The organism is Micromonospora sp. NPDC005161, assembly GCF_053599855.1.
This window is the reverse complement of the sequence record NZ_JBSFYQ010000044.1, coordinates 1-49,714: the sequence shown is the minus strand read 5'-3', so window position 1 is coordinate 49,714 and position 49,714 is coordinate 1. Positions and strand designations below refer to the sequence as shown.

Below are 49,714 nucleotides of genomic sequence, written 5' to 3'. Positions count from 1 at the left end.
ACCAACATCGCCCGCGCCGCCAGACGCGCCAACCGCCGCTCCCACGACCTCATCACCGCCGTGACCAGCAGTAATCCTAGAACGCAATGACCCTGGCCCCAGGGCGGCCGGGATCTCGTCGCCTAACGGATAGCGGGTGAAAATCTCCTGGTAGTTACCGATTCCGACGAACGCCCCCTGGCGGGTGCCGTCCCACTCGAACAGCCCGTAGTAGAAGGCGGTGACGAGCGGTACCACGACGAAGAAGCCGTACAGCGCGAACGCCGGCAGGCAGAAGGTCGTAATCCACCCTGCCGAGACCCGTCCTGCCCGGCGGCGTGTGCGCCGGGCAGGACGGACTGTTAGTTCTTGGGCCGGAACCACTGATCGACCCCTCGTTGGATGTGTGCGGCCGCGTCAGCGGCGTTGCCTCGGCCGAGGACGTAGTTGGAGAGCGCCTCGGAGGCGAGGTCCCAGGCGGTGGGTGTGCCGCCGGAAAAGTACGCGTAGGTGACGTACGGGCTCGGGTTCGCCTGGTATTCCTTGAGCGCCTGGGCCAGGAGTTCGTCCTGCGGCTCGACGCCCGGTACCGGGGAGATCTGACGAAGCTCTGTGGACAGGGCCCGGCCGAACTCCTCGGTCGCCATCCACCGCACGAGGTCCAGAGCCGCGTCCCGGTGGGGCGACTTCGCGGAAACGCCGAACGACCCGTCGACATAGCCGGGCACCAGCGTCTTGTCGACCGCCGCACCGGGCGCAGGCGGGGCGTTGAAGATGCCCAGGGAGAGCTGCGGGTTAGCCTTCTGAAGCCCAGCGAGCTCCCACACACCACCGGGGAACGCGGCGGCCCGGCCGGAGGTGAACAGTGCCAGCGCGTCCGTGTAGCTCACCCCGGACGCCTGCGCCGGCCAGTACTTCTGGGTGCTTTTCCAGGTCTCGAGGGAGTTCACCCAGGGCGCGTCGGTGAACTTCGCCGAGCCGTTGAGCATCTTGGTGAGGTAGTCAGGGCCGCCGTACATCGTGGCACCGAAAATCTCCTGCTCGATCGGCAGCATCCATTTATCGGTCACGGTGTTCGCCAGCGGGGTGACGCCAGCCTTGCTGAGCTTGTCGAAGCCCGCGATCATATCTGCCCACGTGGTGGGGGCGGCGATGCCGTTGTCGGCGAAGATCTTCTTGTTGTAGATCACGTGCAGCGTCTGGAGCGCGAACGGGACGCCGTAGATGCGCCTGTCTTTTTCGCCCCTCGCGCCGTCGAGGATCTGCTTCGGAAAACCGCTCAGCTTGTCGACCGGGCCGTCGAGGGGCACCAGGCTGCCGGCGCCGACCAGCGGCTGGAGCAGCCCGTAGGAGCGAAGCTGCGCGACGTCAGGGCCGCTGGAGTCGGTGAGGCCGGTCTTGAGGATCGTGTCGTACTCGGTGTTCTTGTAGGGGAGGTACTCCACCTTCACGCCCGGGTGAGCCTTCTCGTAAATTTGGAAGATCTTCTTGTACGCCGCGACATCCTCCTGTCGCCAGCCCCAGACCTTTAGGTTGACGGCGTCGCTGCCGCCCCCGCCGCCTGGCGCGCACGCAGTTAGGGCGAAGGCAAGCAGCGCCGCCGCCCCCAACACACCGCGTCTTCTGGGCATCGCATCTCCGATCGTCGTGGCCGCCACCCGCTGGACGTGGCGAACGAGCCGAGGTTAATACTGGTATAGACCGGAGGTCAACGGTTTCGCCGACGTCGCCAGCCATCCGGGGAGTTGGCCCGTACGATGACGGCAAAGTTGTGGGAAGGGGAGCGGTCCGTGCCAAGGACGCGACACGAACCGAGCGACGGGGCGCTTGAGTCTTTGCTGGCGGAGCACACCGGCAGCAAGGGCGAGCACATCAGGGACGTCCTCACCGCCATGGTGCTGAACTCGCGGGACGGTGCGCTGCTCCCATCGGAGCGGGTCCTTGCCGAGCGGTTCGGAGTCGCCCGGATGACCGTCCGGGGCTCCATCGATGCGCTTGAGTCGAAGGGAATGGTCCGGCGGGTGCCCGGGCGTGGGACCTTCGTGCAGCATCCCACGCTGACCCACTCGGAGATCTTCCGCTCGTTCAGCGAGGACATGCGGATGCGCGGCATGACACCGGGGGCCAAGTCGTACCGCGCCCGCACCCGCCCGGCCAGCCGCCTGGTCGCCGCCAACCTCGACATCGCCCCGGGCGACCCGACCCACTACATCGAGCGGATCCGTACGGCGGACGGCATCCCGATGGCGCTGGAGCGGACGAACCTCTCCGCGGCGCGGTTCCCCAGCCTGCTCAAGGTGATGGAGCGCGACGACTCGCTGTACGAGGTTCTGGGCCGCGTCTTCGGGGTGCGGCTCGAATCGGCGCGGCAGACCGTCACCATCGCCCGGCTGACTGACACCGAGGCGAACCGACTCGACGTCGCCGAGGACGCCCCGGCGTTCCTGATCGAGCGCATCTCGGTCGACAACATGGGAAAGGTCGTGGAGTACGGGCGGTCGCTCTACCGCGGCGACCGCTACGCCATCCGGATGCACGTCAGCCCCCCGTCCCAGGGAGGCTGACGCGCGTCCGGCGGCCCTTCAGCCGAGACCGGTGAGGTAGTGCGTCTCGAGTTCGGCTGCGGTCAGGGCACGGTCGTAGATCGCCGCCTCGTCGAGGTCGCCCTGCAGCCGCTGGGCCGTGTCGTCCCCGCGGCCACCGAGCTTGACGCTCGCCGTACCGCTGCCTGGCGACACCGACGTCGCGACGCTGTTGTCCGCGACACCGTCGAGGTACACGGTCAGTCGTGACCCGTCGAAGACGGCGGCGACGTGGTGCCATTCCTTAGCCGTCAGCCGGGTACGGCCGGTCACGAGGCCGGACCCCTTCCCGGCAGCGCCGAGCGACCACGCCTGCAGGACGCCGTCGGTCACCCGCAGGGCGTAACCGTTGATCGCCGGCCCGGCGTAACTCTCGATCACCGCCTGCCCGGGTGCCGGGGCGAGCGTGTCGAGCTTTACCCACGCCTCCAGCGTGAAAGCGCCATGAAGGTCGGCCCGGGGGCTTCGTGGTGCCTCAATGTAGCCGGCGGAGAGGTCCGCCGCCCGGTCACCGGTGATCGCACCCTCGGCGTCCGGATGCGCGCCGGCCAGGTAGGTCCCGTCCTGCCCGCTGGCGGAGCTGTCCGCGGCGGTGCTGGAGACGGCCGCGTCGCCGAGCCTCCAGTAGCCGGCCGGGTCCGCCCCGGTCACGATATTCGGGTAGCTCTGCTCCCCCACCAGGATCGGCAGCGACACCTTCACCGGTGGCGCGCCTTCCTCGTTGAAGGCCACCGTGACCTGGTAGCGCCCTGGCTCCGCGCCAGCCGGGACAGTGACCTCCACCGGCACGCTCGCGACGATGGTCCGGCCACCCGGCTGGGCACGGAACACCTGCGTCGCTGGGTCGGTAGTCCAGCCGTCCGGGCCCGTGGCGGTCACCCGTCCACTGACCTTGTGATCCGCGAACACCTCGAAGGAGACCTGGAACCGCTTCGTCTTGCCTGGCGCGATGAGCGACCCCGGCGGATCGACCGAAACGGTACCGCTGAACACGTCGGAGTAGCGCGGGGCGATCTCGTAGACGCGCGGGGCCGCGCTGCCCGGCGCCCACCGGATCCGCACCGCGCTGGCCGCCAGATCCGCCGCCGGCACCTTGGTGAACCCGTCAGTGAGCGGTCCGAGATTCACCCAGGCGCCATCGACCAAGGCCTGGATCATCCCGTCGGCGGGAGCGGCCGCGTCCTGCACCACGGTCACCGCCGACAGCCGGTGCGGCTTGGCGATCGGGACCGTGATCGCATCGCCGTCCTGCGGCTTGCCGGCCGCGACGTAAGCCGTGTCGTCGCGCCGGTCGCTCAGGTTACCCAGCGCGGACCCTTGGGCGGCAGCCGGTAGGCCCGTGGGGGTCTCGAGATCACCGTACCAACGGTCACCGATGTAGCCGTCGCTCTGAGAGGCCGCGAAGCTGAGGAGATCATCGACCGGGCCGGGACTGATCTGGTGCGACGTCCCGTCGAGGATGCTGCGGGCACGCGCCTGCCCCTGCCGGGCCAGCCAGGCAGCTTCGCCGTCCCCCCGGTCCTGCGCCCGGAGCACGCCCAGGGCCGCCCGACCCGCCTGGCCGGTCGTGCCGACCCGGTCCAGCCAGGGCCCGATCTGCTCGAGTAGCCGAGGGTTGTCGAGTCGCGCCCGGAGTGTGGTCGGGAGTTCCTCCAGACGGCGCAGCTCCCGGTCGAGCTGGTTGAGTTGGGCGTTTACTGTCCGGCCCGCCGAGTAGTCGGCGATGAGCCGGTTGATGAGAGCGGCGAACTGCGGCCGTGCGGTGTTGTCCAGAGCGCTGGCCTTGTTGTTCTCCGCGAAAAGCCGCAGCTCGTCGTACGCGTCGCCGCCGACGATCTGAAGCGTCCGAGTCCAGGAGCGTTCCGCGTCGTAGGCCCCGGGGTTCCAGGCGTAGTCGGCCTGGGTGCCAAGTGGGATCTGCGAGGCCTCCTGGTGCTGGACGAGTTCGTTGAACGAGATGCCGACGACGTCGTCCGCCATGCCGGCGTCACGGTTCACCAGTGGGCCCAGCAGCAGTCGGTTGGGGCTGTAGTCGTTGACCGGGTAGTTGTCCCAGATCATGATCCGGTGCCGCGGCCAGGCGTCCTGAGCGGCCCGGAGGTCGTCCTCCGTGATGCTCGGCGAGACCACTTCCGGGCCTGTCCAGTAGAGGTCGACCTCGGTGCTCACCAACTCGTCGAACCGGTTCTTGTACGGTGTGGGCGTCATGCCCCAGTACTCCGTCGGCACGGCCACCATCCGGCTGGCGCCGGGACGCTTTTCGATGAACTCCCGTTGGACCAGGTTGGTGACCCCGGCCTGGGCGGCCGCGAGCGGCGACGGATCGCCCTCGTAGGCGTCCCGGTCCTCCTGGCACGCAAAGTTGCCGGACACGTCGTCCCAGGCGATGACGTAACTGCGGACCCCGATCTCCGACAACTGCGCCAGGCGTGCCAGCAGCTTGGCCCGGTCGGCCTCGCGCACGTGGCAGATCCCCTGGCCAGGTGCCAGGGGCGCCTCCGGCGAGATCCGGTACACAAAGTCGACATGGCGGGACGTCGCCAGGTCGACGATCTCCTTCAGCCGGCCCAGCTCCGCCTCGTCGTACAGGGAGTCCCAGTGCGATCCGGTACGCAGATCATCCGCCGGTCCGTAGAAGAACTGGTTCATCTTGTGCCGGGCCAGGAACTCGATCTGTGAGCGCCGGTCCTCCTGCGACCACACCGGTCCGTAGAACGACTCCATGCCCCCACGGACCCGGTAACCCGGCCAGTCGCGCACCGCCACGCCGTCTACGGCCACCCGGGAGCCTTTCGACGTGAGCAGCTGACTCAATGACTGAACGGCGTAGAAGGTGCCAGCGCCGTCCACACCCGAGAGGACGATCCGCGGTCGGCCGAGCCGATCGTGCCCGGCCACCAGCACGTACCCCTCACCGGGCAACCCCGCTGGCCCCTCCACCCCGAGAGCATTCAGCGCGGCGGTGCTTGCCGACGTCTCGCTCGGACCGCCGAGGAAGATCACCGGATGCGATTTCGCAGTTTCCGCGCTGCCGACGACCCTGGCGGTGACGCCGCGCGTGTGGAGCACGTCCACAAGAGACGCCTTAGCCGCCGGATCTACGGCCGCACCCGCGACGACATCGACGTTGTCGGACAGGACGACAGAGCCCGGACGCGGCTCCACACGCTGCGGCGCCGGAAGAATACGCGCGACGCCCACCCGATCAGGAACTTGGGCCTCGCCCCTTGCCGGCGGAGGGTTCACCAGGCCAATGACGAGCGCGACCGATCCGACCAATACAAAGGTGCGGCGATAGCCACGAAACGAACGCAACAGAAACATCAAACCTCCACTCAATCTATTTGGGCCAGCTGTGGTTCGGGACGTGTCTCGGCGTTGCGTGCGGTGAGGGAGCCACCGCAAGGACTGACCAACATGACGTCAGCAGGGACGAGGCCGGTCGGCGGCTGCCGCCTCGTCGAGGATGGCGTGCACCTGCCAAGGCCGGCATGCCCGCGCCCCGCCCAACACCGAAGTCAAGTGCCGTCGAGCATCAACCCGGCGTGCCCACCGAGTAGTGTCGCGCGATCTTGTCGGCAGTCAGGGCATGGTCGTAGACGGCAACCTCGTCGAGCAGCCCAGCGAGCCTGGTACCGGCGTCGTCACCACGGGCCCCCAGCTTGAGGCTTCCGGCCCCGTCGGTCGGGTTCACCTTTGTGGCGGCCGAGCCGTCGAGTCGTCCGTCGAGGTAGACCGAGATGGTCGACCCGTCGTAGACCGCGGCAACGTGATGCCACTCGTCCGGTGTGGCGACCGTCTGCCCTTCGACCGACGCCAACTGCCCGGCTACGCCCAACGTGAGGGCGCCTATTTTGCCGCCGGGCAGGACGCGCAACACATAGCCGTTGTAGGCGGGGGCATCGTATTTCTCGACCACGCTGTACTGCCGGCAGACGTCATTGAGATTCACCCATGCCTCGAGGGTGAACGAGCCGCTGACGCTCAGCGAGGGTGAGTCCGGTACGGGGATGTGGCCGTCGGTCAGCTCGGCGGCGGTGTCCGGATCGCCCGTCAACGCGCCTGGGCGGCCCAGTGTCACTGCGTCTGTGTAGGCGCCGGGGTTGCCGGTGCCGGAGGAGTCCTCGGCGCTCGTGCCGGATCGCTCACCCAGCCGCCAGTAGCCGACTGGTTTGTCGGCCAGCACCTGTGCCGCGTAGGAGGACTGGCCGGTGACCGCCGGCTGCTGACGTGGCGACGTGTGCCTGGGTGCCGAGCCTGCCGGAGCCGACGATGAGGTGCTTCGCACGGTAGTCCCATCGGACTGCAGTGCATGGAGCGACTGGCCGGGGTTGCCGAGCACGCCCTTGACGTAGTGGGAGTCGATTTGGCCTGGGGTCAGGGCCTTGTTGTAAATCGCGACCTCGTCCAAGCTGCCGACGAAACGGTCCAACGCGTCGTCTCCACGGGCGCCCAGCTTGAGGCTGCCCTTGCCGTCAGTCGGTGCGTTGGCCATCGGGGTGGACGCTTGCAGCTGCCCGTCGATGTAGGTCCGCAGCGTCGTTCCGTCATACGCTGCCGCGACGTGATGCCATCGCCCCTGCTGGACACTGCGGGGGCTGGACGCACTGGACTGCGCCTGGTCGGCGGCGGTGAGCGCCTGCAGCTTGTTGCCGTTGACCAGTCGCAAACCGTAGCCGTTGCGCGACGGCAGGCAGTCGCTGCCGTCGTACTTCTCGATGATGCCCTGCGGTCCACCCGCGGCGTCCTTGACCCACGACTCCAGCGTGTAGGCACCGGTGATGCTGAGCGAGGCGCTGTCAGGAATCTCAGCATGGCCGTCGTCCAGCCGGACTGCGGTGTCGGCAGAGTCGGCGATCGCCCCTGGCTGGGACCGGCCGACGCTGCCACGGTAGGCACCAGTGTTTCCGTTGCCGGAGGCATCGACCACCGGCTGGCCCGGGGCGTCATCGAGCCGCCAGTAGCCCACCGGCCCGTCCCGTTTCACCAGCGCGGCATAGTCCGTTGGGTCCGGCCGGGCGACCCGGACCGACAGCGAGGAGGTCCGCGCCGTACCACCGGACGGTCGGGTGACCACGTCGATCCGGTAGTTCCCGGGTGCCGCATCAGTGGGGATCCGGACGGAGGTCGCGAGTTCGGACCAGGCCAGTCTCTGGTTGCTGTTCACGCTGAACGGCAGCTTGGAGCCGTTGACCGTCCACCCGGCTGGAGCGCCGACCTCGGCGGTGCCGCTGACCGTGCCCAGCCCGAGCGCCTCGACCTCCAGGTCCAGCGCAAACGTCTCACCCGGCTCCAGCAATGGACGCGGAGTTGTCACCTTCGTGGCCTCCGCGCTCGGCGCGTCGGCCACCTTCGTCGCCCGGTATGTCGCCCGGACCGTGATCGCCGTCGTCGGCCGGTCAAGGTCGACCAGCTCGCGCGCGGCGTCGAATGTCACCGGCCGGCCGTCGACAGTGACGCCGGTCAGCTGGTGACCGCGCGGCGCGCGCAGGTGCAACACCACGTCCGTCAGCGGCGCCCGTCCGGCGGCCGCGCGGGGTGGGTCGACCCGCACGGTCAGCCGGCCGTCCGTCAGCTTTGACGAAGAGGCGAACCCGACGTTGCCGAAGGACGTGGGCAGGTCGGCGATCTCGATCCGCTCGCCGTCCGCGAGCCAGGGCCGCGGCGTAGCCGGCGCCAGGTGCAGCCGGGTCGGCATGCCGTCGGCGTCCAGGTCCTCGCTGACCAGCAGACCGCGCAGCGCCTCCAGGTAGGTGGCGTTGTTCGGCGACAACGGGGGCCAGTACTGCGACCGGTAGTACTCACCGAATTGCGGGCACGGCGAGATCGTGGCGCCCTCGCCGCCGACGAAGGTGTGCGGCGTGAGGTCATGCGCGAGCATCCCGTAGAAGCTCAGGTCGAGGCGATCGGACTCGGCATTGTCGGCCAGGAACCGCATCAGTGAGTAGCCGTATTGCTGGTCGATGCCGCTGGACTTGTATCCAGGCACCGCTGGCCATTGGTTGTGCGGGATGTTCTGGCAGACACCGGGATCGGCGGTCGACAGGTTGAACCTTGTGAGGCCGAGGAACAGCGACCCGTGCTTGTAGAGGTAGTCCCGCAGTCCGGTGGCTGTCGCGCTGCCCGGCTCGAACAGCCCGGTCGCGAGGGCGTACGGCATGATCAGGTTCCAGTAGCTGCCGAGGAAGTTGGTGGTTACCTTGTCGTACGGCTTCGACGACTCGGGGTCCAGCAATGCGATCGGCACGAACATCGAGCCGTCCGGCAACACCGTCTTCGACTTCTCCACCGCGCCCAGCAGCGACGAGCGTAGGCCGGCCGCCTCATCGAGGAACGGCTTCGCCTCGTCGGTACGGCCCAAGAGCCGCAACGCGACACCGACATCGCGCAGACCGCGCCAGACCTCGGACTGGTGGTGCAGGCCGTAGACCGGCTCCGGGATGTCGGAGGCGTAGCGGGTCTTGGCCAGCAGACCGTTCGGGTCCGCGAGGCGTTGCCGCTTGAAGTCGGCGAGCCAGTCGCGGAACATCGGCAGGTTTTCCTGCAGCAACGACCCGTCGTTGCTCTGCAGGTAATACGTCGCCACCGTCTGCAGCTTGATCCCGCGCTCCCAGGACAGGAAGAAGCTACCCTGGCCGCGTCGCAGCATCTCGGTGAGGTTCGCGCGCGCCTTATCCTGGTAGCCAAAGTCGCCGAGCGAGGTGACCGTCGCCGCGATCTCCGGCACGAAGGCGAAGGACTTGTCCAGCGACTCGTAGCCGTTTCCGACGGTCAGATTGAAGCCCATCACCAGGTTGTTCAGAAGCGTGCTGCGCATGGCGTCCGCGGCGTACTTCTCCGGGATCCGGACCTTGGCGCCGGCGTTAAGCTGCGTCGTCCAGTAGTCGCCCGTGCGGGACTTCGCGGCGTCGTACAGCGCGGCCGACGGACGTACGGTGGTGAGCTCGGCCGGCTCGTTCGGCACGACCAGGTACAACTCGGCCTTTCCGCGGCTCAAGTCGGGCGTGAAGCTCAGGTCAGGCGCGGACCAGGTCGCTGCACCGCTGAATGCGACCACGGCCTCTCCATCGAGTGTCAGCCGCCCAGGCTCGGCGACGACGTCTGCGACCTTGTCGCGGCTCAGGTTGAGCCGGAGCCGCGGGTGCGCCTTCGCCGGCCCGTCGACGACAAACCGGAGCATGCTGACTGCCGGGCCGCCCGGGGTGAGCTCGGTGACGAACGACTCGCGTTCGTAGCGAACCCCGGCGGCGTCACGATAGGAGTTGGAGAGAATCGGCAGGTATCCTCCGGTCAGGCGGGGGTCGCCCGACCTCACCTCGGCCTGGCCGTAGCGCTCGGCCCCGCCCGCGCCGACGAAAAAGCGGACGCGCTGAGTCGCCCGCGCGTCCGACCATTGCGACATCAGCTCGCTGCCGTCAGCGACGTGCAGCGAGAAGTCCCGCTCCTCGGCCCACCGACTGGGGTCCGGCGCCGGGTAGGTAAAGGGCAGGTAGTACCAGGGCGAAGCGGCGTCCGTCGTACCACCGTGGTTGGCCGGCACCAGCAGCGGCTTGACGTTGGTCATGGTCGGACCGTCGGGCAGGTCAAGCAACTTCTCGCCCCAGTGGTCGGATCCCTGCTCCAGCGCGCCGTTCACTCGATCGACGTAGCCATCGGGCAAGGTCAGATCACCGCGAGAGCCGGACTGATCGTGAGCCGTTTGCTCGCTGGCTGTCTGCTCACCGACTGCCTGGACGCCGGCGGCCTGGACGTCCTCGGATACCTGCGCCAGCAAGCTGGCCGCCAGAGTCACCACCGTTAGCAGCGACAGCCCCGCTCTCACTGTCGATCTCGTGGCCATTTGATCCACCTTCATGTGGATTACCGCACGGAATACCGGACTAGTCCAGTAACTCTGGGGCATGTTCCACGGCGGTGTCAACACTTTGGCCGGCAGCCGCCTGCGCGAGGATGCGTCGCGGTTGATCGGCGCTTGCGCGAGCCGTCCAGTGTGAGCCGCTCGTTACTGGATGAGCTGGTCCCGTCGGCGTGGCACGACGTCAAGCAGTACACCAATAATCCGATCGAGGCTGCTCACAGCCAGCTGAAACGCCGGTTGAGACCGATGCGCGGTCTACGAACGAATAAGACGGCACAAGTGATCATCCGGCCACACGTTCATGCAGAACCTCCGCCGCGGACATTACGAACTCGCTGCTGACACCCGCCGGCAACACGGGTGTCTGTGGCCTTCGCCGCCCCCGGAGCTGACTCGCGTCCGGTGCGCTACTGCGGGACCGGCGCGCCATCCGGGCCGAACTGCGGCCGCAGCTGCTGGACCGCAGTCGCGTCCACCTCAGCGGCCGGGCAGCGACTCCCCCTCGGGGTTGCGGCGGCCGCATGGGGTGCCCGACCTGGGCCGGGTCGCGGTGGACCCCGCGGTGATACGAGCCGACGGTGGTGAGGCGTGTGGGACCTGGCCGTGCTGCGTGGCCAGGAGGCGCTGTTCGGGCCGGACGCGTCCGACCCGACCGCCTGGCGATTGGTGTCCGGGATGGACGTTGTGGCGCTCCGAGGCTGGGTCAGGTTCGCATTGCGGCGCGGGAGGTGGGCCGAGTGCGGCCGATCAAGACCAGCGGCGGCCTGCCGCAGACGACCGCGCCCCGTCTGCCGGTCCCGGGCGTGGTCCTGCATCTGGACGCCTCGGCCGGGGCGGACGAACCTTCTCCGGACGTCGTCAACGTTTTGCCCGGTTGGCAACTACCCGGGCGGCAGGCCAGGAGTCTCCCCCCGGCGGCGTCGGCCACGCCCCACGAGCACCGCGGCGCGACCGAGGTGCGGTCACCGTTTGCAAGGGACAGAAAAGGGCTGGCGACGACGACCATTGAACCAATAACGTACTCCAGTCGGCAATATAAGTCATTGACTTACGTACTGTATTCGAGTGTAGAGTCACGCCATCGGATCTACGTAAGGAGGTCCACACCTCGGCGGAACCCCGGTGACCGAACAACACGGCACCCACCCGGCAGCCCTCAGGCCCGGCAACGGCCGCAGTCGATCGCCAAAGCCGACGACGATCCGCAGCCGTCGGATGCGACCAAAGAGCTTGGCCTGTAGATCCGGTCCCGCCTGTCCGCACAGGCGAGCGCGAGCGCCAGGTACGAAAGAAGGAGAAGAATGGGCAAAGCACACGATCTGAGCCGCCGGAGTTTCCTCGGGGCGGCCGCGGGAACGGCTACGGCGGCAGCGATTGGCGCCACCGCGAGCCCGGCGATGGCGGGGGGTGGCGTCGCCGAGGGCCAACTCCAGCCCGAGGGCCAGGCGGACGTGGCCGCAGCCGGCCATGGCGGCAAGTCCGTCGCGGCGATCACCTACCGGACGACCCCCAGGCCCGGCTGGGTGCCCGACGACTTCGTGGCGCCGAAGAACGCGCGGCAGCAGTTCCTCACCATCGACGCCATCGACGGGTTTAAGGTCGACGCCGTGCTCTTCGAACCCCGCGACAGGAAGCCGAGCGACACCACGCTGGTGCTCAGGGTCCACGGCAGCGGCGGAAACTACCTGGGATTCGAGATGCCAGGGTTGTCGGCGGCGGGCTATGCCGTACTGGCGATCAACACCCGGCAACACGACGACAACGGCGAGACGGACAACTTCTTCGACATCCGGAAGGACATCGAGGCAGCCTTCTTCACCGCCGTCGATATGGGATACAAGAAGATTGTCCTGAACGGTCGCAGCCTCGGCAACATCCAGGTCCAGTTCTACGCCGCCACGAACTGGGACCCCCGCATCCGCGGGGTCATCCTGCCGTCGATGTTCGCCAAACTGCCGTGGAAGTCGCGTCATCTCCTCACTCAGGACGAGCAGAACTACAACCAGCTCTTCGACGAGTCGATGCGGTTCCTGGCGGCGGGACGAGTTGACGAGATTCTGCCGACCGAGATGCGCGGTGGGGGCGGGAGTCCGAGCCGGACGGGTCCGGTGACCGGGCAGCATTTCCTGTCCTACCGGTGGGAGGCCACCAGCGCCGCGGACGGCACCTACTGGATCAAGCGTATTCCCATCCCCATCCTCATGATGCGTGGCGACCAGGACACCACCATCCGGGACTTCGAGCCCAACTGGCTGCTGGCCGAGGCCAACTCCGAGGGCTCGCTGGTCCCGAGCATCAAGTTCGTGGAGATCCCCGGCGGTAGCCACAGCCTCAACGAGAACCCCAAGGCGGTACTCGAAGCCGAAGTGAGCTGGCTTAAGAGCCTGGGGCTCTGATCGAACCACCCCTGGTTGCTCCGACCGGGGCCGGCCAGTGGACTGCCGTTGTCGAGCCCGGGCATGCCGATCCGTCGCACGGCCGGCGCCTGCCTCGATCGACGGCGGTCCGCTGCTGCCCGACGAATCGGCGCTGACCGCCCTCGGGCCCGGGACGTTCTGACCCGAGCGGGACGCCAGTGGCCCACCAGCCTCAGCGCGTTTCGCTCGCTCGTCACGCGCTGCGGCAAGGCTATCGAGCCGAGACCGATCACTTCGGTCCTCCCCCGGATGGCTTTCGAAGCCGCTTGCGTCTGTGCCGCGTGGTGGGCCATAGTCACCCCATGATCTCTTCACGGAAGGGCGGCGACGCCCAGGCGCGATGAGCGCCCCCGCGCGGCGCAACGACGCCGCGACGCCTGCACAGGCCGTCTACAGCAACAACGTTCGTGACCTGTGGCAGCAGGCCGTCGGGATTCGGCAGGAGTGGCTTGGCCACGCCTTGTCCACAGAACCGGCTGACAAGCCGACCGCCGAACGCTGTTTGACCGCCATTTACGCCAGAATGAAGCGGCCGCAACCCCGATTTGAATGGGTCGAGTCGCCCGACAAGGCACGCTCCCTGATCACCGGATGGCCCACCCTCGACCAACTCTACGAGTGGATCCGCGACCCTCGCCCGCGCGGAACACCACCACTGGCGAGCGATCTCGCAATGGTCACCTCGCAGCTCCGTGGCGCGCTGAGCGCGAGCGTCACTCACACCGACCCGGAGCTGTCACCGATACGCGCGGGCAAGACCAAAGAACCATGGCCCGAACTGGCGCCGCTCCACGCGCTCGACAGCGGCGTTCCGCTCGGTGTCGTGCTGCACCAAGGCGTACGCACGGCACTGCACCGGAGCCTCGCGCACGGGTACTACCTACCCGTCCGTGCCACAATGGCCGGCAGCGGTCCGGTCCCCGTTTGCTGGTACGGCCAGCAGGACGCGTCCTGGGTCGCCTACTACGACACGCTGCATCGGCTTGCTCTTGCCCGGTACGGGCCGGACGAGGCCGAACACCTCAACGCGTGGGCCAACCTGGCCCGCTCCTGCGGCTGGTGGTGGCCGGGCGAGGACGTCTGCGTCGTGGTGGACCGGCCCCAGGAGATCCGAACCGAGCCGGTCTCCGCAATGGTGCACGAGCCGGTCCGACCGCGACCTCGCGGTGTGCGCTACCGCGACGGCTGGCAACCGCTCCTGAAACTGTGACCTGAGCCGACAGCCGGCCGGGTCGGGGCTCCCATCAGGCCCGGCCGGCACCGTCGTCCACCAGCCAGCCGCTTCACCTACGTCTCCGTCCACGGACAGAGCACACGAGACGTCGCGGGCAGGCTAGGAAAAGTCGATTCCCACGTACTTGCTCTCGAGATATTCCTCGATTCCCTGGGTTCCACCCTCTCTACCCAGGCCCGACGCCTTCATACCACCGAACGGCGCGGCCGGGTTGGAGATCACTCCCTGGTTGATACCTACCATTCCCGTTTCAAGCCGCTCAGCCAGCCGGATCGCTCTATTCAGGTCGCGGGTGAAGATGTAGGCAGCAAGGCCATACTCTGTGTCGTTGGCAAGAGCTGTCGCCTGCTCGTCGTCGGAAAAGCTGGTAATCGGAGCGACCGGACCAAAGATCTCCTCCGACAGCAGCCGTGCGTCGACCGGCACATCGATCAGCACCGTCGGCGCGTAGAAGAAGCCCTCACTCTCGAGTCGACAGCCCCCGGTCAGAACCCGGGCTCCCTCCGTCGCCGCGTCCGAGACCAGCCGCTCCACCTTCCGCACCGCGGCCTCGCTGACCATTGGGCCGGCCTGCGTCTCCTCGTCGGTCGCTGATCCGACGAGGAGAGCGCTCATTCGGTCGGCCAGGCGCTGCGAGAACTGCTCGACGACGGCGTCGTGCACGAGGAAGCGGTTCGCCGCGGTACATGCCTGGCCGCCATTGCGCATCTTGGCGAGCAGGGCACCTTCCACCGCAGCGTCCAGGTCGACATCGTCGAAGACGATGAACGGGGCGTTTCCTCCCAGCTCCATGGACACGCGCAGCACGGAGTCCGCCGACTGGGCGATCAGACGCTTGCCGACAGCCGTTGAGCCGGTGAACGTCAACTTGCGCAGACGCTGATCCCGAATGAGCGGCTCGGCGACACCGCCGGCCCGGCTGGTTGTCACGACGTTGACCACGCCGTCGGGCACTCCGGCCTCGACGAGGACCTGCGCCAACGCAAGAGTGGTCAGCGGTGCGAGCTCGGAGGGCTTGACCACAACGGTGCATCCGGCCGCCAACGCGGGCGCGATCTTGCGGGCGCCCATGGCGAGCGGGAAGTTCCACGGCGTGATGGCGAGAACCGGCCCGACCGGCTGTCGTATGGTGAGAATCCGACTGCCGCCCGTGGGCGACTGCGCATATCCGCCACCGACACGCACGGCCTCCTCGGAGAACCACCGGAAGAACTCGGCGCCGTAGCCGACTTCGCCCCGGGCCTCGGAGATGGTCTTTCCCATCTCAAGTGCCATGAGCATGGCGAAGTCGTCGGCCCGTTTATGGAGCAGGTCGTGCACCCGGCCAAGAATCTCCCCCCGGTTCCGTGGTGGAACGGCGGCCCAGCGGTCCTGCGCTCGCGACGCCGCGGCCAGGGCATCCATGCCATGGTCCGGACCGGCGTCGGTCACTGCGGCGAGCGGTTGGCCCGTGGACGGATTCCGCACATCAAACGTGGCGTCCGTGCTCACCCACTGGCCGTCGATGAACGACCCGGTGGGCACGGAGGACAGAAGGCGGCGCATCGCCTCCGCGGTACCGTCCACTAAGTGCTGGGCCCCGCCGCTCTCAACCACGCTCGGCATGGAACTTCATGAAGTGGTTGACGGCAGCCTGGGCCACCTCGAGGTCCTCCCCCGCGGTTCCGGAGCTGATGCCGATGCCGCCGACCACCTGGTCGTCGACGACGACGGGGAGTCCACCGCCGATCACGGAGAAACGACCGCCGTTGGTGTTGTGGATGCCGAAGGTCGGCTCCCCGGGCACACAGAGCTGGTTGTAGATGTGCGTCCCCTTGCGAGCGGTGGCACCGGTGAAGGCCTTGTCGATCGCGGTGGCGATGCTGCTCACCTTGGCGCCGTCCATCTGCTCGAACATGATCAGGTGCCCGCTCTCATCGGTCACCGCGATGCTCATCGGGATGCCCAGGCCGACGGCGGCCTGACGCGCGCCCTCCACGAGTACGGCGGCGTCGTCTCGTCCGAGCCTGATGACGGTCAGCATCAGAGTTCCTCCACTATCTCTAGGTCGGTCGTCGCGAGAAAGGCACGCAGGTCGTCGAGGTCCTCTCCGGTCACCGGCGAGTACGGCGGGTATGGGGCACCGGCTGGCACGCCCAGAAGATCCAGCGACGCCTTCATCGTTGGTGTCAGGCCGTATCGCATCCACTTCGTCGGATATAGCGAGAACTGCCGTTGCAGCCGTACCGCCTCGGCAACGTCGCCCTTGAGGAACGACTGCAGGATCAGCGATGCGATCTTCGCGACGGGCGGTGGCAGCGTCACACCGGATCCGCCGAGCTGGAGGCTGATCAGCATCATCTGCACGGTGGTGAAGTAGTGCGCCAGGCCGGCCTGGTCGATTTCTTCGATCAGCCGCGACACCCTTGAGAGATCGCGCGAACTCTCCTTGACGAACTGAATGCTGTCCCGGCTCGCCAGTGCAATGGTCGCTTCGGGGGACACGGTGGCTCCGGCCCCGGCGTTGAGGTAGAGCATGAGCGGCAGCGATGTTTCGCCGGCCACGGCGTCGACGTAACGCTCCAGATCCCGGGGTGAAGGCTCGCCACCGAAGGGCCGAAGCGGCGCCAGCAGCTGCACGGCGCTCGCGCCCAGCTCCTCTGCGAAGTGAGCGAGGTCGATGCTGACTTTGAACGACGGGTGGGAGACGCCGACCACGACCGGCCGGCGCCCATCGACGAACTCGATCGTTCTTCGGATCAGCTCCCGCCGCTGCGGGAGGTCGAGGTACTGGTACTCCTGCGCCTCGACGCCCGCTGCGATCACCATGGCAGCGTCACAGTCCTTCACCACGTAGTCGACACCGTGCTTCAGCGCGTCGTAGTCCACGGTCAGCTCTGCGGTGAACGGGGTCAGCGGGGGAACCACGAGACCGGGGATGGTCATGACGGTGCTTGTCATACGAGCGAACGCCTCCGCTTCAGCTGGTCGACCTGGAAGCCCGCGACGGTCTTGTACCGCTCCGTGATCGCACGCAGTTCCTCGTCGGAGACGATGTCGCTCAGGCGCTCGAACGGCTTGTCGCCGCTGCGCTCGTGCACCTCGCGCAGGATGGCGTCCGGCGGGTTGGCCCGGTTCATGCGGACGACCTTGCCCGTCGCCTCGACACGCGTGACGTCGTACTCGTGGAGTGCCTCGTCGGTCACGCCATGGCGCTTGAAGCTGCCGGCGAGGAACCGTGCGTCGAGGATCGCCTGGCCTGCGCCGTTCGAGCCTCGCGGGTACATCGGGTGGGCGGCGTCACCCAGCAACGTCGCGCGACCGAAGGTCCACGTGGGAAGTGGGTCGCGGTCCACCATGGGGTAGATGAGGATCGGGTCGGTCTTCTGGAGCATGCCAGGCACGTCGAGGAAGTCGAAGTGCCAGTCCTTGAAGACCGGGAAGAAGTCCTCGAGCCTGCCCTTGGCGTTCCAGTCGTACAAGTCGGGTCGAGGCCGCTCCAGGGTCGCGACGAAGTTCATCAGCTGGTTGCCCTGGCCATCGATGTTGTTCCTGATCGGGTACACCATGAGCTTGCCGACGCTCATCCAGCCCATGCGGACGGTGTTGGCTCCGCTCAGGAAGGGTGGCATGGGGGTCGCGCCCCGCCAGATGGTGAGGCCGGAGTAGAGCGGATCGCCCTCGTCCGGATAGAACTGCTTGCGCAGCGCGGACTTGATGCCGTCGGCCCCGACAAGGACGGAGGCGCGGACAGAGGGAAGGTCCTCGCCGTTCGGCCCGACGAAGTGGGCGGTGACCATGTCGTCACCGAGGTCGACGTGGGTGAGTCGGTGACCGGTGACGACGCTGTCCTCGCCGAGCCGCTCGCGCACGGCTTTCAGGAACACCATCTGCATGTCACCGCGGTGTAGAGAGAACTGCGGCCACGGGTAGCCGGCCGCTTCACCTGCGGGCTCGGTGAAGATGTGCTGGCCGAACCGGTTGTAGTAAGACGCGTCCTTGGTGCGGATACCGACTTCGTCGAGCGCCGGCACCAGGCCGAGTTCGTCGAGTTCACGAACGGCGTGCGGAAGCAGGTTGATACCGACACCCACGGCCGTCAGCTCGGGCACCGCGTCGTACACACGGCACCGTATGCCGATCTCTTTGAGGCTGAGGGCGAGGATCAGGCCGCCCGCTCCTGCACCGACGATCAGAACCTCGGTGTCTTTCGTTGCATGGGTCATCCAGCGCTCCTATGGAGGAAATCACTGACCTTTATACGTTACCTAGATTAACTATCTGGGTGTGGAGGGTCAAGGGGTGCGGAGCGGCGAGATGGGTGTGCGGCACCGGTCGGCGAAACGGAAGCGTCTGCCTCTGGCCCGCTACGCCGTGAAGGACGGCTGGCCACAGCGTCGAGCCGGGCAGCGGTTCCACGTCAGCCCGAACACGGCGAAGAGGTGGGCCGAGCTTCCGCGCGTGGCAACGTTTCGACAGCGGCGGCTGGCGCGTTCGCGGGCGTCAGCAGGGCAGGGGCGATCGCGCCGGCACCGCTGGAACGGGGCCTACGCCAAGCCGTTTCCCTCGCAGACCCCCCGAGCGCCGCCATGCCCGCACGGCTACACGCTTACGACACCAGGCTCACGCCGCACTCGGCGCTCGACCAGCCGCCAGCCACTCCCCAAGGTCTCAGGCCGGAACACTCATCTCGCGGCCGCCTCTCGCTGTGCGTGGATGGCCGACTGGACGAGGCTCCTGATGGACTCCAAGTCGTCGCCGTTGAGCGGCACGCCGACGTAGAACGCCATGACGGTCAGGGCAGCTGCGCGGTCTTCCTCCGTCAAGTGCGACTGGAAGTAGGCCACGTCGCGCCGGACGCCGTCGGACACCGTCGTGAGGCACCGGCGACCGTGCGCAGTCGCCTCCACCAGGATGACCCGGCGGTCCACTTCCGAGGGACGCCGGACGACCAGCTCCTTGGCCTCGAGGTCTTGAACGAGTCGCGACGCGAAGGCACTCGTGACGTTGAGGCGCTCGGCGATCCGGCTCACGGGAAGGGCTCCCTCGGTGACGCCGCCACCGAGGATCTGGATGAGCGCCTGGTGCTGAAGCGGCTCGAGGTCCGAGTTGCGGGCCACCTCGTCAAAGATCCGGAAGGTGCGCCGGATGATGTAGCGAGCACGTGCGACACCCTCGAAGTAGGCATCCACCTCGACGGAGGTTCCGCCAGGGCCGCCCCTGAGCGCGGAGATGGTGGCGGCGATGCCGCGGCCTACGCGCCCTGGGTTCCGTACTGATCGACGAGCCACTGCTATACCTACGCTTCTTGAAATCGTGGCCGGTCGGTCGCGAACGTGTCCATACACGTTCGCGATCGCGAATGCGCGGCCAGGCGTCATATTCGCCTCCTGGGGCGCCCTGCTGACTTTATCGGAGGCCTCCCACGGTTAACATCTGCCCGTCTAGCGACGCCTCGAGGCGGAGTCCAGACGATCCACGGCCCTGACTCTGTAGCGGGTGCCGGCGTTGAACCAGGGTCGGGCAGCAAGCTGCTGTCGCCGAGGCGCTTCCCCCGCTGCACGGCGCTCCGGCGATTCGAGCGCAGACGCATCGGCGAGCCGGTGGATCGCCACCCGGGTCCACGGAGTGTTGGATCCCGTCACATCGATCAGGCTGACCCCGCGCCAGGCCGCGGCCTTGAGGAGCATGGGTGCGTGTTCCTCGCGGTACCACGCGTCGAGGTCGTCCAGGTCGCTCCGCGGTGCCGAGAACGCCACGACGAAGAGCAGGGGTACCGCAGCGTCGACGTCGCCGTGCTCCTGGATGACTTCCCCCGTGACCCTGACAAACTGGTCCAGTCCCCCCATCCGCGTCTGCGTGGTCGCGGCCGTCCTGGCCTGCAGGGCTCGGTACGCCTCCGTGCCCAGCGCATCCAGACTCGCGAGGTCGTAGATCACCAAACCCATGTCGTGATCGTCTTCGGAGACGTACCTATGGGCGTCGAGAAAGCCCGGCATCGCCAGTCGTCCGGTGACGTGCTCGGCCTCGTACCACGTGAAAAAGTCGTCGACGTCATCGGCCTTCGGACGGAGGACCGCAAGAAGTACTGCGCTCACAGCTGTAGCTCCTAAATTGTTGTGCGTCGTTGTGTGAAAAAGCGGCTCTAGCCAGCTCCTCGCGCACCGCCGGCACCGGCCCGGGCGGCCTCGGACCCACTGGCGTCATCGGCGTGCCTACCGAACCGCTTCCAGCAGGCCGTGATGACGACGAGGAGTACGGTCAGTGCGCACAGGTACGACCACGCGCCGTCGTAGCCGGCCGCCGAGTCGACGAACATGCCGAAAGTGAGCGGCCCGACCATGAAGCCGGCATAGAGCCCCAGTGAGGTCCAACCGGTGGCGCGGCCTACCGAGCCACTTGGCGCGGTGCGCACCACCGTCATCATGATCACGACGTTCGCAGCCAACGCACTCGCTCCGAAGATCGCGGCGCCCAGCCAGACCATCAGGTCACTGACGGCGGCGGCGAGGCCGCATACCGCCAAGCCCACGCCCGTCAGGACCGCCAACCCGGTCAGGAGCGACGGCGTATCGAGGATGCGGTCCATCACCCGCCCCCACACAAGGCGTGCCAGCACGCCGGTCCCGCCGAGCGTGGCCGAGACCAGCCCGGCTTCGCTCACCGAGTGGCCGAGCACGTCGTGGGCATAGAGCGGCAGGTACACGTTCGTCGCCTGGATGGCGGCACCGGTCACCAGCGCGTAGGTGGCCAACCACCACACACTGGGGTCCATGGCCGCACGGGGGGCGCCGGCTCGCGCGGCGCGTGGAGCCGCGGGGCCCACGACCCATCGGGTGGCCACGAACCCGAGGACCGCCAACGCCCCGCAGAGCAGAATCGCCACGCGCCAGCCGAGCACCACGGCCAGTCCTGGGAGGGCGAGACCTGCCAGCAGTTGGCTTGCCTGCACCCCTGACTGCTTCGCTCCCACGACGAGCCCTTGTCGCCCGACGGTCACCGAGCCGGCCACTGCGAGGTTCGTCGCCGGGTTGGAGGTGGCGACCGCCATGCCGGCGAGACCCACGCCGAGCACCAGTGGGACCAGCGAGTGCGACATGCTCACGGCCACCATGGCCGCCCCCGCACAGACGAAGGTGAGCCGAAGCATCCGTTGGGCACCGAGGTGGTCGGTGAGCCGCCCGAATCCGGGGGTGCAGGCGGCCGCCGTACCGAAGGCGACAAGCCAGAGGCCGCCGAACTCGGTCGCCGACAACCCGAGGTCGGAGACGACCAAGGGACCCAGCGCACTCAAGGCATAGTGCGTCAGCGGACCGACCCCCATGCCCAGCGCGAGGTATCCGGCGAGGAGCGGCTCATAGGCGGTCGACGGATTGCCGCCGTGCCCTCTCATGCGCTCGCGTGCGGCTCTCGCACGCTCTCGAGCAAGGACGTCCTGCGCAGGAACACCCGCTGCGACTCCTCGCTGCTCGCGATGGCACGTAGCTCGTCGAGCCGCTGGGCTCGCACGACCGGGTCCTTCTCCTCGAGCCGCTTCTTGTTGCTCACAGTCTGCTGCTGTACATAGCGGATGTTGAGGTCCCGCCGGCGGCGTTCGTAGGCGTCGAGCACGTCCTCATTTCCGGAGCCGCGGAAGTCGTCCAATGCCTCAAGGAGCTCGACGGCGTCGTGGATTCCGCAATTGAGCCCGAGGCCACCGATCGGGTTGTTCACGTGGGCCGCATCGCCGGCGAGGAAGGCCCGGCCTACCCTGAACCGGGCCGCCACGCGCTGATGCACCCGGTAGATCTTGCGGTGCACGATCTCCCCCTGCGACGCGCCGGGGCAAATGCGCTCGAGCCGCTGCATGGACGCCTCGTCGCTCAGGGCCTGTTCGTCGGACTCCCCGACTGATGTGGGAAGCACCACCCGCCAGCGCCCCTTCAGGTCCTCGCCTGCGACCTTGAACAGGTTGGACCACTCGAACGGATCCGCGAAGTAGCTGCGGTAGCTGCAGGACATGGCATCGGCGAAGTCGAAGAGGGAGGTCAGCACCACGAACCGCTCCGGCCAGGTGTAGCCCTCGAACTCGATGCCGAGCCCCTTGCGAACGGCGCTGCGGCCGCCGTCGCACCCAATGACCCAGTCGCCCGTGAGCCGGACCGGCCCGTCGGCGGTCTGCCCATGGACGACGACAGAGTCGGCAGACTGCTCCAGACTCGTGAACGTGCACCCTAGCCGCACGTCGACATTCGGCATCTCGGCGAGCCTGCGCAGGCCGATGCGGGCGAGCTTGTGCTGCTCGGTCTGTACGACGAAGGGGAACCTCGTCTCGTGACGCAGGACGTCGTGGTCGAGCCGTGCAACGAGACTCCGGCTCGGCTTGTCCCAGAAGTCGAAATGACGGGCGACCAGACCGACGCTGATCAACTCGTCGACCAGGCCCAGGTCGTCGAGCATCTCGAGGGTCGAGGGGTGCAGGGTGGAGGCTCGCGGGTCGTCCTGAACCTGCTCCGCAGCCTCCAGCACGGTTACCTCGAAGCCGCTTCGTGCAGCGGCGAGGGCGGCGACGACACCGACCGGTCCCCCACCGACGACGATCACGTGCCCCATGTCATCCACACTCTTTCGTTCGTGCCGGAGAGAACCACGGGAAGAGACTGTCCGGGAGCGAGTCCAGGAACTCGAGGGTCTCGTCGAGGGTCACCACGTCGGCGTACTTTTGCTGCATGTCCAGCAGGTTCACCCGGTGCGACAGCTGCACGCGGTCAAAGGTGCAGTCGGCGACCACGGCCATCCGGTAGTTGTTGGAGAAGCCGTCAATGACGGTGGCCCGCACGCAGCCACTGGTCGTGGCGCCGCACACCAGGACGGAGTCGGCCTTCAGCTCCACCAGGAGGCTGTTGAGCTGTGTGGCGAAGAAGGCGCTGGGCTTCGGCTTCGAGATGACGATGTCGGGATCCTCAGGAGCAATCTGCTCCACGATCTGATTGCCGCGCCCCCGTGTGACGACTGCGTCCTCAGCTCGCCGGCGGTTCTTGTCCGCCCAGCGTCCGGAGTCGAGTCCGTCGGGACGGGGATCCTGGCCCGTGCTGTAGATGACCGGAATCCCGCGCCGCCGAGCGGCAGCGGTGAGCCTGCCGATGTCCGGCAGCGCGTCCCAGGCATGCTCGCCACAGCTGTTCCGCCACGACCTGATGGAGTCCAGGATCGGCTCGGGGCGGTCGCCACAGAAGTTGTAGTTGACGTCCACGACCAGCAGGACCGGGCGTTCACCGAAGCCGGCGCGCTGCCCGTAGCCCGCCGCCTCGAAGACCGCGCGCTCATGCTCGTCGAGCAGGCCTTCGAGCACGTCGACGTGGATCGCGGCGGTCACTCCGGGTCCCGCCCGCCGCTGACGCCGACGTACCAAGGGGCAACCCGCGACTCCAGCCAGCCGACCCCCCGCGTCAGACCGATGCCGAGCACCATCAGGACGACGACCGGGACGAACAGCGCCGACGTGTCAAACCGCTGGCCCGCGTTGATGATCAAGCCGCCGAGGCCACCGATCGAGGTGAAGAACTCGGCGATCACGATGCCGATGACAGCGCGTCCGATACCCAGGCGCAGACCCGTCATGATGTGTGGCACTGTCGCGGGCAGGATGATCTTCCGCATGATGGCGGTTTCACTGGCCATGAAGGACTTGCCGACCTCGAGGAGGGGCTTCGAGACGGCGTTGACCCCCGCCCACGTACTGATCACGATCGGGAAGACCGTCATGACCACGACCACCGCCACCTTGACGGCGAAGCCGAGTCCGAACCAGAGGATCAGCAGGGGGATGAACGCCACCATCGGCATGGCGTAGCCGCCCGTCACGTAGATGCCGAGGGCTGCCTCGACGGCCCGGTACCGGCCCAACAGCAGGCCGATGGGGATGCCTGCGACAGCAGCGATCAGGTAGCCGAGCAGCAGCGGCTTGAGGCTGTCGAGCAGTGCCGTGACGAGCGTCCCGTCGGCGAGTTGGTCGCGGAACGAGACGGCGATGGCCGTCGGGTACGAGGCGAAGATGGGATTCATCCGTCGCCCGAAGATCTCCCAGGCCACGAGCAGGACCAACAGGGAGGCGATGGTCACCAGCGTGTAGGTGTGTCGGCCGCGCAGGATCCTGCGCCGCTTCGCGACATCGGTGGGGTCTGGTTCCTGACGGGTGGAAGTTCGTTCCTGCGCTAGGGAAGTCATCGGTCCCCTCCTCGATCGCGGCCCTGCGGATCGATGCCGTGCGCCGCTTCGCTGTTCTCGTGGACCCGCGCCATGAGCCGGCGCCAGATCTCGTACCTCGTGTGAGCGAACTCGTCGAGACCGCGGATCGCGAACAGGTCCTCGCGCGGACCGGAGATCGGGATGTCGAAGATGTGATCCACGCGGCCCGGGTTCGGGGACATCAGCACGACCCGGTCCGCGAGCAGAACGGCTTCGTCCAGGTCGTGCGTGACGAAGATGATTGTCTTGCCGGTCTCGCGGTGAACGCGCAGCACCTCGAGCTGAAGACCCTCGCGAGTCTGCGCGTCGAGCGCTCCGAAGGGCTCGTCCATGAGGAGCACCTGCGGTTCGATGCTGAGCGCGCGGGCCAGACCGACACGCTGCTTCATGCCACCGGAAAGCTGGTTGGGACGCCTGTCCATCGCGGCGCCCAGGCCCACGAGTTCGAGCTTCTCGCGGGCGATCCGGCGACGCTCCGCCTTCGGCACGCCCTTCACCTCGAGCCCGAACTCCACATTCTGAAGAGCCGTCCGCCACGGGAAGAGCTCGGCGTGCTGGAACACCAGACCGCGGTCAAAACCGCATCCAGTGACCACTTTGTCGCCCACGGTCACGGTGCCGCTGGTCGCCCGCTCCAACCCCATGATGATGCGCAGCAAGGTGGTCTTGCCGCAGCCGCTCAAGCCGGTCAGGGCGACGATCTCGCCGTCGTTGATCGACAACGACACCCGGTCCAGGGCCTTCAGAGGCTGACTTCCCTTGCGATCCGAGACGGTGAAGTCCTTGGAGACGCGGTCGATGACGACCCTCGGCTGCGACTGGGCCGGTGGAGTCGTCGGAGGGCTCGCCTGCGTCTTCCCGGCGGTGCTGCTTGCCTGCATGGTCTCAGTCCTCCAAACGCTTCAGCGCGGCTTGCTGGTACGAGTCATCGACGAGGGACTTCACATCGATCGACTTCTTGAGATCACCGGACTCCTGCAGCACCTTTTCCAGGTACTCGAGCTTGGTCATGTCGATGCCGCCGTCGGGATCGACCAGCTTCTTCTCGACGATGACGTCGTGGGTGAACGTGACCATGGGGTCGTCCGGGCTCACCTTCAGCGCCTCCGCGGAGATCTTCCTGGCCTCGTCCGGGTGGTCGTACGCGTACCGCAGACCCTGGATCAGGCCGGCCAGGTACCCCGTGGCCAGGTCGTCCTTCTTCTTGAGGCTGTCCTCGCGAGCGATGATCATGTAGCGCGGATAGTCGGGGATGATGTCGGCGGAGAGGCCGAGGACGTTCACGCCGTCCTTCTCGGCCCGCGGGACGTAGTCCGTGGCATCGGCGGTCGCGTCGACCGTGCCCGCCACCACGGCCCGGTACCGGTCGGGGTTGCCGCCCGCGTTCACCTTCTGGACCGACGTCCAGTCGACGCCGGCGTTTTTCAGCATCAGCTTGGCAACGAGGGCTGGAAGTCCTGTCGGCGACGAGATGCCCACACTCTTGCCCTTGAGGTCCGAAATCGAGTCGTACTTCTTGTTAGCGAAGATTGCGAAAGGGTTGCCCTCCATTGAGGAACCGATCACCTTTGCGTTGAGACCTCCTTGCTGCGCGGCGATGTAGAGTCCGCCGGGGCTCTGCTCGATGGCGTCCACCTCGCCGGAAGCCAGCGCCGGGTAGACCTGCTCCGCGCTCTTGAGCTCGACGAACTCGACGTTGACGCCCTGCTCCTTGTAAAAGCCCTTTGCCTGCGCCATGCGCAAGAAGCCGCAGTCGCTGGTACAGGGCATGACACCCACCTTCCAGGTGGTGTCGTTCGACGCGCTGCCCTTGCCGGCTCCAGCACTGCATCCACTGAGCATCGTGGCCGCACTGAGGGCGAAGACAGCTGCGAGGCGGGGGACGGCTCTCAGCTTCATCGGGGGACTCCCTAGGGGGTGGTTAAGCCAGGTAACTTATTTCGGTTGAATTTTTGGTGACCTACTTTGGCGATCCGGGAACGACAACGCTGTTCGATGGCGTGGGGACGGAGTGGCGGCGTCCTCGGGCGTCCAGCCGCTCCTCGGCACCGGCGCGGCTCACGCCTCGTACCTGACCTCGAAGGTGAGGCAGCCCTCCTCGGACTTCCACGGGCCGTGCTTCATGCCGGGCGGGCGACACGCGTAGTCCCCTGCGGTGAACGTTTGCCCCAACCGCAGGTCGGTGATGGAGCCCTCCAGGATGTAGACCTCCTCCCAGAAGTCATGAGACTGCACACCGTTCGGCGTCGTGTCCGTCTGCGGTTCGAAGCGGAGGATCCGCGTCGCCACGCCGCGCTCCGGGTCGCGGGCGAGGACTCTTTCGGTCAGCTGGGGTACCACGCCCTCACACGGTGTGAACGCGGTCTTTTCAATGGAGACGAACTCCAGCTCGGGCTTCGGCATGTCTTCCTCTCGGCCGTATCTACGGTGAGCGATGGTCAGGAACGCCGCGGAGCAGCGCGGTGCCTCCTCATGAGGACCACAGGGGGGCGAACTCCCTGGCGACCGCTCGCGCGAAGGAGCCACCGGCCCCTGGCAGGGCAGCGCGCCACGCGAAGTCCTGCAGGCTCGCGACGGCGCTGTCGTTGATGGCGGGGTTGTAGAAGGGAAGGTCTCGCTCTACGAGGTTCGCGATCAGCCCTGTCTCCATTGGCGGGAAGAGGCCGTCGGCGACCTTCTCGGCCAGAGACGGATCCTCCCGGAGGGCCCGCTGTGCGCGGACGATCGCGCGGACGGCGGCGGACACGACCTCTGGCGACGTGGCAGCCAGCCTCCGCGACGTCATGAGGGCAGGGAACGTGAAGCCAGCGGCTTCTCCGTCGCAGCGCCGTGCGTCGAAGATGATCTTGCCGATGCCGTCGCGAACCGCGACCTCGGCGCCCATGCCGTTGGCCCAGAACGCGTCGATGCGGCCTTGCTCGAGCGCCTGCGCGGCGGTGACGCCGAACGAGACGCTGGGGGCGTCAGCGCCCGGAACCGGAGCGATGTCGATCCGAGCCTCGTCGAGATCGAGGCCGGCACCGACCAGGAGTTGGCGGAGCCCTGTGTCAGGGCCGGGCGCCGCGCCGATCCGCACGTCGCGCAGCGAGGTCCACGAGCCGGCGTCAATGTGCGAGTCCGCCGCCACGACGAGGTACCAGTACATGTTGCTCGACAGCGCGGCGACGAGCGTCGTGTCGTCCCACGCTCGCACGTCGTACAGCGGTGCATGCGCGGCACCCGCCAGGAAGTCGATCTCGCCATCGCGCAGCGCGGCGGCCGCGTCGGTGACCGGGAAGAGCAGCTCCAGCGTGACGTCGAGGCCTTCCTCGCGCATGAGGCCAAGCTCCACCGCCGCAACAGCAGGAAAGTACGAGTTCGAGATCAGGTCGGGAACAGCCAGTCGCATCTCGCGCTCCTCGGTCGGTTGTGATTTAGTTAATCTAGGTACGGTACCTAGAGTCAAGGACTTCGGCGGATACAGCCGCAACGGACTTCCGGCCCACTGGCCCGCTCCGTACGACGTCCTGGCGGAGAGGGCACGCATGCACGACCCGACGCAGCACCCCGACCTGTCGAACGTCCTTGGCTCGCTGGCGGCGCGGGCCCCGCGTCTCCTGATCGACAACGAGTGGGTCACGCCCTCCTCCGGAGTCGTGCGCCGCACACTGAACCCGTCCACCGGCACCGAGTTCGCCAGTTACGCCGTCGCTGGTCCGGTCGACGTTGCCGCCGCAGTCGACGCGGCCAGGGACGCCCAGCGAACCTGGGCGCGCACGACGCTCGGTGAACGAGGTCGCTGCTTCGAGCGCCTCGCGCTGGCCATCGAGGACCGCGCCCACGAGATCGCCTTGGTGGACGCGATCGACGCCGGGCTGCCTGTCCAGAGAATGTTCGGCGATATCGCCGGGGCGACGAGGTCGCTGCGAGGTTGGCCAGGGCTCGCGGGCGCGCTACGAGGTGACGTCCTGCCCGACGATGACACCCTGCACTACACGCGCTACAAGCCGTACGGGGTCGTGGCCAAGATCGTGGCCTACAACCACCCTTTCCTGTTCGCGGTCAAAGGCAGCCTGGCAGCGCTCACCGCGGGCAACGCCGTAGTGCTGAAGGTCGCCGACCAAACGCCCATGTCGGCGCTGCTTCTCGGAGACCTGGTCCGGGAGATCTTCCCTCCAGGGGTGTTCAACATCATCACCGGCGACGCGCACACCGGCGACGCGCTGGTGACGCATCCTGACGTCCGCCGCATCGGTTTCACCGGCAGCGCAGCGACAGGCCGCCTCATCCAGCGCCGTGCCGCCGAACACGCCGTGCGATCGGTGTCGCTGGAGCTGGGCGGAAAGAACCCGATGATCGTCTTCGCTGACGTTGACGTGGCGCGCACCGCCCGTGAGGTCGTGAAGGCGATGAATCTGCGCGCCAACGCCGGCCAGTCATGCGGCTCGACGTCACGGCTGTTCGTCCACGCCGACGTGCACGACGCGTTCGTCGAGGCGTTGGCCCGTCAGTTCTCCGCCCTGACGCTGGGCCCGGCGTACGACCCCGCCGTCGACATGGGCCCTCTGATCAACGCCCGTCACGCCGACAGAACACGCGACTTCATCAAGGGAGCTGCCGCGGAAGGCGCGACCCTGATCTCGGGCGGACTCGACGACCCCCGGGTTCCACAGGAGGGCTTCTTCGTCGCTCCAACCATCTTCACCGACGTCGAGCCGGATTCGAGGGTCGCGCAGGAGGAGGTCTTCGGTCCGGTGGTGTCCGTGTTCCGCTGGACCGACTACTCGACGATGTTGCGCGACGTGAACAGCGTCGAGTACGGACTCACCGCAAGCGTCTGGACGAATGACATGCGCAACGCACTCCGACTGGCCGATGACGTGGAAGCGGGTTACGTCTGGGTCAACGACAGCACGACCCACTACTGGGGCACGCCCTTCGGCGGATGGAAGAACAGCGGCCTTGGACGGGAGGAGTGCATGGATGAGCTGTTGAGCTACCTGCAAACCAAGAGCGTCCACGTGAAGCTCGCCGCCTGACGCGGCGCCAAAGAACGGTGTTCCCGATGAGAACAGCCGACGACGAACGGAGTGGATGGTCATGAAAACAGCCTTGGTGCAGGTCGCCAGCCCTTTCACCGAGCCGGTCGAAGGCCGCATCGAGCGTGTCGGCGACCTTGTTGCCGGCCTCACCGACGTCGACCTGGTGGTCCTCCCCGAGTTGTGGGCCCCTGGCTACTTCGCATTCGACCGCTATGACGAACTTGCGCAGCACCTCGACGGACCACTCCTCTCCACGATCAGGGGCTGGGCCCGAGCGCTCGGGGCCCACCTGCACGCCGGCAGCGTGCTCGAACGGGACCCAACCGGTCGCCTTCACAACACCGCCGTGCTCGTCGATCCGACCGGTGAGGTGCTGTTGGACTACCGAAAGATCCACGTGTTCGGCTATCAGTCCCTCGAGTCGAAACTCCTCAGCGCCGGTCAGCGGGCGGACGTGGCGGACACCGCCCTCGGCCAGGTCGGCATGACGACCTGCTACGACCTCCGCTTCCCGGAGCTGTACCGGCACCTCGTCGACCAGGGTGCGGAGCTCGTCATCGTGCCGGCCGCCTGGCCGGCCGCACGCCTTGAGCACTGGAAGCTCTTCACCCGAACCCGTGCGGTGGAGAATCAGCTGTTCTTGCTGGCATGCAACGCCGCCGGGAAGCAGGGCGACGTCGAGCTGGCCGGCCACAGCGTCGTGGTCGATCCCTGGGGACGCGTGCTGGCCGAAGCAGGCGCCGGTGAGGAGGTCCTCTACACCGAAATCGACCGTGCCGCAGTCACGGAAATACGGCGCGAGTTCCCCGTGCTTGAAGACCGCCGGCTACGCAATCAGGCGACCTTCGGATGAACAGCCCCATCTCGTCTACACGAAGCCAGAGAAAAGGACATCTCGTGCCTGACACGCCCCTGATCACTCTGACAGTCGCCGGCACAGCCGACCAGATCCACCTCTCCGATCCCAGACTCGTCGTGGCGGGCTACACCGGCCGTGACCGCCAAGCGGTCCAAGCGCACATTGACGAACTGGCCCACATCGGCGTCACACCGCCACCACGCGTCCCGATGTTCTACGAGCTGAACGCTGACCTCCTAACGACGGACGCCTCCGTCGACGTGGCCGGTGACAAGACCTCTGGGGAGGTGGAACCGGTTCTGGTGTTCCACGAAGGCCGCTTCTACCTCGGTATTGGCAGTGACCACACGGACCGCGAACTCGAAACCCAGAGCATCGCCAAGTCAAAGGCAGCGGCGCCCAAACCGATGGGCGCCGCAGTGGTGCCGATGGCGTCCATCGAAGAGCGATGGGACGACATCGTTGTGACGTGCCGGACCGATCGCCAGCCGTACCAGCACGGCCGCCTGGCGGCGATGCTGACGCCCCGGCAACTGCTCGGCAAGTTGGAGGCCAGTGGCACGAAGCTCACGGCGGACACGGTGATGTTCTGCGGGACCCTGCCGTTGCTGGCCGGAGAGTTCGTCTACGGGACCAGCTACGAGATGGAGATGCACCTGCCGGACGGCCAGTCGCTGACGCACGCCTACCAGGTAAAGAACGGGAGCGTCTGATCCGGTCGGCAATCAGAAGTGCTCAGCCGCTTCTGCGAAGGCTGTGGTTTCTGCAGGGCGGTGCCGGGCTTGGGCATGTAATCAGGCGTCGGCAGAAGTTTGTCGAGTGACAGACGTGGACATGCGAGCCCCCGTACCTTGCGATGTAAATGTTCATCGACAAGTTTCAACCTAGCGCCGCAGAGATCGGTGGGCAACCGGTGCCGCCGGGGGTGATCAGTGCGCCCGAGGTCGTTAGTGGCGGATGAGGTGGCCGGGCCAGCGACCCCAGGTGCAGTGCCTCAGATCAGCAGCAGGGTCTTCCCCACGGCAGTGCGGTTTTCGACTGCGGCGTGCGCTTCGGCGGCACGCTCCAACGGAAAGGTCTGCCCGATGATCGGTCGGACGACTCCCTCTGCCGCCTGCGACATCATCCGCTCCGCCCATCGCCCCACAGGCGGTCCGAAATCAAAGAGCTGTTCGATGCCGATCAACCGTCACGCCCCTTTGGGTCGCCTTCCGGGCTGTTCGACGGTGGGCAGGTTCGAAGGCCGTGCCGTGGGTCATGGCAGGAAGTAGTTGGTCATGAGGCGCGTGACCCATTCCGGTTGCCGGATGTCGGTGGGTTGGAATTCGATCGTTGTGGGTTTCAGGTCGATGATGGGGGTGCCAGTTGCGGCGTCGAGGCCGAGCACTTCGAGTGTCCGGCCGTTCACCGATGTGATGGGGCAGGTGGTCATGCCGATGCGGTTGGGGCGGTGGGGTCCTCGGTCGGCGAAGACGCCGACCGGCGGGAGGTCTGCCCGGCCGCGCGGCGGGCGGGGTCGGTAGTGGGGCCGTTCCGTCGCCCGGTCGAAGACGAAGAAGACATCGACGTGGGAGAACTCGTCCAGGCCGAGTAGGCAGTCCTCGCCGAACCGCTGGTCCACCGTGATGGTGCTGGTCACGGCCCCCCAATGGTCGGTGATGGCGATGTCCACGCGGCTGTTGTGTACGGTGCCGATTGGCTGCACGAGGAATTGCATGGCGTGCCCTTCGACGAGGCCGGCCGCGCGGTGCGGCCGGCGATGGTTGAGAAGCGGTCAGTGGCGTCCGGTGAGCCGGAGGCCATCGCGAATGTTGCTGGCCATCAGGGCCAGCGCCGTCGCGGCGGCGAGCACCTCGACGGTCTGAACCAGTAGGTACACGGCACCGAACTCGCCGCGCAGGGCGAGCCGGTCCAGGATGAACGCGGCGGGAGTCAGCAGGAACAGTCCGATACCGGCGATGTACGGCATACGGCCTCGCTTGGCCGTGATTTTCGGGTCAGTCGAGGCGTCGGCCAGACGGAAACCGGTCGCTGCGGTAAGCAGCAGGGCCGGGACGAGGACGAGCAGTGCCCACAGCACGGCCCGCCGGACGTCGACGGCATGGTGCGCGTCGAGCAGCGCGGAGCTGAGCGCGGCGAGGACGAGCAACGTTGTCGTGGTGACCGCTGTCGCGGCAGCGAGCAGGTGGAGGCGGGTCAGCATCGTCTTACTCCTCATGGGCATGGGTCGCGGCGAGTGAGCGCTGTCGGTGGTCACGTGCGGGTGCGGTACAGGCGCATGGTTAACGGACCGAAGATCGCCACGAGCAGGACCGCCGTGAGGAGCACGACGCCGATCTGGTCGGGCTCGGCGGTGCCGTGCATGAGCCCTCTGACGGCGTCGACGAGCAGGCTGACCGGGTTGACCTCGACGAACGTCCGCAGCCATCCGGGCATGGTCTTCGGGTCGACGAAGACGTTGCTGGCGAAGGTGAGCGGGAACTGTACGAGGAAGCTCACCGCCGAGATGGCGCTCGGTGTGCGAAGGACGAGCCCGAGCGTTGCCCAGACCCAGGAGAGGCCGAACGCGAATACGAGGATCAGGGCGACCGCCGACAGAACGCCGGCGGCACCGCCCTCGGGGCGGAAGCCCATGACGAGTCCGAGGGCGAGGACGATCCCTGCGGCGAGGAGGTTGCGGCCGGCGTCGCTGATCAGGCCACCGACGATGAGGGCCGGGCGCCAGATCGGCATGGACCGGAAGCGGTCGACCACGCCGGTGGTGATGTCGGTCTTGAGGTTGACGCCCGCGTACACGGTGATAAGCAGCACCGCGAAGACCGTGGTGCCAGGGAGGAGGTACTGGAGATACTCACGCGTCGAGCCGACCATGGCGCCGCCGAACAGGTACGTGAACATGACGGTGAACAGCACCGGAATCATGATCGCGTCGGCGAGTTGCTCCGGAACGTGCTTGATCTTCAGTAGGGCGCGCCGGGCGAACGTGAGGGACGCCGACAACGCGCTGGCACGCGGCGGTCGCGGACGCGTCGACACGGCGTCGGGGAGGGTCTGGCCGATCATGTCCGGCGTCGTCGATGTCGTGGTCATGCCGCCTTCTCCGCTGCGTCGGTGCCGACCTGGGTGCTGCGTCCGGTGAGGGCCAGGAACGCCTCGTCGAGGCTGGGTTGGCCGAGCGCGAACGTCGTGAGGTGAATCCCAGCCCGGGTCAGGTCAGCGAACGCGACCGAGGCACGGGCGGGGTCGTCCACCCGAGCCGAGAGCAGACCGTCGTCGGTGCCGGTCTGGACCGTGACGCCGAGGGCCCCGGTCAGGAGTCGCGCGGCCTCGGCCCGGCGGTCGGGCTTAAGCACTTGGACCTGGAGGGTTCCGGCACCCACCGACGCCTTGAGCTGTGCGGGTGTGCCCGCCGCGATGATCCGGCCCCGGTCAATGACGGCGAGCCGGTCGGCGAGCCGGTCGGCCTCGTCGAGGTACTGCGTGGTGAGTAGCACGGTGGTGCCCTCGCGGACGAGGGCGCGCACGATGCTCCACACCTGGTTGCGGCTGCGTGGATCCAGGCCCGTGGTCGGCTCGTCCAGGAACAGCAGGTCCGGGGTGACGATGATGCTGGCGGCGATGTCCAGCCGGCGCCGCATGCCGCCCGAATGCGTCTTGACGGTCGTGCCAGCGGCTTCGGTGAGCCCGAATCCATCGAGCAGTTCCTCGGCGCGGGTCCTGGCTCCGGCCCTGCTGTAGCCGAGGAGCCGGGCCAGGATCGTGAGGTTCTCGAACGCCGTCAGCTCCGCGTCGATCGTGGCGAACTGGCCGGTCAGGCTGATCCGGTCGCGGACACGGCCAGCTTCGCGTACGACGTCGTGGTCGAGCACCCGAGCGGTGCCGCCGTCCGGTCGCAGCAGGGTGGCGAGGATGCGGACGGTGGTGGTCTTACCGGCCCCGTTCGGACCGAGGAAGCCGAAGACACCGCCGGCGGGCACGGCCAGATCCACCCCGTCGACGGCCCGGTGGTCGCCGAAAGCCTTGACCAGACCGATGGCTTCGATCGCCAGTTCGCCGTGCACCGGCTCAGTGCTCATCGACGACAGCCACATCATCGGCGGTGACCGCGCGGGCCAGCGAGAAGGTGGCGGCGGTCTCCGGAAGCTCGGGGGCGATCCGACCGGCCGCCTGGAGACGCTGGGCCGAGTCCCACCGCCAGATGCCGATCCAGGTCTGCTCGTCGACCTGCCCGAGTCGCGTCTCGACGAGGCCGGGGGTCGCCGCCCTGATCGCGGCGACAAGGTCGGCGTGCCGGGTGCGCAACGCGGCCGCAGTGTCAGGCTCGATCGTGAATCGGGTAACGGTGATGACAGACATGCCAGAACCAATCTCTAGGGAGTACCTCTAGTGAACGGTTCTAGAGATAGACTACTGCGGTGACTGAAGTCAAGAGCATGAAGACGCGGACCCAGCGGGCGGCGGAGACGCGGGGACGCATCCTCGACGCCGCGCGTGAGCTGTTCATCACCAACGGGTACGGCGCGACTAACCTGCAAGAGGTCGCCGACCGGGCGGGGGTGGCAATCCAGACGATCTACTTCGTTTTCGGGAACAAGCGCAAGCTGCTCAAGGAGCTCGTCGACGTCACGATCGCAGGCGACGATGAGCCGATCGCCACAATGGACCGGCCGTGGCTCCGTGAGGCCCTGGCATCGAAGACCGCCGACGCCCTGCTCCGTGCGCATGTCCGGGGCGTCGGCGAGGTGTTGCACCGCGTGGCGGCCATCACCGACATGGTGGCCACCGCGGTGGCCTCCGACGCCGAGATCGCGCAGCTCTGGCCGGACGGGGAGCGGCCCCGGCTCCAGGTGCAAACGACGGTTGCCGAAACCATCGTCACCAAACCGGATGCACGAGCCGGCATCACCGCCGAGACGGCGGCCGACATCCTGTTCGCGCTGCTGAGTCCGGCTCTCTACCTGCTGTTCGTGCGCGAACGCGGCTGGTCGACCGAACGATGGCAGCAATGGACGTTCGACACGCTACGAGCACAGCTCTGTGCCCCCTAACCTAAGCGCGAGTACTGGCGGCCCGTAGGTGGTAGTGGCGCTGCTGGCCGACGACACGCCGCACGAGCGCACCGCTCACGCTGTCCCAAGTTTCATGATCCAGTCACTGTCATCGGCAAGACTGCGCATCGAGCGCCACCGCACGCCCCGTCACGTACCGTGACGCCCGGTCGGCGCCATGTCCGGATGCCGGGCGTTGGTGAAGGATGGATGCATGATCGGTGACCGGTGGGGCGTGACCGACAGCGAGAAATTGCGCTGCTATCCGTGCGACGACTTCGTCGTCTCACCCGCGCTGCAGGCGTGGCGGGGTGTGCGCGTCGAGGCGTCTGCCGAAGTGGTGTGGCCGTGGGTTGCACAAGTGAGGCTTGCGCCGTACTCCTATGACTGGATCGATAACCTTGGCCGCCGTTCACCTCGGGAGCTGGTGGGCCTTCCCGAGCCGCAAGTCGGAGAGAGATTCACTGCTGCTGGCGGGCGGGAGCTGGGCAGGATCGTCTCGGTCGACCCGGGGAAACAGCTGACGGGCACCATCATGGGCGCCTTCATGTCCTACGTCCTCGTGCCCCAGGAGCACGACACGCGCTTACTGCTCAAGGTCGTCATGCAGACCACCCGCTGGGCCGCCCTCGGGCTGTCCGTCGGCGACCTGATCATGGCTCGACGTCAGCTACTGAACCTGAAGCAACTCGCCGAGCGCCACCACCAGGGCACGGCCAAGGATTGAGGATCAGCCTCATCGGCAGGAGCGGACGCTGGCGGGGCGCGGTCAGCGGCAGATGTGCGCGCTTGCCATTCAGAAGTCACCGCTGGAGGGCGCCGGGCTCAGCGCGTCTCGCTGTGGGCCGTGCTGAGCCTCGCGCAGGCCAGCACGGTCAGGGCGGCTCCGAGCAGCAGCGCCGCGACGGCGACGGCGGTCTCGACGTCGGGCCCGGTCTCGACGGCCACGGACACACTGACGCCCGTCTGGTAGAAGGCGTCGCTGCCGCGCGGCTCCGGCCGACTTCGCCAGGCATCGTCCACCGCGAGCCAGGCCGCCGTGGCCAGCAGCGTGGCGCCCATTGCGGCGATCGGGGCGGTGCCATGGCGCCGGACCGCGCGGCCCACGACCCAGGCATACCCGCCGAGCACGAGCAACGCCGCCACGGCCACATTGGTGAACGAGCCGAGCAGGGCGGTCAGCCCCGACGGGAGGAGGGCGACGAATACCAGGGTGACCAGCGTGAGCACGCCCACGGCCGGCGCGGCCCGGCCGATCCGGCGCAGCCGCTCCCGCGGCAACCGCCCGATAGCGACGCCGAGGCAGGCACAGGCAAGGATCAGACAGCTTGCCACGGCTAGCTGTCGCAGGAACTGCGTCCGCTGCCGTACCGGGTCGGTCACCAGCGCGATCAGCTCGCTCGCGCTCGGTGGGGCGTCGCCGAATGGCGAGGCCGCCCATCCCCACATCTCCACGACGCCCGCGAGGGTGAGTAGGAGCAGGCCGCCCTGCAGCAGCAGACGTGTCGACCGGGGCACGGCGGGACCGGTCACCGCGGGGTGGACGGCGAGGACGCCCAGCACGACGACGCCGCCGGCGCCGGTCGCCCAGGGGGATCCGAACAGCGCGCCCACGACGGCGAGCAGCGCCGCCCCGAGGAGCAGCAGGAGCGGCTTCGCTGAAGGCATCCGCACAGGGTAGACAGGCGGATCCCAGACTTGGCGCCCGCGGCTGGAACCGACTCGATCTTCCAGAATGCCGGTCGTAGCGGTAGCTGGTCGACCGCCCTGACATCGGCAGATCAGCATCATCAGCTGAGTCTCGGCTGATTGACTCTCCGTAGCGCTCGGATCGCGGCAGAAGCGGACGTCACGGCGAGCACGACGGCTGGTGCTACGAGCTCTATGAGGTCGACCCGGCCAACTGCCGAAACTCTGCCGTGGCCACACGCCTAGATCTGCGTTCTCGCCTGCTCGATGTGTCGCATGATGGCGTGAGCACCGTGCGCGCGTGCGACGGTATGTGCCTCGTCGAGTGTTGCGAGCGCCTCCGCTCGGCGGTCCTGAGCGGCGGCGATGTAGGCCAGTCCGATCATGTTGGAGGCCACGCCCGGCAGGGCCCCGATCTCTCGACGCAGCCGTGATGACTCCTCCAGCCGCTCGCGTGCCTCGTCCAGCCGGCCGGCCGCGTGCGCCGCTATGCCTAAGTGCCTCAGCGCCTCGGACCAGGTCGGCTTGTCGCCGGTCTGCGCCGCCAGCCGGCAGGACCGCTCCAGGTACGGAACGGCGGTCTCGTTGTCACGCCGGATGAACTGGTAAAGGCAACCGATCCAGAACAATGCCTCGGCCTCGCCGCGGGTGTCGCCCAGTGCCCGGTACAAGTCGAGCGCACGCTCGAACAACGGAAGTTCAGTCGGATCCTCGGAAGACAACGAGCCGGCGTCCGCGTCCGCGCTCTGAAACCGCGCGTGCACGATCCTCCCACGCGCCAACGCTGCATCGGCCTCTACCGCGTCCAAGCCCTGTTCGGCGTCGATCAGCGCGCTGGAATCCCCGCCGTATACCGCCCGTTCATAGAGCTCTCTGGCCCGTTCGATCCGATCGTCGATGCTCATACGCCGCCCCCGCTGGCATCGCCACTATGTGCCGGATCTAGCAGTCTAGCCAGGGCAAGGCCGGAGAGGACGTCCGCTCATCGGCTACTTATCTACTGGTGCTACGACCGCAGCCCGGCCAGGCTTGGTCGAGGTGACCGGCGGGGTGGCTCTCTCATCGGCTGCCCACCGCGGTTTGGTGTGGCTCTCATCTGGCATGCCTCCTGCCGGTCACCGTGGCGCGGAGAGGCTCAAGAGCGCCTCTGTGTGTCAACCCTTCCGGTCGTCAGCTTCAGTTGATCTCTGATGAGGTGCCGGTAGAGGACGTTGGTGAGGCGGCGTTTGAGGGCGCGTCGCGCCTCGGCGGGTGTCTTTCCTTCGGCGAGTTTGCGCTGGTAGTAGACGCGTCCGGGTCCGGGGTCGCGGGCTTGGACCAGCGCGATGGTGTGCAGGGCGGTGTTAAGTTGCCGGTTGCCGGTGGGGTTGAGTCGGTGGCGGCGGCGTTCGCCGCTGGAAGCCTCCAGGGGCGAGGTGCCGGCGTAGCTGGCGAAGTGGTCGGCGTTCGGGAAGCGGGTGATGTCGCCGACGTGGCCGAGCACCTTGGCGGCGATGAGATGCCCGACGCCACGCATGTCCACGATGGTGGAGTGGGTCTCGGCCAGGACCTGCCGGGTCTGGGTCTGGGTCTGGTTGGCGTGTAGCCGCCGGTCCAGGTGGCGCAGGTCCGCGATCATGTCCCGGGCCAGGTCGCGGCGACAGCTGTCGGTGGCGGTGAACGGCCGGACGCTGCGCAGCAGCGCGGCGGCCTTGTCCGCGGTCAGGTCCAGCGCCGCGCCGCCGGGGATCAGATCGCGCAGCAGCACGTGGAGTCGGTTGAGTAGCCGAACGCGTTCGCGGGCCAGGTCATCTCGGCGCTCAGACAGCAACCGCAGACGGGTGTGGTCGTTCTCGGCCGCGACGGGGCGCAGCCGTTTGTGGCGCAGGGCGGCATGCGCGACGCTGGCGGCGTCCGCGGCGTCCGTCTTGCGGGTGCCGCCGGTGTCCAGCAGACGGGCTCGGGATGCGAGGGTGGCCGGCACGTCGACGACGTTTTCGCCGGCGGCGGCCAGCAGTTGCGCGATACCACGTCCCAGGCCGGCGGCGCCTTCGACCGCGAATCGGCGCTGCGGCCAGCTGACGGCCCAGCCGGTCAGCGTCTTGTATGCTGCGGCGTTGACGGTGATCCGCCGAGTCGCGAGGAGCTGACCGGTCTCGTCGAGGGCGACGGCGGTCAAGGAGGACTTGTGCGGGTCGATGCCGATCGTGATCACGGAGGTCTGGGGTTCCTTCCACCAGGCGAATGAGGAACAACGCCGTGGCGGGCAGCCTGACTTGAAGAAGTCCTTGAGCACGCCTCTGTTGAGCCACGCCACGGCCGGGCGCCGGCCAGCCGTGGCACGCTCTTGAAGAGCCAGCCCGAGAGCGGCAAGGGGTATGCGAGCCAGTGCCGACCGGCGCCCTGACGCTACGGGCTGCAGACCCCAGCGCCTGAACCCAGTAGACAAGTCAGGGGTCTGCCCAGCTTGAAGTAGCGCTGCCCTCCTCGCTGACATCAGCCCTTGTCTGATCGAGGAGGACGAGCGTGGGACGCGTCATCATCGGCATGGATCCGCATAAGCGGTCCGCGACCATCGAGATCATCAACGACCGCGAGAAGATCCTTGGCCAGGGCCGGTTCACTACCGACCATGACGGCTACCGGACGATGCTCAAGCTCGGCCGGCAGCACAAGGACCGGGTCTGGGCGGTGGAGGGCTGTAACGGGATCGGCCGGCACATCGCTCAACGCCTCGTCGCCGACGGCGAGACCGTGGTGGACGTGCCGGCGAAACTGTCCGCGCGGGCCCGCGTGTTCGACACCGGCCAGGGCCGCAAGACCGACCCAGTCGACGCCCACAGCGTCGCCGTCGCAGCCCTGCGCACCAAAGGTTTGCGGCAGGTCGCCGTCGACGACGCGACCGTTGCGCTGCGGCTGCTCGTCGACCGCCGCGACGGTCTCGGCCACGCCCGCACCGACCTGCTCAACCGCATCCACAAACTCCTGCTGGAACTACTGCCCGGGGGAGCCAAGAAGTTCCTGTCCGCCCCGCAGGCCCGGACACTGCTCAACACGATTCGACCGCGCGATCTTGTCGGGGCCACCCGCCGGCGGCTGACGTCGGAACTGATCACCGAGCTCGCCCAGGTCGACAAGAAGATCAAGGCCGCGAACAAGGAACTGACCGAACTCGTCGAGACCATTGGCAGCACCCTGCAGGACCTCAACGGCATCGGTCCCTCCGGCGCCGCCCGCCTGATCGGCGACATCGGTGACATCAGCCGATTCGCCAGCCGCGGGCACTTCGCCTCGTGGACCGGCACACGACGGCTCAGGATCCCGGTCATCTCCCCATGGCCAACCGCGGAGTACAGCGAGTAAACCACCTTTTGGCCGCCGTTGACCTTGCCGGCCAGCAGTGCCGTGACCATGTCGGTCTTGCTCGGCAGCGTCTCGCCGGCGACCGAGAATGGCTTGGTGGCGTGGCCGAGACCCAGGTCGTCGATACGAGCGACGAGCGCGTTGAGGTCCGCCTGCGCCTGCGCGATGTTCGAGGGTGCGCCGGCATTGGTGGCGTTGTTGACGGCGGTCTTGTTCGCTTTCCAGAGCACCAGGTAGGTGCGGGCGACCCGCTGCCGGACGGTGAGCTGCGGGTCCATAAGCCAGAAGGCGAACCCGGCGCTTTCCAGGGCTGACCGGCACAGGACTGCCGCACCCAGCTTCGGCACCGGCGGCGGGAAGGGCGGCTCCAGGAGCTTGCGGATGCCGGTCAGGTAGTCCTCGACCGCGACCATGCTCAGTTGCGCCATCTCGAACGCCATCGTGGGTTCCTGCCGGCCCCAGGCAACCCCGTGCACATCGACCTCACTGTTCGCCAGCTCGTCATCGAACGCCGAGCCCGGCCGGGGCTGCCAGAACGCCGGGTCGAGCCGGCGCACGGCGGCCCGGCTCGTGAGGTCGAGCACCTCCCGCAGCTGACCCAGCAGCCAGTCCCCGTCCGGGCTCGCCTGAGCAGCAGCCGGGGAGCCCGGAGCGAGGGGGTAGGGCGGCGTCGTCATCTCCATAGGATGCACCGCCACCGGCCAGGCGGCCGACGCCGGCCGCCGCGCCGACGTAGCGGAGACCCGCAGCGTCCTGCTAGACCAGCAGGACGCGGACCTCCGCGCCCAGGCCACTCGCCTGACCGGTCAGCTCGACACCACCAGCAACTGGGCGGCCGACTGGTTTCCATGGCATCGCTGCAGGCGAAGGGCAGTGCCGGCGTCCACAAACAAATGCCGGCCCGACCTAGACGCGGCGAAGCACGCAGACGACCTTGCCCAGGATGACTGCATGTTCGGCGGAGATCACCTCGTAAAGTGGGTTGCGGGGGACGAGTTCCGCCCGACCGTCGCGGGTCCGGTAAACCTTGACCGTCGCTTCGCCCTCGATCATCGCGGCGACGATGTCACCAGTCTCGGCGACCGCCTGCTGGCGTACAACGACCACGTCGCCATCGCAAATTGCCGCCTCGATCATAGAGTCGCCTTTAACGACCAGGGCGAACAACGTGCCGTGCCCTACTAGCATGGAAGGTAGTGTCAGTTCGTCCTCGACGTGTTCCTCGGCGAGGATCGGGGTGCCAGCAGCGATAGTGCCGAGCACTGGGACTCTGACGCCGGGCTGGTCGCCTCCGTTCGGCGCCGTCCCGGCCTGCGCCCCGCGGATGTCGACCGCCCTGGGCGCGTTTGCATCACGGCGCAGGAGGCCACGCCGTTCCAGCGCCTTCAAGTGGTGCGCTACCGACGACGGGGAGCCGAGCCCGACCGCCGCACCGATCTCCCGCACCGTGGGCGGGTAGCCCCGCTGCTGGATCCACTCTCGTATCACCGTCAGAATGCGCTGCTGCTTGGCGCTGATCTGGGGCGGCTCCCCTTCGGCCTCATCGGAGGTAGTCATCCACGCACGATACAACGAACCTTAGAACAAGAGTGCTAACGTGCTCCGATCAACTCCGTTCGCACAACCGTTGACGACGAGGGCGGCGTTTCCTCCGGGGCCCTCGTCGTCTAGTTCAGGTCTAAGTGGTCGGCTGGGCGGTGCCAGGCAGATCCTCACGCACGAGGTAGACAGCAAAACCTCCCAGGATCGAATCGTCGCGCTCGTTGTATTCGAGGAGCACCTGATCCGCTGGATCGACTCCCGACCTGCGGGCGAGTTCGATGAACCGGAACAGCTCGCCCCAGGTCAGGTCCGTGTCAATGGCCAGGGACAGCTTGAGGTTGACGGCCTTTTTCTCGACGGCGGCACCAGCTCAGCAGCGCCACCCAGTAGCCGTGCGTCCGGTTCATCCCTGATGTTCGACACGAGATGGAGGAACCACGCGAGGGCGCGTCCACCGGCGGGATGAACGGTCCCGGCGTGAACGACGGTCAGGCGGCAGAGTCGGCCTCGATCTCGCCCGATGGCTCGGTCGCGCCTGGGACCGCTAGCGAGTCCTGGACCTCCCGCAGGATCGACACGGCCGGCATCGTCGCGATCAGGGCGTTCACCGGCGCACCTCGCCGGCGAGCGATGCCAGCAGCGCGTCTGCAGGACCGCCCTAGCCGCTCGGCGTCGACGTCTCCGGCCCACCGCTACACGGGGGATCCGCTGATCTGCCTGCCGGGCGGGCCGATGCAGCCTTCGGCCCACCTCGGTGACCTGGGCGGGTTGTCCGCGCGTCGCTCGCTGGTGCTGCTGGATCTGCGCGGCACCGGGGAGTCCGACGTCCCGGCGGACCCGGCGAGTTACCGGTGCGACCGGCAGGTCGAGGATGTCGAGGCGCTGCGGGTGCACCTCGGGCTGGACCGGCTCGACCTGGTGGGGCACTCGGCCGGTGCGACGCTCGCCCTGCTGTACGCCGCCCGGCACCCCGACCGCGTCGGTCGTCTCGCGCTGATCACGCCCAGTCCGCGGCCGGTCGACGTGGAGGTCAGCGACCTGGATCGCCGGGAGCTGGCCGAGCTCCGACGGGGAGAGCCCTGGTTCCCGGCGGCCTTCGCCGCCTTCGAACGCATCTGGTCGGGCCAGCCCACCGCCGCCGACTGGGAGGCGATCACACCGTTCACCCACGGCCGGTGGGACGCCGACCGCCGGGCCCGGGTCGCCGGGGAGGCGGGGCAGCGCAACGACGACGCAGCGGCCGTCTACTACTCGGCCGGGGCCGTCGACCCGGAGGCTGTCAGGTCCGCCCTCGGTCACCTTCAGACGCCGGTCTTGCTGCTCGCCGGCGAGTACGACGTCGGGCTCCCGCCGAAGCGCGCCGCCGAGTACGCCGGCCTGTTCCCGCGGGCCGAGTTGGCGGTGCAGCCGGGCGCCGGGCACTATCCGTGGCTCGACGATCCGGAGTGGTTCGTGGAGACGATGGCCGGATTCCTGCGTTTAGCGGTGACGGCCGCGGCGCCCAGGATCGCCGCGGCCGTCCCTACCTGCCGTGATTCGTCAGCTGGTCGGCAGGACCGCCTGGCCCTTGCGGTAGTTCTTGCCGCTGCCGTCCGGGGTGTAGTTGTTCTCGACGTTGCCGGCCGAGTCGACCGAGAACCAGTTGATCCGGGTGCCGGCCGGGATCGTCAGGGTCTCCCCGCCCTCGCGGATGCCCGCCGAGCCGTAGAGCGTCGACGAGTACGTCGGCGTAGCGCCGTCGAGGGTGTAGAAGACCGAGGCGGGCTCGGAGACGCCGACGGTCACGTTCACCATGCCCGGTGTCGAGCTGGGGGCGACCGTGAGGGTGCTCTCCGGGCGGGTCCGGTCCTTGGCGAAGTCCCGGGCCACCCGCATCAGCTCGACCAGGCCATTGGAGAACTCCATCGCCTCGGAGTGCGCCTCCTCCCAGTCAGGTTGGAAGGACGTGCCGACCTCGAAGTTCCAGGCGTAGATGCCGTACTTGTACCAGAGCATGTCGCCGGAGTTGCCCGCCGCCGAGTAGAGCACGTCGGAGATCGGGCCCGTGCGGGCCGGGGTCACCGCCATGTTCCGGTGCTGCTTGATGGCGGTCAGGATCCGCGAGGACGCGCCCCAGAAGGCCGACTCCTCGGCCAGCGTCGGCCGCGGCGCCGAGGTCCGGTCCGGCAGGGCGTACGCGCCCGGCGACCACATGAAGTAGTTCCCGGAGGAGTGCAGGTTCATCGAAAACTTGATGTTGGGGCGGGCAGCCAGCCAGTCGACATTGCGGTTCTCCGGCTCGGAGAGCTCGCTCGGCCCGGCGTAGGTGCCGCTGGTGCAGCTGCTCGACGCGCCCGAGTACCCGTCGAAGAGGCTGTACTCGGTGTAGTTGCGGTTGTTGTCGACGCCCCACGAGTCCCGGCCGAGGAAGTCCGCGGCCCCGGTCGACGGGCAGTGGTTGGTCATGTTCTTGCGCTGGGAGTTGAAGTCGTAGAAGGAGTAGTGGCCGCCGTCCGGGTTGACCGACGGAGCGATCCAGATGTCCAGGTTGTTCAGCAGCTGCTTGGTCTGCCCGTCGTGCGCGTAGTTGCGCAGCAACCGCTCGGCGGTCTCGACGGCGACCAGCGGCGGCACCCACTCCCGCGCGTGCTCCTGCGCGTAGGCGAGCACTCCCGGCTTCGAACCGTCCCTAACCTTGCCGATCCGGATCGCATACACCGGTTGCGGATCGCGGGAGACGGAGGCCGGCGCACTCAGGTCGTCGGTGAGCGCGGTCCGCGCCGCCGGCGCGACCACGCCGTTGCCCGGGCTGCCGCGATAGGTGTACGCCTTGACCAGCGACCCGGCCGCGGCGTTGAGCGCCGCGACGACCTCGGCGGCGGTGCTGGTCACCGCGCCCGCGCCGTCGGTACCGAGGGCCACCCGGATGGCCTTACCGCTCACGGTCACCGCCAGCGCCGCGTTGCCGGCGCCCGGGTTCACCAGCTCCACCGAGATGTCGTTGCCACCCTGGTGCCCCCAGGCCAGGGAGTCCACCGCGACCCGGCTGGCGTTGGCGCTGCCGAGGACGGCCTGGGCGTGCCGCCGGTAGCCGTTCGTCTTGTACGGCAGCTCGACGATCTCGGCCAGGTTGGGGAACTCGGCGGCGAGCTGATGGATCCGCGCGTACAGCTCGGTCGGGGTGAGGTAGCTGGTGACGAAGTCCTTCTGGTAGCCCGGCCCCTCCGGGCTGGTCTCCGGGGTCGGCAGCCACTCCTGCACCTTGACCTCGGCCACGTCCCCGGTTGGGCTGGTGATCCGGATACGGTCCGGCCGGCTGGTCACCGCCGAGGCGCCACGGTGGTAGAGGTAGACGCCGGCGTCGACAAAGCGGGAGATGGTCTGCGTGCCGCCGGAGCCGATCGCGGTTCCCGGCCCACTGTCCCGCTCGACGGTGAGCGTGTTGCTGGCTGTCTGGCCCTGCGCCCACTTCGCCTCGACGGAGAGGACCTGGCTGGTCCCGGAGGTGTAGTAGTCCGCGCGGATGATCTTGATGTCGGAGACGTCCGGAGCGGTCGGGTCGGCCGCGGCGGCGGCGAACTCCCGGTTCTCGGCGAGGTGCGCGGCGATGGTCGACTCGCGCTCCTCGACGCGGGCCCGGGCGTCCTCGGGGCGATGCAGCACGTCGCCGAGGGTGAAGCCGGCCGCGGTCAGCCGGGCGGCTTCGCTCGGCGTGATCACCGCGTGCGCGACCACGCCGTTCTCCGAGCGTTCGACATTGTGGTCGAGGTCCACTCCGGTGGCGACCAGCGCGTCCAGCTCCGCGGTGCCGGCGAGCAGCACCTCCACGACGTTCGCCGGCTCACCGGCGACCGGGCTGGAATCGGCCGGTGCGCCGGCGTCCGGCGCGGTCGCCGAGGCCGGGCTGATCAGCAGCACGACGGCCATGGCGGCGGCCAGCGCCGCCGGGACCGGGAGGCGGCGTCGCCACCGCGCGGGTAGGGATTTCGGCATGGTGATGTCTGCCCTTCTGGCTACTCGGCCTGATGGCCGTAAAAGATGGCCGAGGGGCACGCGCGGGGTACGCGGCTCCATCCGTTGGGTCGCGTGCGGTCGTTGCGGCAACCGAGCGCGCGACACGCTGAGAAAGGGAAGGTGACGTCGTCCGGCTCCGTCGCCTCGACAGGACCCGCATCGCCGAATTGCGGGGTGTCGAACGATGGTGACGGAGGCTCTCCGGTGACAGTTGGTGGACTGAGGCAATCCTCAGCTGTCACAACGTGACCTGTCAATCCTCTGCTGGGCCCGTTGACTCTCGGGCCGTAGTCCTCACCGAACACGCCGAAGAGGTGGGGTAGGTGGGCAGGTCCCGCGCCAAGCCTTCCTGAGCCCAGAAGGCGTCGACGGACCGCCTGCTGTCTCCGGTCAGGTCACCGCGGAGCGGACGCCGAGGCCGATGAGGACGGCGCCGGTGAGCCGGTCGAGGGTACGGCGCACGCGCGGGGTGCGCAGCAGCCGTGCGGCTGCGCCGGTGACCGCGGTCCAGCCGGCCAGCCGGCCAGCCAGAAGGTGTGCAGCAGGGCGTGTGCGGTGGCGAGCACCAACATGGGGACCAGCACCGGCATGACGGGTGGAGGAACTGCGGGGCGAGGGTGAGGTAGACGGCGGCGGCCTTGGGATTGAGCACGTCCGACACGGCCGGGACATCCCAGCCCTCATTCCTCAGGTGTATCTGCACTACGACCCCTACGCCAGGTCCGAGCGGGGAGCGGCCGGAGCGGTCTTGGCCCGTCAGCGCATGGACTTTCTGCTGCTGCCCAACCGGGGCCGGATTGTCATCGAATGCGACGGGATCCAGCACTACGCCGATGACCTCCGTCGCGCCGACTCTCGCCGGTACGCCGAGATGGTCGCCGAGGATCGGGCGCTGCGGCTGCGGGGTTACGAGGTCTACCGCTTCGGCGGGTACGAGTTGACCGAGGGCCCCGAGTCCGAGGCGCTGCTGGACACGTTCTTCGACCAGTTGGCCAGCAGGCACACCACGTGACGCTGTCGTGGACCCGTTAGCACGCTGACCTGCTCCGGGTGGACCGGGCGCATGACTTCCCGTGAGGGGCTCTCGCAGGGCCCATTCGGCGGGACCTGTCTGCCCTCGCCCGCGAGGTTGGTCTACCGCCCGGCGGCGATGAGCGCTGCGCGGCGAGAACCATGGTCGAGCTAGCAGAACATGGCCGGCCTACCGGTCAGCTGAGGTGATCACGCGGGGCGCTGCTATTGGCGGCGCCGTCTGACGCGATGAGCACCTTCCGTCCAGTAACAGTGCCGGCGGCGAAGTCGCCGCGCGGGTACCCGCTGATCCAGATGGCGCGGTGCTCGCCCATGCTGGCGTGCCACTGCTGCTTCCAGTGCCCGCGCACCCAGTGACCACGGACGGGAGCGCCGGCGCGGGCGGCGCGGGCGGCGTCGAGCTCCTCCTGGGCGTGTTCGGGCCGGCGCAGATGCACCCGTCGGATCAGCGGATCCGGGCGACCGGCGCGCTGGGCGGCCTGGCGGGCGGCCTTCGACCCGGGTGTGGTCTCGTCGCGGACGAGCGGAGTGCGGCACAGCGCCGCGAAGGTCTGCAGGATGCGGTTCGGGCCGGCCGGGCCGCCCTGGTCGGCGGGTGGCGTGCCGTACAGGCCCATCACGTAGGAGACAACTCGCAGCCCGCGGTAGTGGATAGCCAGGTCGGGATTGCGGTAGCGGTCGAGCCCTGTGTGCCGTTCCCATCCGGCGATGCTCAGCGCCGGCTTGTCGCTGGTTGACAGGCCGCTGGTCCAGGTGATGGCGCTGATCTGCCGGCGTGCGGTGTCGTCGTGCTGGTCTTGCCAGACGGCAGGCAGTGGCCGGGCGAAGAGCACGATCCCGTTCGGCGCCGGCAGGTGATGTTCGAGGAACGGCTCCGGCGGGTAGGTGCCCGCCGCCGCAGCGACCAGGTCCACCATCGGCGGGTCACACCAGATCGGCGGGGACTCCGAGAACGCCTCGGCGCTGTCGCGGGCGCTGGCCTCGGCGAGCTGCCACCGTGCGCTGTCGGCTGCATACTCGGGCCACTCCCCCGGCCTGATCCTGGTGGAGGTCGAGTTCGTTACTGACAAAGCGGCGCAATCTTTCCGCCCGCCCGCGGAGATCGTCGCCGAGATGACGGCTGACCCGCTTCACTGGGCACACTCGTCCACGCCAACCGACGAGGGCAAAGCCGGTCAGCGGCCTTCAATGTGTCCAGCTACGTCCGCCGTCAGCGGCCCATGGCGGGTGTGAGGCTCGGCTGCCTACTCAGTTGAGATGGTATCCAGGCTTTGGCGGGTGACAACTTCACTGCCATCGTCGATCGCGCTCAATGCGGCCGCGCGGACCAGATGGGACAGGCTACCGATCATCCCGCGCGTGCGTTGGTGAAGGTACCGGTCCAGGCCGGTGAGAGTGCCTCGGTCGTGGCGGTGCAGCCGCAGGGCAGACTCCAAGGTGGCCACCAAGCCCTCCCACGCAGCCCCGTAGGGAATCGGCCCGGTGTTAACCACCACCCAGCGCCTAGCAGCCTGCCTGCGGTGCACTGCGGTGACCAGTCCGGAGTTTTCGGCGTTCGTCCCAGCGCAGACGAAGGTGGCCGGCAGCCCTTCGGTGAAGTACCTGAGGTGGTCGGAGACATCCGCACCGGTGGTGACGGCCGCTCTTCTCTACGGCACCGCCCGGCCGCGGACCGGTGATCTCTTCACTGAACCACGTTGCCGGCGAGTTCGCGCCGCTGTACGATCCGGGCAACGCGGTCGTACCGATCACCTGGTGCGCCCAGAACACCCCCACGTGCACGCTTGTGCTGGCGCCTGCGGCGCAGGCGGTGCGGCTCGTTGTGGTCGCGCCCGTTGCCGCCGCCGGCACCTCCTGGGTCGTCGTCGCGATCTCGGGGATCGGCATCGGACTGGCGCTGTGGGCCCTGCTCGAGATTCTCTTCCCCGGGGAGATCGGCATTCACGGCCTTCTCGAATACCCGATCGATCACGATACCGACTTCGACACGTTCGACAACTGGGGCGCGGACGAGGGCGAGTGGTACAACAGCCTGAAGGTCTACGCGGAGGTGATCAAGACGACGAAGCTCGTGGCCGACCGGAACAACATCCCCTTCGCGTGGACCGACGCGGAGGACGCGCGGCTCAAGCGGATCATCGACGCGGCGTGCACGGCCCAGCGCGGCGCTCAGGGCACGGCCGGGTGCGACGACAACGTCGCCGTCTACGTCCCCGGCGGTGTGAACTACAACCTCAAGCCGATGCCGAAGACCGGGGGCCTACATTGTGACCGCCATGGGCGACGGAGGCTTCCCGCAACCCCCGGGGCGGGCCCAGTGGTTCTACCCGGCACGCAGCAAGTATGGCAATGCCGCCAAGACCGCCGGCTACAACCACAAGTGGTACGACGTGCGGCCGGAGTTCCAGACGAAGTTGTGCACCGGGCGTGCGGCCGGGTTGGCCTGCGACGAGTTCCCGTTCTGGGTGACGAACCAGGCGGTCAACCTGTCCGGCTTGGTCGCTGACGTGCAGCCGGTGCCAGGAACGGAGTCGTCACCGCAAGGCAATGACATCTCCGGGTTCTACCGCAAATGCGACGTGGACGACGGTGAGCGGTTCATCGTGCTGCCGGTGAAGCCGTGGGTCGCGGCGAACGGGCCGAGCTTCGGGTTCACGGTCAACCAGGGCGGGGCCAGCCTGTGCATGACCCCCGAGGCGCCGGCAGCTCCGTGATGCTCGATGACATGCGCGTGCTGCGTGACGCGGCGGCGGAGTACCGTGCGGCGGCGACGGCTGCGGGCGTTGAATGGCCCGAGCACGCCGAAGCGCCCGTCGCGCAGCCACCCGACCTGGTCTACCGGCTCTTCGACGTGGACCACGTCGCCGAGCAGCTGACCTGGTTTCAGTCGCAGGGGTGGCACTCGCGGCGGC

At 67.8% G+C, this 49,714-nt stretch carries 43 protein-coding genes and 3 pseudogenes; 16 read left to right on the top strand and 30 right to left on the bottom strand.

Going from position 1 to position 49,714, the window contains the following annotated elements; all coding sequences use genetic code 11:
- Positions 1-237: pseudogene (locus ACWD5O_RS30565) on the bottom strand (hypothetical protein); the annotation flags it as partial.
- A gap of 104 nt (positions 238-341) precedes the next feature.
- Entirely contained in the window at positions 342-1,637 is a 1,296-nt protein-coding gene (locus ACWD5O_RS30560) for an ABC transporter substrate-binding protein (protein WP_450087454.1), read from the bottom strand.
- Between the two features lie 132 nt (positions 1,638-1,769).
- Between ACWD5O_RS30560 and ACWD5O_RS30555 the strand changes: the two genes are divergently transcribed.
- Complete coding sequence (locus ACWD5O_RS30555) at positions 1,770-2,543, top strand: GntR family transcriptional regulator (protein ID WP_450087453.1); 774 nt, start codon at positions 1,770-1,772, stop codon at positions 2,541-2,543.
- Positions 2,544-2,561: 18 nt separating this feature from the next.
- On the opposite strand, the gene ACWD5O_RS30550 is transcribed toward ACWD5O_RS30555, so the two are convergent.
- Both ACWD5O_RS30550 and ACWD5O_RS30545 read right to left on the bottom strand, forming a co-directional pair.
- Positions 2,562-5,966, bottom strand: a complete 3,405-nt coding sequence (locus ACWD5O_RS30550; protein WP_450087452.1) for a beta-N-acetylglucosaminidase domain-containing protein — start codon at positions 5,964-5,966, stop codon at positions 2,562-2,564.
- 130 nt (positions 5,967-6,096) lie between these two features.
- A complete protein-coding gene (locus ACWD5O_RS30545; protein WP_450087451.1) occupies positions 6,097-10,401 on the bottom strand; it encodes a LamG-like jellyroll fold domain-containing protein in 4,305 nt (1,434 codons plus the stop codon).
- A gap of 15 nt (positions 10,402-10,416) precedes the next feature.
- On the opposite strand from ACWD5O_RS30545, the gene ACWD5O_RS30540 reads away from it, so the two are divergent.
- The 3 genes from ACWD5O_RS30540 to ACWD5O_RS30530 all read left to right on the top strand — a co-directional run bounded on the left by ACWD5O_RS30540 (position 10,417) and on the right by ACWD5O_RS30530 (position 14,046).
- Complete coding sequence (locus tag ACWD5O_RS30540; protein WP_450087450.1) at positions 10,417-10,761, top strand: DDE-type integrase/transposase/recombinase; 345 nt, start codon at positions 10,417-10,419, stop codon at positions 10,759-10,761.
- Between the two features lie 1,109 nt (positions 10,762-11,870).
- The gene (locus ACWD5O_RS30535; protein WP_450087449.1) at positions 11,871-12,815 is read left to right on the top strand and encodes an alpha/beta hydrolase; all 945 of its coding nucleotides are present in this window, start codon (positions 11,871-11,873) and stop codon (positions 12,813-12,815) included.
- Between the two features lie 361 nt (positions 12,816-13,176).
- The gene (locus tag ACWD5O_RS30530; RefSeq protein WP_450087448.1) at positions 13,177-14,046 is read left to right on the top strand and encodes a DUF6745 domain-containing protein; all 870 of its coding nucleotides are present in this window, start codon (positions 13,177-13,179) and stop codon (positions 14,044-14,046) included.
- Between the two features lie 123 nt (positions 14,047-14,169).
- Here the strand turns inward: ACWD5O_RS30530 and ACWD5O_RS30525 are convergent, their stop codons facing one another.
- The 14 genes from ACWD5O_RS30525 to ACWD5O_RS30460 form a co-directional block, all read right to left on the bottom strand.
- The gene (locus ACWD5O_RS30525; RefSeq protein ID WP_450087447.1) at positions 14,170-15,666 is read right to left on the bottom strand and encodes an NAD-dependent succinate-semialdehyde dehydrogenase; all 1,497 of its coding nucleotides are present in this window, start codon (positions 15,664-15,666) and stop codon (positions 14,170-14,172) included.
- A complete protein-coding gene (locus tag ACWD5O_RS30520) occupies positions 15,659-16,093 on the bottom strand; it encodes a GlcG/HbpS family heme-binding protein (protein WP_450087446.1) in 435 nt (144 codons plus the stop codon). Before ACWD5O_RS30520 ends, ACWD5O_RS30525 begins: the two co-directional genes overlap by 8 nt.
- Positions 16,093-16,995 (bottom strand): dihydrodipicolinate synthase family protein, encoded by a 903-nt coding sequence (locus ACWD5O_RS30515; protein ID WP_450087445.1) that lies wholly within the window; start codon positions 16,993-16,995, stop codon positions 16,093-16,095. The genes ACWD5O_RS30520 and ACWD5O_RS30515 overlap by 1 nt, the downstream gene beginning before the upstream one ends.
- Positions 16,996-17,006: 11 nt before the next feature.
- The gene (locus ACWD5O_RS30510) at positions 17,007-18,275 is read right to left on the bottom strand and encodes a flavin-dependent oxidoreductase (RefSeq protein ID WP_450087444.1); all 1,269 of its coding nucleotides are present in this window, start codon (positions 18,273-18,275) and stop codon (positions 17,007-17,009) included.
- Between the two features lie 459 nt (positions 18,276-18,734).
- Positions 18,735-19,241, bottom strand: a complete 507-nt coding sequence (locus ACWD5O_RS30505; RefSeq protein ID WP_450087443.1) for a MarR family winged helix-turn-helix transcriptional regulator — start codon at positions 19,239-19,241, stop codon at positions 18,735-18,737.
- A 252-nt stretch (positions 19,242-19,493) separates the two neighbouring features.
- Complete coding sequence (locus tag ACWD5O_RS30500; protein WP_450087442.1) at positions 19,494-20,147, bottom strand: hypothetical protein; 654 nt, start codon at positions 20,145-20,147, stop codon at positions 19,494-19,496.
- A 47-nt stretch (positions 20,148-20,194) separates the two neighbouring features.
- Positions 20,195-21,442 (bottom strand): MFS transporter, encoded by a 1,248-nt coding sequence (locus ACWD5O_RS30495; RefSeq protein ID WP_450087441.1) that lies wholly within the window; start codon positions 21,440-21,442, stop codon positions 20,195-20,197.
- Positions 21,439-22,641, bottom strand: coding sequence for an FAD-dependent oxidoreductase (locus ACWD5O_RS30490; RefSeq protein WP_450087456.1), 1,203 nt, complete (start codon positions 22,639-22,641; stop codon positions 21,439-21,441). Before ACWD5O_RS30490 ends, ACWD5O_RS30495 begins: the two co-directional genes overlap by 4 nt.
- Position 22,642: 1 nt before the next feature.
- Positions 22,643-23,404 carry an isochorismatase family protein gene (locus ACWD5O_RS30485; protein WP_354965894.1) on the bottom strand — a complete coding sequence of 254 codons (762 nt, stop codon included), beginning with the start codon at positions 23,402-23,404 and terminating at the stop codon, positions 22,643-22,645.
- Positions 23,401-24,255: an ABC transporter permease gene (locus ACWD5O_RS30480; RefSeq protein WP_450087440.1), complete on the bottom strand. Its 855-nt coding sequence runs from the start codon at positions 24,253-24,255 to the stop codon at positions 23,401-23,403. The genes ACWD5O_RS30485 and ACWD5O_RS30480 overlap by 4 nt, the downstream gene beginning before the upstream one ends.
- Positions 24,252-25,157: an ABC transporter ATP-binding protein gene (locus ACWD5O_RS30475; RefSeq protein ID WP_354965896.1), complete on the bottom strand. Its 906-nt coding sequence runs from the start codon at positions 25,155-25,157 to the stop codon at positions 24,252-24,254. Before ACWD5O_RS30475 ends, ACWD5O_RS30480 begins: the two co-directional genes overlap by 4 nt.
- Before the next feature lie 4 nt (positions 25,158-25,161).
- Positions 25,162-26,175, bottom strand: a complete 1,014-nt coding sequence (locus tag ACWD5O_RS30470) for an ABC transporter substrate-binding protein (RefSeq protein WP_450087439.1) — start codon at positions 26,173-26,175, stop codon at positions 25,162-25,164.
- Between the two features lie 159 nt (positions 26,176-26,334).
- Complete coding sequence (locus tag ACWD5O_RS30465; RefSeq protein ID WP_074308873.1) at positions 26,335-26,679, bottom strand: cupin domain-containing protein; 345 nt, start codon at positions 26,677-26,679, stop codon at positions 26,335-26,337.
- 67 nt (positions 26,680-26,746) lie between these two features.
- Positions 26,747-27,664: an ABC transporter substrate-binding protein gene (locus tag ACWD5O_RS30460; RefSeq protein WP_450087438.1), complete on the bottom strand. Its 918-nt coding sequence runs from the start codon at positions 27,662-27,664 to the stop codon at positions 26,747-26,749.
- Between the two features lie 136 nt (positions 27,665-27,800).
- Between ACWD5O_RS30460 and ACWD5O_RS30455 the strand changes: the two genes are divergently transcribed.
- From ACWD5O_RS30455 to ACWD5O_RS30445, 3 genes are read left to right on the top strand one after another with little or no spacing between them, the layout of a single operon-like run.
- The gene (locus ACWD5O_RS30455) at positions 27,801-29,294 is read left to right on the top strand and encodes an aldehyde dehydrogenase family protein (protein WP_450087437.1); all 1,494 of its coding nucleotides are present in this window, start codon (positions 27,801-27,803) and stop codon (positions 29,292-29,294) included.
- A 55-nt stretch (positions 29,295-29,349) separates the two neighbouring features.
- The gene (locus ACWD5O_RS30450; RefSeq protein WP_450087436.1) at positions 29,350-30,150 is read left to right on the top strand and encodes a carbon-nitrogen family hydrolase; all 801 of its coding nucleotides are present in this window, start codon (positions 29,350-29,352) and stop codon (positions 30,148-30,150) included.
- 44 nt (positions 30,151-30,194) lie between these two features.
- Positions 30,195-30,869, top strand: coding sequence for a DUF2848 family protein (locus ACWD5O_RS30445; protein WP_450087435.1), 675 nt, complete (start codon positions 30,195-30,197; stop codon positions 30,867-30,869).
- Positions 30,870-31,150: 281 nt separating this feature from the next.
- On the opposite strand, the gene ACWD5O_RS30440 is transcribed toward ACWD5O_RS30445, so the two are convergent.
- The 6 genes from ACWD5O_RS30440 to ACWD5O_RS30415 form a co-directional block, all read right to left on the bottom strand.
- Positions 31,151-31,342 carry a zinc-binding dehydrogenase gene (locus ACWD5O_RS30440; RefSeq protein ID WP_450087434.1) on the bottom strand — a complete coding sequence of 64 codons (192 nt, stop codon included), beginning with the start codon at positions 31,340-31,342 and terminating at the stop codon, positions 31,151-31,153.
- A gap of 69 nt (positions 31,343-31,411) precedes the next feature.
- Positions 31,412-31,873, bottom strand: coding sequence for an SAM-dependent methyltransferase (locus tag ACWD5O_RS30435; RefSeq protein ID WP_450087433.1), 462 nt, complete (start codon positions 31,871-31,873; stop codon positions 31,412-31,414).
- Between the two features lie 57 nt (positions 31,874-31,930).
- Positions 31,931-32,359: a hypothetical protein gene (locus tag ACWD5O_RS30430; protein WP_450087432.1), complete on the bottom strand. Its 429-nt coding sequence runs from the start codon at positions 32,357-32,359 to the stop codon at positions 31,931-31,933.
- Between the two features lie 50 nt (positions 32,360-32,409).
- Entirely contained in the window at positions 32,410-33,246 is an 837-nt protein-coding gene (locus tag ACWD5O_RS30425; protein WP_355613414.1) for an ABC transporter permease, read from the bottom strand.
- Entirely contained in the window at positions 33,243-34,232 is a 990-nt protein-coding gene (locus ACWD5O_RS30420; RefSeq protein ID WP_355613416.1) for an ATP-binding cassette domain-containing protein, read from the bottom strand. Before ACWD5O_RS30420 ends, ACWD5O_RS30425 begins: the two co-directional genes overlap by 4 nt.
- On the bottom strand, positions 34,222-34,512 hold the full coding sequence (locus ACWD5O_RS30415; RefSeq protein ID WP_450087431.1) for an antibiotic biosynthesis monooxygenase: 291 nt from the start codon (positions 34,510-34,512) through the stop codon (positions 34,222-34,224). Before ACWD5O_RS30415 ends, ACWD5O_RS30420 begins: the two co-directional genes overlap by 11 nt.
- A 59-nt stretch (positions 34,513-34,571) precedes the next feature.
- Here ACWD5O_RS30415 and ACWD5O_RS30410 point away from each other — a divergent pair, with 59 nt between their 5' ends.
- Positions 34,572-35,204 (top strand): TetR/AcrR family transcriptional regulator, encoded by a 633-nt coding sequence (locus tag ACWD5O_RS30410; RefSeq protein ID WP_355613420.1) that lies wholly within the window; start codon positions 34,572-34,574, stop codon positions 35,202-35,204.
- Between the two features lie 214 nt (positions 35,205-35,418).
- Positions 35,419-35,931, top strand: coding sequence for a polyketide cyclase (locus ACWD5O_RS30405; protein ID WP_450087430.1), 513 nt, complete (start codon positions 35,419-35,421; stop codon positions 35,929-35,931).
- Positions 35,932-36,029: 98 nt separating this feature from the next.
- Here ACWD5O_RS30405 and ACWD5O_RS30400 read toward each other — a convergent pair whose 3' ends face one another.
- From ACWD5O_RS30400 to ACWD5O_RS30390, 3 genes are all read right to left on the bottom strand, one after another.
- Complete coding sequence (locus ACWD5O_RS30400; RefSeq protein WP_450087429.1) at positions 36,030-36,872, bottom strand: hypothetical protein; 843 nt, start codon at positions 36,870-36,872, stop codon at positions 36,030-36,032.
- 263 nt (positions 36,873-37,135) lie between these two features.
- Positions 37,136-37,798 carry a tetratricopeptide repeat protein gene (locus ACWD5O_RS30395; protein WP_450006601.1) on the bottom strand — a complete coding sequence of 221 codons (663 nt, stop codon included), beginning with the start codon at positions 37,796-37,798 and terminating at the stop codon, positions 37,136-37,138.
- A gap of 230 nt (positions 37,799-38,028) precedes the next feature.
- On the bottom strand, positions 38,029-39,087 hold the full coding sequence (locus ACWD5O_RS30390; RefSeq protein WP_450087428.1) for an IS110 family transposase: 1,059 nt from the start codon (positions 39,085-39,087) through the stop codon (positions 38,029-38,031).
- Positions 39,088-39,398: 311 nt separating this feature from the next.
- Between ACWD5O_RS30390 and ACWD5O_RS30385 the strand changes: the two genes are divergently transcribed.
- Both ACWD5O_RS30385 and ACWD5O_RS30380 read left to right on the top strand, forming a co-directional pair.
- Complete coding sequence (locus ACWD5O_RS30385; protein WP_450087427.1) at positions 39,399-40,235, top strand: IS110 family transposase; 837 nt, start codon at positions 39,399-39,401, stop codon at positions 40,233-40,235.
- 101 nt (positions 40,236-40,336) lie between these two features.
- Entirely contained in the window at positions 40,337-40,549 is a 213-nt protein-coding gene (locus ACWD5O_RS30380; RefSeq protein ID WP_450087426.1) for a hypothetical protein, read from the top strand.
- A gap of 592 nt (positions 40,550-41,141) precedes the next feature.
- On the opposite strand, the gene lexA is transcribed toward ACWD5O_RS30380, so the two are convergent.
- Entirely contained in the window at positions 41,142-41,792 is a 651-nt protein-coding gene (gene lexA, locus ACWD5O_RS30375; RefSeq protein WP_450087425.1) for a transcriptional repressor LexA, read from the bottom strand.
- 615 nt (positions 41,793-42,407) lie between these two features.
- Here lexA and ACWD5O_RS30370 point away from each other — a divergent pair.
- Positions 42,408-43,223 (top strand): annotated as a pseudogene (locus ACWD5O_RS30370) (alpha/beta fold hydrolase); the annotation flags it as partial.
- A 93-nt stretch (positions 43,224-43,316) separates the two neighbouring features.
- Here the strand turns inward: ACWD5O_RS30370 and ACWD5O_RS30365 are convergent.
- The gene (locus ACWD5O_RS30365) at positions 43,317-45,749 is read right to left on the bottom strand and encodes a M14 family metallopeptidase (protein ID WP_450087424.1); all 2,433 of its coding nucleotides are present in this window, start codon (positions 45,747-45,749) and stop codon (positions 43,317-43,319) included.
- A gap of 784 nt (positions 45,750-46,533) precedes the next feature.
- Between ACWD5O_RS30365 and ACWD5O_RS30360 the strand changes: the two genes are divergently transcribed.
- Positions 46,534-46,782 carry a DUF559 domain-containing protein gene (locus tag ACWD5O_RS30360; protein ID WP_450087423.1) on the top strand — a complete coding sequence of 83 codons (249 nt, stop codon included), beginning with the start codon at positions 46,534-46,536 and terminating at the stop codon, positions 46,780-46,782.
- Positions 46,783-46,978: 196 nt separating this feature from the next.
- Here the strand turns inward: ACWD5O_RS30360 and ACWD5O_RS30355 are convergent, their stop codons facing one another.
- Positions 46,979-47,872 carry a hypothetical protein gene (locus ACWD5O_RS30355; protein WP_450087422.1) on the bottom strand — a complete coding sequence of 298 codons (894 nt, stop codon included), beginning with the start codon at positions 47,870-47,872 and terminating at the stop codon, positions 46,979-46,981.
- 605 nt (positions 47,873-48,477) lie between these two features.
- Here ACWD5O_RS30355 and ACWD5O_RS30350 point away from each other — a divergent pair.
- From ACWD5O_RS30350 to ACWD5O_RS30340, 3 genes and pseudogenes are all read left to right on the top strand, one after another.
- Entirely contained in the window at positions 48,478-49,308 is an 831-nt protein-coding gene (locus tag ACWD5O_RS30350; protein ID WP_450087457.1) for a hypothetical protein, read from the top strand.
- Complete coding sequence (locus ACWD5O_RS30345) at positions 49,193-49,516, top strand: NucA/NucB deoxyribonuclease domain-containing protein (RefSeq protein WP_450087455.1); 324 nt, start codon at positions 49,193-49,195, stop codon at positions 49,514-49,516. Before ACWD5O_RS30350 ends, ACWD5O_RS30345 begins: the two co-directional genes overlap by 116 nt.
- 11 nt (positions 49,517-49,527) lie before the next feature.
- Positions 49,528-49,714: pseudogene (locus ACWD5O_RS30340) on the top strand (hypothetical protein); the annotation flags it as partial.

What these genes read in the sequence shown, in the direction of transcription:
- ACWD5O_RS30545 (WP_450087451.1), bottom strand. Translation starts at nt 10,401, where the DNA reads ATGGCCACGAGATCGACAGTGAGAGCGGGGCTGTCGCTGCTAACGGTG.
- ACWD5O_RS30530 (WP_450087448.1), top strand. Translation starts at nt 13,177, where the DNA reads ATGAGCGCCCCCGCGCGGCGCAACGACGCCGCGACGCCTGCACAGGCC.
- ACWD5O_RS30520 (WP_450087446.1), bottom strand. Translation starts at nt 16,093, where the DNA reads ATGCTGACCGTCATCAGGCTCGGACGAGACGACGCCGCCGTACTCGTG.
- ACWD5O_RS30515 (WP_450087445.1), bottom strand. Translation starts at nt 16,995, where the DNA reads ATGACCATCCCCGGTCTCGTGGTTCCCCCGCTGACCCCGTTCACCGCA.
- ACWD5O_RS30510 (WP_450087444.1), bottom strand. Translation starts at nt 18,275, where the DNA reads ATGACCCATGCAACGAAAGACACCGAGGTTCTGATCGTCGGTGCAGGA.
- ACWD5O_RS30495 (WP_450087441.1), bottom strand. Translation starts at nt 21,442, where the DNA reads ATGAGAGGGCACGGCGGCAATCCGTCGACCGCCTATGAGCCGCTCCTC.
- ACWD5O_RS30490 (WP_450087456.1), bottom strand. Translation starts at nt 22,641, where the DNA reads ATGGGGCACGTGATCGTCGTCGGTGGGGGACCGGTCGGTGTCGTCGCC.
- ACWD5O_RS30480 (WP_450087440.1), bottom strand. Translation starts at nt 24,255, where the DNA reads ATGACTTCCCTAGCGCAGGAACGAACTTCCACCCGTCAGGAACCAGAC.
- ACWD5O_RS30475 (WP_354965896.1), bottom strand. Translation starts at nt 25,157, where the DNA reads ATGCAGGCAAGCAGCACCGCCGGGAAGACGCAGGCGAGCCCTCCGACG.
- ACWD5O_RS30470 (WP_450087439.1), bottom strand. Translation starts at nt 26,175, where the DNA reads ATGAAGCTGAGAGCCGTCCCCCGCCTCGCAGCTGTCTTCGCCCTCAGT.
- ACWD5O_RS30465 (WP_074308873.1), bottom strand. Translation starts at nt 26,679, where the DNA reads ATGCCGAAGCCCGAGCTGGAGTTCGTCTCCATTGAAAAGACCGCGTTC.
- ACWD5O_RS30460 (WP_450087438.1), bottom strand. Translation starts at nt 27,664, where the DNA reads ATGCGACTGGCTGTTCCCGACCTGATCTCGAACTCGTACTTTCCTGCT.
- ACWD5O_RS30455 (WP_450087437.1), top strand. Translation starts at nt 27,801, where the DNA reads ATGCACGACCCGACGCAGCACCCCGACCTGTCGAACGTCCTTGGCTCG.
- ACWD5O_RS30450 (WP_450087436.1), top strand. Translation starts at nt 29,350, where the DNA reads ATGGTCATGAAAACAGCCTTGGTGCAGGTCGCCAGCCCTTTCACCGAG.
- ACWD5O_RS30435 (WP_450087433.1), bottom strand. Translation starts at nt 31,873, where the DNA reads ATGCAATTCCTCGTGCAGCCAATCGGCACCGTACACAACAGCCGCGTG.
- ACWD5O_RS30430 (WP_450087432.1), bottom strand. Translation starts at nt 32,359, where the DNA reads ATGCTGACCCGCCTCCACCTGCTCGCTGCCGCGACAGCGGTCACCACG.
- ACWD5O_RS30425 (WP_355613414.1), bottom strand. Translation starts at nt 33,246, where the DNA reads ATGACCACGACATCGACGACGCCGGACATGATCGGCCAGACCCTCCCC.
- ACWD5O_RS30420 (WP_355613416.1), bottom strand. Translation starts at nt 34,232, where the DNA reads ATGAGCACTGAGCCGGTGCACGGCGAACTGGCGATCGAAGCCATCGGT.
- ACWD5O_RS30415 (WP_450087431.1), bottom strand. Translation starts at nt 34,512, where the DNA reads ATGTCTGTCATCACCGTTACCCGATTCACGATCGAGCCTGACACTGCG.
- ACWD5O_RS30405 (WP_450087430.1), top strand. Translation starts at nt 35,419, where the DNA reads ATGATCGGTGACCGGTGGGGCGTGACCGACAGCGAGAAATTGCGCTGC.
- ACWD5O_RS30400 (WP_450087429.1), bottom strand. Translation starts at nt 36,872, where the DNA reads ATGCCTTCAGCGAAGCCGCTCCTGCTGCTCCTCGGGGCGGCGCTGCTC.
- ACWD5O_RS30395 (WP_450006601.1), bottom strand. Translation starts at nt 37,798, where the DNA reads ATGAGCATCGACGATCGGATCGAACGGGCCAGAGAGCTCTATGAACGG.
- lexA (WP_450087425.1), bottom strand. Translation starts at nt 41,792, where the DNA reads ATGACTACCTCCGATGAGGCCGAAGGGGAGCCGCCCCAGATCAGCGCC.
- ACWD5O_RS30365 (WP_450087424.1), bottom strand. Translation starts at nt 45,749, where the DNA reads ATGCCGAAATCCCTACCCGCGCGGTGGCGACGCCGCCTCCCGGTCCCG.
- ACWD5O_RS30360 (WP_450087423.1), top strand. Translation starts at nt 46,534, where the DNA reads ATGGACTTTCTGCTGCTGCCCAACCGGGGCCGGATTGTCATCGAATGC.